Raw genomic sequence first — 57,671 nt, 5'->3', positions numbered from 1 at the left:
TCTTATGCTTCTTGTGATGGTGCTTCTTGTGATGATGCTTCTTCGTGGTGCTCGTCTTGTCGGACGTTGCAGCATCCGTGGATGCAGCTTCCGGAGCGGCGGCAGGCGCAGCAGGTTCTGCTGGCGCGGCAGGAGCCGTCGGAGCAGGCGTTGCTTCGACCGGAGCAGACACTGGATCAGCGAAAGCCGGAGCAGCTGTCAGGGCCAGAGCAGAAACGGCGGCGATTAGGGAACGATTGAAAAGGCGCATCTGAGAACGAAGCTCCAGAGAACTGAAAAACGGACCACATTTCAGAAAATTCGAAGTGGCCATGCTCTGAAATTAGCACCAGCGCGCGTCTTCGTCGTGCATTAACTTTATGAAATTTCAGGGGGATAGCGGCTCCTCTTCGCAAATACGCCTCAATTCCGCCAAAGTCGCGTCGAGGACTTCCTGATTTCTTGCCTCTCGACTCTCAGCCATAAAAAAAACGCGCACCGGAAACCCGGTGCGCGTTCTTCGAAATCTATTCCCTGATGGGAAAGATCAGCTTTCGCGGCTCTTGGAAGCGCGCTTACGCTCGTTCGGATCCAGGTAACGCTTACGGATACGAATGGCGGATGGCGTCACTTCAACCAGCTCATCGTCTTCAATGTAGGCGATGGCCTGCTCAAGGCTCATACGGCGCGGCGGCGTCAGAAGCAGGGCTTCGTCCTTGCCGGATGCACGCATGTTGGTCAGCTTCTTTTCACGGACCGCATTGATGTCCAGATCGTTCTCGCGGGAGTGCTCACCCAGGATCATACCTGTGTAGATCTTCTCGCCAGCGTCCACGAACATCGTGCCACGATCCTGAAGGGCGAACAGCGCGTACTGCGTTGTCTGACCATCTTCAGCGGAGATCAGCGAGCCGTTACGACGGCCTTCGATCGTGCCGACATATGGCAGATAACCATGGAACAGACGGTTCATGAGGCCCGTACCGCGCGTGTCGGTCAGGAACTCACCATGATAGCCGATCAGGCCACGGGACGGGATCAGGAACGTCAGACGAACCTTGCCACCACCGGACGGACGCATGTCCTGCATCACACCCTTACGCAGGGACATCTTCTCGACGACAACGCCAGAATACGGCTCGTCAACGTCGACCAGAACTTCTTCGAACGGCTCTTCACGATCGCCGGTCTCTTCGTTTTCACGGAAGAGAACGCGCGGACGACCGATCGTCAGCTCAAAGCCTTCACGACGCATCTGCTCAATCAGAACGCCAAGCTGAAGTTCACCACGACCGGCAACTTCAAAAGCTTCGCTTTCCGGGCTTTCCGTAACCTTAATGGCCACGTTGCCTTCGGTTTCCTTGAAGAGACGGTCACGGATCTGACGCGACGTAACCTTCTTGCCTTCACGGCCACCCAGCGGGCCATCGTTGATGCGGAAGGTCATGGACAGGGTCGGCGGATCAACCGGACGGGACGGCAGCGGCTCGCTGATGGACGGGTCAGCAATCGTGTCCGGAATCGTTGCTTCGGACAGACCAGCAACGGCCACGATGTCACCAGCTTCGGCTTCATCAACCGGCACGCGGTCCAGACCACGGAAAGACAGCAGCTTGGTCAGACGGCCGGTTTCAACAACCGTTCCGTCCGGACGCAGCACGCGAACCGGCATGTTCACCTTCGCACGGCCCTGATCGATACGACCCGTCAGGATACGGCCAAGGAAGTTGTCGCTCTCAAGGATGGTTGCAACCATGCCGAAAGGCGCATCCTTGTCGACGTTTGGCGTCGGGACGTGGCGCAGAACCAGATCGAACAGCGGGGACAGGTCCTTCTTCGGTCCGTCCAGCTCAAGATCAGCCCAGCCCTGACGGCCGGAAGCGTACAGCATCGGGAAGTCGAGCTGGTGCTCATCAGCGCCCAGGGATGCGAACAGATCAAAGATTTCTTCGTGCACTTCGTCCGGACGCGCGTCGCTACGGTCGATCTTGTTCACGACCACGATCGGGCGGATGCCACGGGCCAGAGCCTTGCCCAGAACGAACTTCGTCTGCGGCAGAGCGCCTTCAGCGGCGTCAACAAGGATGATCGCGCCATCCACCATGCTCAGGATACGCTCGACTTCGCCACCGAAGTCAGCATGGCCCGGCGTATCAATGATGTTGATACGCGAGTCTTTCCAGACAACGGACGTACACTTGGCAAGAATGGTGATACCACGCTCGCGTTCGAGGTCATTGCTGTCCATCGCGCGATCAGCAACGTGCTGGTTCTCGCGGAAAGAGCCGGACTGCTTGAGGAGCGCGTCAACCAGCGTGGTTTTGCCATGATCGACGTGCGCGATGATGGCGATGTTACGGATTTCCATGTGGTCTTCCAGACGGTGCATCGAAGATAAGAATTTGCGCCGTCTTCTGCACCGAATCCCGCGAATATGCAAACTCTGTCGCAGTCTTTTCGTAAAGGGGCCGGGTTGAGTGAGGCGCAAAGCTGGTCCACATCTTCGGAAAACACAGTCTTTCCGCGAGAAGAATCCACCATGTCCGACCATCATCCAACGGGGCCTTCCGCCCCGGGAACTGACGCCCTGAGCCAGCTTGGCCGTAACACGGCCGCCGCAAACAGCCCGGAAGAAGCTGTTCTGGAGCGTGTGCCCTCCCCTCATCAGGGTCGCAAATACGTCGTGCGCTTCACAGCACCGGAGTTCACGTCTCTTTGCCCCGTGACGGGCCAGCCGGACTTCGCGCACATCGTCATCGATTACATCCCGAGCAAATGGATCGTGGAGAGCAAGTCTCTCAAGCTGTACCTGACCAGCTTTCGCAACCATGGCGCTTTCCACGAGGATTGTTCCGTTGCGATTGCCGAACGCCTTGTCGAACTGCTCGATCCGGAATGGCTGCGCATCGGAGCCTACTGGTACCCCCGCGGCGGCATTCCAATCGATGTCTTCTGGCAGACAGGTGAGCCACCAGCAGGCGTCTGGATTCCTTCACAGGACGTTCCCGGCTATCGGGGCCGTGGCTGAGACATGACTGAAGCGGCTGCCATTGCCCGTGCCCGCGGGCCTGTCACCCAGGCACGGCTGGCGGTTGATTTCAGACGGATTGGCGTTGAACCCGGCATGACGGTTCTGGTTCATACGGCCATGAGCCGTATTGGCTGGATCTGTGGCGGGGCAAGAAGTGTTATTGAGGCTCTTCTTCAGGTTGTGGGGCCGGAAGGCACGATCGTCATGCCTGCGCAGTCTTCGGATCTGAGCGATCCCGCCGGATGGTGTGATCCACCCGTTCCACAGACCTGGTGGGACACGATCCGAGCCAGCATGCCTGCGTTCGATCCCCGCACAACCTCCACGCGGGGCGTTGGCACAGTTGCCGAGACCTTCCGTACGTGGCCCGGGACGCTCCGGAGCCTGCATCCGCAGGTGTCCTTTACAGCCCGGGGGCCACGGGCTGCAGACATTCTCTCCAGCCATCCTCTCGAGGACCCGTTTGGCGTTGTTTCGCCTCTCGCGGCTCTGAACCAGTGCGGCGCTTACGTGCTGATGATCGGCACAGGCTGGGAAACCTGTACGGCGCTTCATCTGGCGGAACGCCTCTCAGATCCGCACGGTCCCACGTTTGAAGACGGAACTGCTCTGCTGGTGGATGAGGAACGTCGTTGGGTCCGGTTCCGCATGCCGCAAACGAATGTGGAGCGCTTTCCGGCTGTAGGGGCAAAACTGGATGGGCAGGCTATGCTCCAACATGGCCATGTCGGAGCGGCCCCCTCGCGGCTGTTCCCAGTCGCTCAGGCCGTCGATACGGCCGTGGAAATGTGGAGCTTACCGTCCCTTATGACGTAGTAACCGGGAGGCGTATTTCAGTCCCCCTGTGCGGGCTCTTTCTGAGAGCCAGCACAATGAGAGCCGCTCCATAAACAAGCGCCACACCATCCACACTCACAGCCAAGGACGTGACCGTTCCCGACGTCAGAGATCGTGTCATGTCCGTCAGGGGGATCAGAAGGGTCAGCACGCCAGCCACAGTTAGAAGGGGGCGAAGACTTCTCGTTCCGCCCCAACACGCAGCGACAGTGAGGCAGATGAAAAAGACCGCGTAAAACAGGGCCTCAGCTGCCTGGTAGTGGCCTCCTTCTGGTAAGAAAGGCGCGGCAGCAAGAACTGCGGATACACCGCTGATGCAGCCAATCATGCAGCCTGTTGTCAGAGCCGAAAGGCAGCGCGTTCCAAAGCTGTCTTCCGTCAGACCAGCGGAGCGGTCACGGCGCCTGCGCGATGAGATCCAGAGCTGATTGCCTGAGTAAAACAGGAATGCTCCACCAAACCCCAAAACAGCATAGCCCCACCGGATCAGCCACCCTCCGTAAGTCCCGAAATGCAGAGCGTAGATCAACGTGAGGGCCTGGAATGCTGGCTTCTGATGGTTGGGCAGAAAATCAGTTGAGATCAGGCGCCCTGTGTAAGGATTGACCTCGCCATACCCCCCATCCGGTCGCCGGCTGATCTGCGCCGCATCCTGTACCGTCACGTGCAAAGACAGCTTCCCGCCCCGGCTGGAATAGGCCAGCGTGTCCAGCTCAAGCCCCGGAACCTGCTTTCGGAAGGCATCGACAATCGCCAGCGGCTCAAGAAGTGCCTGAGGCCGGTCACCCTGGTGCGAGTGATTTTTCTGAGGCGGATGTGCGGACACTGCTGGCAGAAACAGGGTTTTTTCCACCGCCATGATGGGCTGATGAAATGCAAACCCAGCAGCCGTTGCAGCCATCACGATGTGAAACGGCAGGGAGCAAACACCCAGCAACGTATGGAAATCGAGCCACATGCGGCGCAGATTTTCGGTCAGTCTTACGGCAAAGAGATTACGAACCAGAGAGGGCAGCAGAACAATCGTGCCCGACACAAGCGCCACAGCATACAAGAGCGCCACAATCCCCATAATGAGGCGCCCATATTCCCGGTTCAGGGGAAGGCCTATTCTTTGATGCAGGATGTTGAGGAAATACCCGACCTGCGAGGGTGTTCTCGTCTGGGTAACGAGTGTGCCATCTGCGGCCAGACCTGCATAAACTGTCCGTGCAGGCCCATGGTCCCTGTCTGATGAGACAACCCACATGAGGCTCGATGGACTGGTCTCATCCGGATGCAAAACCACAGTATGGTTGGCAATCATGGACGGATCTGCCGTCTCGGCCTTCTGCACCAGTTCGGACAGGCGATCTGCCGGAACTGGTGCTGGCAACGTGGCTGTGCGAGAGGCCCAGTTCCCCAGCGGCAATTCAAACATTGTCATGCCGCCTGCGTAGAAGGCGATGAACAGGAACAGCCCTGCCATAATGCCCACCCAGCTATGAACATTCCGGTAAAGCCGGACGACATCCCCGCGAATCTTCATGCCATGACACCATGCAGCAGGAAAAACAGGACCCACACCCCGGCATTGACGAGAACCAGCGTCAGCCATGCCTGACGGGGGGAGCGGAACAGGAAAGAAAATGCCACCACAAGCCCCCAGACAGGCCCGGGAAACCAGCGCAAAATCTGGGATGCTGCGGTTTTAAGCTGGGCATCGGCGTGAAACACCAGCCCCAGGATGCCCATCAGACCGATCGCGAGCGCCGCGCCGAGTATCAGTCCAGCCAACACCTTCCCGATCCATCCTGTGCCATCCAATGGCTTGGGCTGCGTCGTACCACTCACAATGTGCGCCCCTGAGGCCTGAAAATCGCCAGTGTCAGAGGCAGCAGACTACACGCCAGCATCAGCACGGTTCCAACCACCAGCAGCGCTGTGAGGAGATGTATCCTCAGGGCCATTACCTCTACCGCAGCCAACAGACTGAGCAGCCCCGGCACTACGCCTGCACGCAATGAGAGAGAGCGACGTATCAAACACTGAGACGGCGCCGACAGGTAAAACAGTCCTGCGGCGAGAATGGTCAGGACTACAGAAAGGAGTTCGAACACCACGAGCCATTTACCAACGATAGGACAAAGTAACGAATACTGCTCGTCCTGGTGCCCAGGCACAGGCAACCGAACGCGTACACATTGCTACGTAATGGCGGTTTGCGATGTTGGTCCCATTGAACTGCATTCCAAAACGCCGGTAATCCAGATGAGCCTGCAAATCCCAGACAAGCTGGCTTGGAACCGTGAATGTTTCCGGCAATGCTCCTGCCGTATTACCCGTATAGCGTACACCTGCACCTAGTCCCGTAACCCAGTTTTTCGTCAGCCGAAAATCCCGCTTCAGGAACAGGGATGCCATATGAGACGGGACCGCAACCGGGCGCTGATTTTTCTGGGCCGCAACGGTTGTCTTTGTAATCCGGGGATCCTGATAGGTGAAAGAAGCCAACATATCGATCCTGTATGGAAGACGTCCGACGCCTTCCGCCTCAAACCCACGCGTTCTCTGTTCGCCCGTCTGGATGTCATAGGTCGAATCAGCAGGGTCAGTTGTCAGAACATTGGTTTCGACCAGATTGAAGAAATCAGCCGTCAGCATGAAGTCTTCGCCCCAAGGCGTTCCGTGCGGCGGCTTGTATTTCAGGCCAGCCTCGATCTGCTTTCCGCGCGTTGGCAGGAAAGGCGTATTCTCACGCGTCGTTCCGACCTGAGGCTGAAAAGATGTCGCATAAGAAACATAAGGCGCCAGGCCGATAGAGGACTTGTAGAGCAGCCCGACACGCCCAGTAAAAGCATTGTTCTGTTGAGGGGTCTGTGTCCCCGTACGATTATCGACAGTGAGACTTTCCGTAAAATCCTCTCGTCCCGAGAGGGTCAGATAGAGATGATGCCACTCCGCCTGTTCCTGCGCGTAAATCCCAGTCTGCGTCTCGGTCTCGTTCGTATTGGTCGTAGTGCCATAGGTTGGCCAACTGATCGTGCGATAGACGGGGTGGTACAGATCCAGGGACGGAGCCGTTCTCTGTCCGCGGCGGCTGGCCAGAAAATCACTTCGGAAATCCACACCAGCCAGTAGCTCATGATGCACCGGCCCCGTCTTGAGCTTCAGGTTGGAGCGCGTATCCAGCGTCACGTTGTTGTAATTAGCGGACTGTAGCAACGCCCGTCGCGTCAGTGTGCGTTGATCGGAAGACAGGGCAACAGCCGTCACGAACCGATAGTCCAGATCCAGATGCGCGTATCGCATATTCTGGCTGATGGTCCAGTTCGGGGTCAGGCGCCGCGTGAAGCTGTAACCAAGGGCGACCTGACGCTTCGAATACACATCATAATCAGCATCGCTACTCAGGAAATTACGCGCGATGTACCCGTAAGGACTGGCAAAAAGCGTTCCAACAGACGGGAGAAACTGAGCTGTTGACCCTGCATCAAGCTGTTCATAGCTCGCAAGGATTGTGAAATCTGTCTTGCTATCCGGGCGCCAGCGCAGGGACGGCGCAACATAGACTTCGTTATTCTTGATATTCTTCGCGTAGGTGTCGGACTTACGCAGAAGACCATTGAAACGCCACAAAAGCGTTTTGCCGGAGTCAATGGCTCCCCCGACATCCGCAGCGCCCTGAACGCGGCTGTAGGATCCAGTCTGAAACGCAACCTCGTTCTGTTGATTTTCACGGGGCCGCTTACTGACCGCGTTGATGATGCCGCCAAGCTGCCCGGAGCCATACAACGCCGATGAAGCCCCACGCAGCACGTCCATTTCTTCAAGTCCCCACGGCTCTATGCTGAAGGACTGCGAGGACGCGGCATCGGGCGTACGTGTTCCATCAAGATAGATATCCGGGGAAAAACCCCGGATTGTCCCGAAATATCCGCGTGGGTCATCCTTGGAGCCATAGTCAGAAACACCCGCAGCGTAGCGAACCGCCTCGGACACACTGCGTGAGTTCAGCATCGCCATGCGCGCCTGGGTAATAACCGTCAGGTTCTGAGGAACATCTTCAAGCGGCGTGGACGTTTTGGTTGCGGCATTTCCGCCAACCGAAAGCAACCCGACATGGCTGCCCTTCACTTTCAGGCGCTCTTCCCGGGCGTGATCAGCCGATTGTCCCTGCCGAACAGGCTCAGGCTGATGATGCCTTGAACCTTCCTTCTCCGGCTCCTGCGCGAACACCAGACCCGAAGGCAGCCCCAGCAACACTGTTGCACAGGGAATAAGACACGACCGTACCCGCATCGCCAAATCTCCGAAAAGCGAGCGGGGAGATAACACTAATGATAATTATTCTCAACAACTGAAAGCTGGAAATTCCGAAAAGCCTTCGAAATCTCCATCACTTTTTCAAATCATTACCTACGGTCGCACGCCTGTAACCAAACAAGCGTGCTCTTACGCCTCAATCCCCAACTGTCCCTGGAAGTAAAGCAACGGGGCTTCATCACGAACGGTGATGGACGTCGGCTTTGCCATGAACAGTGCGTGCGTACCGCCCTGAAACGTCTCCACCAATTCGCAATGCATCTGCACCAGTGCGCCATCAATAAACGCCGTACCGTCTTCCGCTCGTACAACGACGTCTGATCCGAATTTATCTGCTGTGCGGCTGGCAAACAGCATGGCCACATCCTTGTGGCTATTGTTCAGGATGCTCAGACCAAAACGCCCGGCTTCAGCAATCGCTTTATAAGTCGAGCTGCCACGATGCAGGCAGACCAGAAGCAGGAGCGGATCAAGGGAAACAGATGTCAGGGCGCTGATGGTTGCGCCCTGCTCGCCTTCGCTTCCCTTGGCCGTCACAACAGCGACACCCGTTGCGAAATGGGACATCGCCCGGCGAAAGTCCTGCTCATTCAGTGTCGTCATGACAACTCTCCTGCCATCGTCGGAATTTTTGGTTCCGGCACCATTACAGGAGAACCACGACTGTCACCAGAAGCGGCCCTTTCGCAAGACGATCTCTTTTTCAGAAGCGGGCAGTCATGGGGTGGGCGCCCATGCGGCCATCTTCACGATCAAGTTTTGCGATCGCCGCCATGTCGTTCTCTGTCAGGGTAAAATCGAAGACATCCAGATTCTCCGCCAATCTCTTCAGGTTCGCCGATTTCGGTATCACGATAAGACCGCTCTGCAGATGCCAACGAATAATGACCTGAGCAGGCGTCCGCCCTACACTTCGAGCAATTTCCCCGATCGTGGCATTATCCAGCACCTGCCCTTTCCCAAGCGGACGCCATGATTCCGTGCGGATATTGTGTTGCTCGTTAAAGGCCCGCAGCGCCTTCTGCTGGAAAAATGGATGAAGTTCGATCTGGTTGACAGCCGGCACAACGCCGGTTGCATCCATGATGCGCGACAAATGTTCTGGCTCGAAATTGGACACGCCAATGGACTTGACGCGCCCTTCCTTTTGCAGCGTCACGAGGGCCTTCCATGTTTCCACATACTGACCCTGTTCCGGCATTGGCCAGTGAATAAGATACATGTCCAGAACCGGGCGACGCAGCAGACGGCAACTTTCCTCATAAGCACGCAGCGTACTGTCGTAGCCCTGCTCGTCATTCCAGACTTTCGTTGTCACGAACACATCGGGATAGTCCGCCAGACCTTCACCGACGCCATCTTCGTTCCGATAGAGGCGTGCCGTATCGACAGAGTGATATCCGAGCTTTACAGCCTCCCGGACAACCGTTGCTGTCTCTTCAGGAGGCGTCTTCCACACACCCAGCCCAAGCTGCGGAATAACGCGGCCATCATTCAGCGTAATTCTTGTCTGGTTATCCAGATATGGCACCTCATCGTTCATCAGAAATTCCTTTTCAAATCTTGTTCTTACAGACCAAACGCCTGATCGGCCGACTGAGTTCAGGCTGGCGCCACGAGCTGTGAAAGCTTGCGCGCCAGAGCTTCTGTGCTGAAAGGTTTCACCAGCAAAGCACATCCAGGTTCAAGCAGGCCTTCATCCAGAATATTCTGCTCCGCATAGCCGGTAATGAACAGAATTTTCAGATCGGGAAATCTGTCTCGCATCCGCGCAGCGAGCTGCCGCCCGTTCATTCCCCCTGGCATGCCGATATCCGTGATCATCACGCTGGGCTGAATGCCATTTGAAAAACGATCTGACAGTTCCAGAGCTGAAATACCGTCTTCTGCTGTCAAAACCCGCGCGCCCAGATCTCCAACGACATCACTGACAATAAGGCGGACCGCTTCCTCGTCATCCACAACCAGAACCAGCTTCCCAGACAGCCGAACAGACGCCGTTTTTGTCAGCAAATCACCTTTCGAAACATCTGCTACCAACAGGTCGGCTGGGCCGTCATAACGGGGCAGCCACAGACTGACTGATGTTCCTTCTCCGGGCCGGGACCTGATCTGCGCCTGCCCACCAGACTGACGGGCGAAACCATAGATCATGCTCAACCCCAGACCTGTCCCCCTCCCCAGAGGCTTGGTCGTGAAAAACGGATCAAACGCGCGCTGAAGCGTCTCTTCCGCCATGCCGCAGCCGTTATCCTCAACCTTCAAAAGCACGTAGTCGCCAACGGACACACCCGCTTCGTGACTGGCCACAGGGCCCAGAGAAGTATTGGCGCTCACAATCCGAATGGTTCCGCCGCTCTCCTGCATGGCATCCCGTGCGTTGATACAGAGATTGAGCACTGCGTTCTCAAGCTGGTTGGCATCCACCCGTGTCGTCCAGATACCCTGTTGCAGATCAAACTGGATCGACACCAACGGGCCGACACTCCCGCGCAAGAGCGTCTCCAGACCACACACCAGACCATTCACATCCGTAGGAACCGGATCCAGCGGCTGACGACGCGAGAACGCCAGCAAACGGTGTGTCAGGGATGCTGCACGCCGCACCGCGTCCTGTGACGCCGTGATATAACGGTCAAGACCAACAGTCCGTCCCTGCACCAGTCGGGTTTCAAGGAGTTCGAGACTTCCACCTATTCCGGCGAGAAGGTTGTTGAAGTCATGAGCAAGGCCCCCCGTTAACTGGCCCACGGCTTCCATCTTCTGGGACTGACGCAACTGCTCTTCCAGATCATTGCGTTCAGTAATGTCGCGGCCAACACCGTAAATGGTGTCACCTTCATTATTGAAATTCCAGTTATACAGCCGCCATGTGCCGTTCCGGTGCTTCATCCGCACATCCAGTGCGACATCGGACCCAGGCGTACTGAGCCGAACCCGGTCAAACGCTTCACAGACCGCAGCCTGATCGTCCGGATGACACAAAGCTTCAATCCTCAGCCCGATCAGTCCTTCCTGCGTATAGCCCAGCGCCCGCAGCCAGGAGGGGCTGACGGCCATATAGTGACCACTGCGACTGATGATGACGAACAAATCTTTGGCGATGGTCCAGAGGCGGTCACGCTCCCGCGTTCGCTGGCGGATCCGCTCCTCCAGCATCACGTTCATCTCACGCAGTTCCTGCTGGGTCTTGGCCTGGCGCATGGCAGCATGGGTGCGGTCCGCCACAGCGCGTGTGAAAACGATTTCTTCTTCCGTCCAGACATGCGGAACCGTGGAGTACACACACATCACGCCAACCAGCCTGCCAAACTTGAACAGGGGGACATGAAGAAGAGCGCAAATATTGAGATTTTCGAAGCGTTCGACATGCTTGAGCGTCAAGGCATCCAGACGCACATCCGAAATCGCGACAGTCCGCCCACGCGCCAGAAGCGGTCCGTAATCGCCATAATCGCGGAAGGCATGAAATCCACGAATGGATGTCTGATGCTGAATCTTGCTTCCTGATCCAAGCGTGACCGTGCGCATGGCGCCGATCAGAATACCTGTTCCCGCTTCGTCAACTGTCCCGTAAGCAGCACAGTTTACGGAGAGCTCGCGACACAGGATCTGGGCGGCAACGCCTTCCATTTCATCAGCATTTTCTAGGGCGCGCAGCCGATCTCCAAGCTCCACCAAAGCTGCCTGACGCAGAGACTGTCTCTTGCTGTGATCAATATCGAGCACAATCCCAGGAAAACGCAGCGGGCGTCTGTCTTCGGTCAGATCGCAGCGACCATTCCCTTCAAACCACCGCGTCCCCATCGGTGTGCGGACACGGAATTCGAAATCACATTGTCCGCCCGTATGCAGGGCATTCGTAATAGCGGCTGCAACACGCCCCTGATCTTCAGGCTCAATGGCGGCATAGAACGCGGTAGCTGGAACACCCTGCTCCAGTGCCTTTGCGTCGAGGCCCAGCGTTTCAGCCAGGCGGGCATCCCCGATCACGAGAGAGGAATTGTCATCCCACATCCATGTTCCGGCAATAGCGCCTGCGTCCAGTGCAAGCTGAAGCCGAAGACTGGATTGATTGACTTCCGTCAGATCACGTCCGGTCGCCAGAAGACGCTGAACGTCCCCGTCTTCTCCGAAGATCGGCGTAACGGCGACATCCCAGAAGCGGCGGTTTCCCCGCATGGTACTGGCATAGCCCTGAAAACGCCCCGCCTCTCCACTCAAGGCCGTCTTAACTGCTTGCATGGCCATGATACGAGCCTGACCTCGCCACAGATCAACCCAAGGCACACCGTGCAAGATAATCGGGCTATCGAGCTCCATGGCCTCGATACCACCTGCGTTGATGAACCGGATGCACCCGTCCAGATCGAGGATATGAATGCAGTCCGGAGAGCTGGACAGAAGAAGATGGGTAAAGGCCTCACTGGACCTGAGCGCTTCAGCAACCATGGAAGCATTTGAAACATCCATGATCACACCGACGGAATACAGATCCTCGCGGTCGAGCTGATCATCATCCCGCCAACCTCGAATGAGCAGATGCCGCACCATTGTCGGCCCCTGCGCATGCGAAACCATAAGGCGGACACGGTATTCGAAGCTGCCCTCTTCCCTGAGTTCGTCTTCTGCAACGCTCTCGTAAGCAGCGCGATCGTCCGGATGGAGGCAAGCATATGCGTCCTCCATCGGAAGCCCTTGCATCAAGCGTTCCGGAGGAAGCCCCCAGATCTGCGCAAAACGTTCATCCCCGAACAGAATACGGCGCGTCAGGTTGCAACGGAAAAAACCCATTTCTGCGGCTTCAGCCATACGCTTGATACGGCGGTCCAGCCGATGAAGCTGACTGGCCAATCCGGAGCCATCTGCCATCGAAAATGATTGGGCAATATGGCGCGCACACAGTGCCTGAACATTCTCCAGCCCCGGCGTTTTACATCTGACACACAACCAGACCTCGGGAGCGTTTTCATAAACCGGGAGGCAGCAAACACCCTTAGGATTTCCGCTTTCAAGCTCGGCGAGAAAACTGCTGTCTCCGCCAGAAGCTATCACCCATTCCCCACGACGATCCCGCATGACCAGCGCAGCAGCCCCACCACCCAGACTGGCTGCCAGGGCCAGCAGATGCTCTGAGAAGTCTTCAAGAGCTGTTCTGATCTGATGCACGATCGAAGGAAGAGCATTGCCACTGGCTTGCGCTACTTCTGAACCGGCCGTCATGCTGTCTCTCCCGGTCACGCCGCTTTTCCCGGATGGACGAGGGCCGACCTCACACTAACAGATCTGCACAGGAACGCAGCCTCCTGCCTGTGTCCTTTTCCATAAAACCTTTGCGACCATCAAGACCTTGCTGCGTTTCCTTCGCCATGTGCCATCCGATGAAGAAGGAAACCCGCCATGCTTGGAATTGATCTGAGTGGTCGTACAGCCCTTGTCACAGGGTCCACTGGCGGGATCGGGCTCGCCATAGCGCGGCGCCTGGCCGAAGCTGGCGCAACCGTCATCATCAACGGCCGTAAACAGGAAAGCGTAGACAAAGCGCTGGACGTTCTGCGGGAACGTATTCCTGGTGGCACTTTCCGCAGTGTGGTGGCGGATGTTGGCACTGCCGAAGGGTGTGACACGCTTGTGAACACTGAAGGCGCTGTTGATATCCTGATCAACAATGCCGGAATTTTCGGCCCCAATGACTTCTTCAAGACCACGGATGAAAGCTGGCAGAAGCTGTTCGAAGTCAACCTCTTTTCCGGTGTCAGGCTGGCCCGCGCCTACATGCCCGGCATGAAAGAGCGTAACTGGGGCCGTGTCCTTTTCATTGCATCGGAATCTGCAATCAACATTCCGGTGGAAATGATCGACTACGGTGTCAGCAAGACGGCCATGCTGGGTCTGGCCCGCGGTCTGGCCAAGGATATGGCGGGGACGAATGTCACGGTAAATTCCATCCTGCCAGGACCGACACTTTCCGAGGGCGTAGAAGACATGCTTAAGGCGCAGAACCCTGACAGCACGCAGCCTGTGGAAGAGCTTGCGGCGGATTTCGTCCGGAAGCACCGCCCAAGCAACATCCTTCAGCGCATGGCAACAGTGGACGAAGTCGCGAATATCGTTGTTTACACAGCATCGCCCCTCGCCTCTGCCACGACGGGCGCAGCTTTGCGGGTTGATGGTGGAACCGTCGATACGATCTAAAGACCCGAGTTGAGAATAAAAAAAGCCCCGGCGCCTTTCGACGTCGGGGCTTTTTTATGGGGTGTTACAGGCTCAGCCGCGACGTGCAGCGGCCAGCTTCTGATCTGTGCGATACTGGCTCAACGCATACACGGACCAGATTGCAGCCGGAATCCAGCCAATAACAGTGACCTGAAGGAACAGGCAGATAATGCCTGCGAACGGGCGACCAATGGTGAAGAACTGAAGCCACGGCAGAAGCAGGGCAAGAATGAGACGCATAAGATAGTCCTTTCCTAAAACAGGGTCTGTCATTCTTCGTCAGGTCTGACATGGATGCAATGTTTCATCCGCCATGTCCGCCGTCAGGCACACTCACCAGTTTCACGACAAATCAGTTCCAGCAGCAGCAGAGACCGACCGGTGACGGTGTATTCATGCTTCTGGTCAAAGACTTCTTTCTCAATCTCGCCACCAGCGTCTGGCTGGTTTGTGTCCAGCAGAAGCTTCCACCGGCCTTCTCCTGTCTCTGGCAGTATGAATGGAACGGCGTCTTTCCATCCATTAAATACAAGCAGAACAGTCGCATCTGACCCGCGTCGCATGATGCCACTCCGCTGGCTGCGACCGTCGATCATCAGACCAAAACACTGATCGTGCCCCCAGTCTTCCGGCATCATCTGATTGCCATTAGCTGTCAGCCAGGTGAGTTCCTGAACATCCAGCTCTTTATTGTAAGCCTCCGTCAGAAAGCGCCCGCGCCGAAGAATGGGATACCGGCGCCTCAACCCCGTTAAGCGGTGAACGAAACTCTGAAGTTGGGCACCTTCTTTACCGATCTCCCAATTCAGCCACGAAATCTCACTGTCCTGACAATAGGCATTGTTGTTCCCCTGCTGCGTACGGCCAAATTCGTCACCGGCCAGAAGCATGGGCGTTCCCTGTGACAGCAGCAGCGTGGACAGCATGTTCCTGCATTGGCGCCAGCGGATGGCGTTAATATCCGGGTCTTCTGTCGGTCCTTCCACACCATAATTGAAGGATCGGTTATCGGGGGAGCCATCCTTGCCCTCTTCCCCGTTCGCATCGTTATGGCGCTCGTTGTAAGAAACGCAGTCCATGAGCGTGAAACCATCATGAGCCGTGACAAAATTCACGCTGGCCCATGTCTGCCGTCCGCTGTGGTTGAAACGGTCCGGGCTGGCCAGAAGCCTGGGCGCCAGCGCGCCCGACTTGGCCTCGCCGCGCCAGAAATCACGAACAGTGTCCCGAAACGTGTCGTTCCACTCTGCCCAGCCCGGCGGAAAATTCCCAACCTGATAACCACCCGGACCAACGTCCCAAGGCTCGGCAATCAGTTTCACATGCGACAGCACCGGGTCCTGCCGGCAGACACGCAGAAACGTTGCATCATTATGGAAACCATCTTCTTCACGGGCAAGAATTGTTCCGAGGTCAAACCGAAATCCATCAACGCCCATTTCCTTGACCCAATATCTCAAACTGTCCGCAACAAAGCGGATGCAGTTCAGATGCGTCAGGCTGAATGTGTTTCCGGTTCCCGTTTCGTTTATGTAATGTCTTTTACTGTCTGGCATGAGCCGGTAATATGAAACATTATCCAGCCCGCGGAATGACAGCGTCGGGCCAAGTTCATTGCCCTCCGCTGTATGATTATAAACAACGTCGAGAATAACTTCGAGGCCCGCCTCATGACAGGCACGCACCAAAGCCCGGAATTCCTGAGCCGCATTATCAGGCTCTGCAGCGTAATGGCTTTCGGGGGCAAAAAAGCCGATCGTATTATAGCCCCAGTAATTCCTGAGGCCTTTATCTGCCAGAAATTTGCTACTGACAAAGCTCTGAACAGGCAGGAATTCCACCGCCGTCACACCCATATCCCGAATACTTTTCAAAAGTTTCGGGTCTGACAGTCCGGCATAGGTTCCACGCAGTTTCTCAGGCACTGCACCATTCAGCCGCGTATATCCTTTCACATGCATTTCGTAGATGACCGTATCCGTCCAGGGTGTGTCAGGATGGTCAAAATGCTGAGGTGTCGGATCTATGATGATCGCTTTTGGTACGAATGATGCACTGTCTGCCGTACTGTAACTCAGGTCCTTGTCAGGATGGTCCAGCTCATATCCAAACAGGGAAGGATCCCATGTCAGATCGCCATGAAATGCCCTAGCGTACGGATCCATCAGCAATTTGTTGGGATTGAACCGATGTCCTTCATCCGGCTCATAAGGCCCATGAACACGGTAACCATATAACTGCCCCGGCTTCAGATCCGGGATCCATCCATGAAAAACATGATCGGTATATTCGGGCAGACGGATCCGGTCTGTTTCACGTGTTCCGTCTTCATCAAAAAGGCAGACTTCAACAGCTTTGGCGTGGGCAGAAAAAACGGCGAAATTGACCCCGGAATCGTCATACGTAGCTCCGAGATTATTGGGGTTTCCTTCCTGTAATCCCTTCTGGCGCGAACTGCTCATCTTGATTGTTCCAGCAAAAACGCAAGCCAGCTTTCCTGCCCCGTGGCAGAGCCGTGCGGCTTTCAAGGCGGTAACGCTGGAGCGGGGCCTGACATGGCTGTAAATTATTTGTGAAGGCGTTTCCAACACCATTCATCAGACGTTGTGCCCTCGACAAAGCCAAAAAATATCCAACTCCGCATGATAGCGAGAAGGGTGTGTGTGATGACAACGAATACGCCCGTATCAGCCCTGAGAGAACTGCAACTCCTGTCTGTGGCTGCGGAGATCTATCCGCTGATCAAGACCGGAGGGCTGGGAGATGTTGTTGGCTCACTGCCGGCCGCACTTGAACCTCATAGAATCTGCACGCGTACCCTCGTTCCCGGCTACCCAGCCGTTCTGCACGCACTCTGCAATCGCAAAGAAACGATCCGGATTGATAATGTTCTTGGATATACCGTCACGATCTGGGAAGGCCGGACCGATGGAAACACGCTCTATGTCGTAGACGTCCCAGAACTCTATAACCGTCCCGGCAATCCATATCTTGCTCCAGACGGGCAGCCCTGGAGCGACAACGGCATCCGTTACGCAGTCCTCTGCCGAGCGGCTGCCCTGATTGCCTCCGGAACACTCCCGAGCTGGAAGCCCGACGCAGTTCTGAGCCATGACTGGCACGCCGGGCTGGTTGCCGCCTATCTGCGCTATATGGAGGGCCCGACACCGCCGGTCGCCCATGTCGTGCATAATCTCGCGTTTCAAGGGCTCTTTCCCCGCGAAATGCTGCATACATTCGGTTTGCCAGACTGGTCTTTTACCTTCGACCAACTCGAATATTACGGCCAGATCAGCTTCATGAAGGCTGCGCTCCAGCTTTCAGATCGGCTGATCAGTGTGTCACCAACCTATGCAGAAGAAATTCAGACCCCTGAGGAAGGAATGGGGCTGGATACCGTCCTGCGGGCACGTTCCAACGCCTTGACCGGTATTCTGAATGGCGTGGACCTTCGGGAATGGAACCCCATGACCGATCCCTCCGTCTTTTTTCCTTATGCGGTCGGAGACATCATCGCGCGCCGTGCGAACAAGCGTGTGTTTCAGGCTGAGTTTGGCCTTCCCCAGAAATCGGATGCTCTGCTTCTCGGGATGGTCAGTCGTCTGACAACACAAAAAGGGGCTGACCTTCTCGCAAAGCTGGCCCCTCGCCTCTTTCAGGAGGATATCCAGCTCGCTGTTGTCGGTGTGGGTGATGAAGGCATCATGCAGGAGTTTGCGACCCTACGAAGCCGGTATCCGCAAAATTTCGTCTGCCATCTGCGGTACAGCGAGACACTTGGCCACAGACTGCACTCTGCGGTCGATGCATCCCTGATCCCTTCCCGTTTTGAACCCTGCGGCCTGACGCAGTTTCATGCGCTGCGATACGGATCAATCCCAATTGCAGCCCGTGTGGGAGGGCTGAGCGACACCATTATTGATGCCAATTCGGCCGCTGTGTCAGAGGGCGTTGCAAACGGAATCCTGTTTTCTCCCACAACGGAAGACATGCTGTATCTGGCAATCCGCCGCGCGCAGGCATTGTTTCGTCAAAAAGCCGTCTGGGCACGGATGCAGCGGAATGGGGCCCTGCACGATGTGTCCTGGAATGGCAAAGCCGCGCAATACGCCCGCCTGCTGCAGGATATGACCGGCCATGAAACAGTTATGACAGAGCCGGGCAGTGATATCGCCCCACGCCGGGCCGATCCGGCATCGGCACGTCCACGGCTGTCACGGCAGGTTGCCCGGATGCCGCGCACCGCGGGCGACACAGCCACGTCCGCACTTGTTCCATTCACGCCCCGTACGGGCACCCGATCCTGAAGGTTTTCCGCATAATGGCTCGTCCGGTCGATCCCGTTCTTCAATCCATGACAGACGCACTTATGGCCGGGCAGTGCAGTGACCCGTTTGCTCTGCTCGGCCGCCACCGGGATCATCGGCAGGATATTGTGAGAGTCTTTTACCCCGATGCTGTGGAAGTCCATCTTATGGTGGAACAGGCATCAGGGCAGGTTTTGGAAAAAACCATGCGACGGATCGATGATCGCGGCCTGTATTCCGCCACGCTCCCCCGCTCCGCCCGCTATCGCCTGCGTATCCGCTGGGCCGACGCCTGGCAGGACACCCATGATCCATACAGCTTCGGATTACTTCTGGGCGACATGGATCTGTACCTTTTTTCGGAAGGGAAACATCAGCAGATCGACCGGATGATGGGCGCCATTCCCATGGCCGTTGAGGGTGTAAATGGCGTCCGCTTCGCAGTGTGGGCACCAAATGCCAAACGTGTCTCCGTCGTTGGCGACTTCAATATCTGGGATGGCCGCCGGCACTGCATGCGCCTGCGTCATGGCTCTGGCGTGTGGGAGTTGTTCATTCCCGGCGTACACGCTGGAGAGCGTTACAAATACGAAATAGTCTCTCAGGATGGACACGTTCTCCCCGCCAAGGCTGACCCCTATGCAAAAGCAACGGAACTTCCGCCTGCCAATGCCTCTGTTATTGCAGCGCCAGATGACTTTGTCTGGCACGATGCAGACTGGATGAGAACGCGAGCAGCCAGACACGCGAGTCAGGCTCCCATTTCAATTTACGAAGTTCACGCCCCCTCATGGCGGCATCCCCAGCATGGCAATGACATCATGACATGGGAGGAGCTTGGAGATGCGCTCATTCCGTATCTTCAGGATCTGGGATTCACTCATTTGGAGCTCCTCCCGATCGCAGAATATCCCTATTCCGGCTCATGGGGTTATCAGCCGCTCAGCCTGTATGCGCCTACAGTGCGCCATGGTTCACGTGCTCAATTTGCCAACTTCGTTAATCGTTGCCACCAGGCTGGCCTCGGCGTCATTATCGACTGGGTCCCTGCCCATTTCCCTGCTGACCAGCATGGGCTGAGCCAGTTCGATGGCACACACCTGTATGAACATGCAGACCCGCAGGAAGGCTATCATCAGGACTGGCACACGCTGATTTATAATTACGGACGCAATGAAGTCTGCGGTTTTCTGGCGGGGAGCGCCCTGCACTGGCTGGAACAGTTCCACGTCGACGGTCTGCGCGTCGATGCTGTCGCGTCCATGCTGTACCGGGATTACAGCCGCAAGGAAGGGGAATGGCGCCCCAACATTCATGGAGGGCGCGAAAATCTGGAAGCGGTCAATTTCCTGCGCCATCTGTCAGAAACTCTGGAAGACCTCCACCCCGACACAATGCTGATCGCAGAAGAGTCGACGTCCTGGCCAGGCGTGACAGCGCCCGCCGGAACAGGCGGTCTGGGCTTTACCTACAAATGGAATATGGGCTGGATGCATGACACGCTGCGGTACATGGAGCTTGATCCACTCTGGCGCAGTTACCACGCAAACGACATCACTTTCGGCATGATCTATGCTTATTCGGAACGTTTTATCCTGCCACTTTCCCATGATGAGGTTGTTCACGGCAAAGGGTCTCTCCTGACCAAAATGCCGGGAGATGAGTGGCAGAAACATGCCAATCTGCGCGTACTCTATGCCCTGATGTGGGCCTATCCGGGCCGAAAACTTCTCTTCATGGGCGGAGAGCTGGCTCAACCGCACGAATGGAATCATGAAGGTGAGTTGGCGTGGTATCGGCTGTGGGACGGGTATGGCCGCGGCATGCATGACACGGTTCGTTCCATCAACACGCTGTATCGCTCTCACCCTGCTCTTCACGCTTCCGATGATGAGCATGAAGGATTTCAGTGGCTCGTTGCCGACGATATCGCCAACACCGTTTTTGCCTGGCTCAGACAGTCTCCAGATGCACGCCCTGTTCTTGTTGTGGGCAACATGACGCCTGTTCCGCGCATGAACTACCGCATTGGCGTTCCATGGCGCGGTGAATGGCGAGAACTCCTCAACACAGACGCAGCCCATCTGGGTGGAAGCAATCTCGGCAATCATGGGCAGGTGTATGCCGAGGATATTCCCGCCCACGGCATGCCACACTCTGTCGAACTGATCCTCCCCCCCCTTGCCGTGCTTTATCTTTCTCCAGCTCCCTGAGACAAAGGACGCAGCGCATGTCTTCCTTCAGGTTTAAAAACCGCCTGGGTGCAGAACTCATCGCTCCCGATCGGACACGGTTCACGCTCTGGGCTCCCTCCTGTGAGAGAGTTTTCGTGGAGGTGGAGGACCTTCCGCCCATCGCCATGAGGCGGCACGCAGATGGAACATTCGTCGCTGAAGCACCTTGTGGTGCCGGGTCACGATACCTCTACCGCGTCCGCGACAATGTCACGGTTCCTGACCCGGCCAGCCGCTTTCAGCCTGATGGCGTCCATGGGCGAAGCGAAATTCTTGACCCCGATTTTTATGATTGGAAAACACCAGACTGGAAGGGGCGCCCATGGGAAGAAACAATCATTTACGAGACGCATCTGGGTCTTGAAGGCAATTATGAGGGCATGAAAGCCCGTCTTCAGGAACTGGCGGATCTGGGCATCACAACGGTTCAGTTCATGCCGGTCAACAGTTTCAGTGGTCACTGGAACTGGGGATATGATGGCGTTCTGGTTTATGCCCCAACGCCAGCTTATGGACGGCCAGAAGCCCTGAAGGACCTGGTCGACCATGCTCATTCACTGGGGCTGATGGTCTTTTTAGATGTTGTCTACAATCACTTCGGGCCAGATGGGAATTACCTGCTGGAATATGCCAAGGGCTTTTTCGACCCGCGCTACGACACGCCCTGGGGTGATGGTATCGACTTCCATAACCCGATCGTAGCGGATTTCTTTATCGACAATGCGCTTTACTGGCTGATGGAATATCGCTTCGACGGCCTCCGCATTGATGCGGCGTGGGCCATTACGGATCGTCAATGGTTTTATAAACTTCAGAGCCGCATTCACAAAACCGTCGAAAAGGGCCGCCACGTTCATTTAATTCTTGAAAACGAGAATAATGACGCAGGCCTTCTCCGCGATGGTTATTCTGGACAATGGAGCGAAGACTGGCACCACACCCTGACCGTCATGCTCAGCGGAGAGGACAAGGGGTTTTTCCTGCCGTTTCATCACGAAACAACCGGCTTGCTCAAACGTGTCCTGACAGAGGGGCTTGCGTGGCAGGGCGAATTTTTTCCACCGCGCCAGAAAACGCGTGGCAGTCCGAGCAGCGATTTGCCTCCAACAAAATTCGTAACGTTTTTACAAAACCATGATCAGATCGGTAATCGCCCTCTGGGGGAAAGATTGATCACCCTTTCTGATTCGAACGCCTTCAAAGCCGCCTATGCGCTGCTTCTTCTTTGCCCCATGACGCCAATGCTGTTCCTTGGGGAAGAGTGGGGCTCAAAAACGCCATTCTATTTCTTTTCGGATTTTCACGGTGCCATTGGCGAGAAAGTCCGCCGTGGGCGCGAAGAACAGTTTGCCGAATACTGCAACCTGACGGACCCGGAAATTCTTGCGACACTTCCTAGCCCCACTGACCCGAAAACATTTCGAATTTCTCGCCCGGACCGAGCCGAACGGGACACACCGGAAGGTCAGGCATGGCTTGCCAGAACAAAAGAAATTTTGGCCTTACGCCATTCCAAAATTACGCCGCACCTGAAAGGAGCTTACAGCGCGGGAGCTGATATTCTGGGAGAAAAAGCTGTCATTGCCTCCTGGACTCTTGGAGACGGCAGCCTGTTGACCCTCGCCGTTAATCTGGGGCCAGACACGGTGTCAGTTCCCGAGCCAGAACACATCTTTTACGAAACCAGCCCTAAACGAGTATCCCAGACACTTCCGCCCGGAACGCTCGTTGCGGCACTTGGCCGCGCCTTTTAAGCGGGGCGACTTACAAAACTACAGCGGACGGTCGCCCTGGCTGGACGCTGTTTTTTCGTTCAGCCAGCCGCCTTGGAATCCCGCGCGCTTTAAGCCATCACGCAGATAAGGATTCTTTTTCATCGTGTTCCACACAAAGCCACTGCGCCAGTTTTCCAGCATCAGCAGAATAGGTCCCTGATCAATGCCAAGCTGCTGCCCGTCGACCCAGTAATCATTCTTGTCTTTGAACGACGGGTTGAAAGAGTCCAGGAAGCCATACTGATTGTAAATCCGGCTTCCGTAGCGCTTGCGCATCTCTTCCAGTGCGGGAAGAGCAATTTCAGGCGCGAAGGCAATCGATCCGCCCGCGGCTGTTGGTGCAATGGTGCCATCGTCCAGAATGTAATCCCGGCCCGCCCCGCGCGCGCTGTAGGCGAGGTAATGGCGATGCTTGCCGTCATAATCCTGCTGAATGTCCCCGGGGCCATCGCAGGCGGTCAGACCCCAGATATTGGCACCGTAGTCCTTCCAGTCTCCGGGATTAGCCTGTGCGTAAGCACGCTGCGCGTACACGGCTTCACGCCCGTTTTGGAAATAGTCATCATCATGCTTGCGATTGAAATCGTCCTGAATGCCACGGAAATCAATCCAGGATTCGCTGTACTGGTGGCCGAAGAGTGGCGCGAAATTCAGCAGCTTATGGCCTTGGAAATCTCCCCACTGCCCATCGTAAGTAGCCGTCCAGGTCTTCCATGTGTCGGCCGGAAGAGGATGCGTCGGTGATGCAATGGCCAGAAGATAAATGATCAGCCCTTCGTTATAGCCCTTCCAGTCCGTCGTGATGAACGTATTGGGCGGCGACCACCCCATACTCAGCCAAGGGCCATGCGCTTTCATCCACGTCCAGTCGATACGGCGATACAGGCGATCGGCAATGTCGCGGATTTCTTTTTCCTGCGCAGTATCCCGGTCATAATACGACTGGGAAAATAGAACGCCGCCCATGAGAAGCGTTGTATCTACACTGGAAAGTTCAGACCAGTCCGCGACGCGCAGGCCGGTATTGGGGTCCAGAAAATGGTAGAAAAAGCCTTTGTACCCTGCCGCACCTGAAACCTTGTCGTTCTGCGGCAGACCAATCAGAAATCTCAGGGTCGTCAGCGTGCGGTCGGCAGCCTGCTGGCGGGTTATGTATCCGCGCTCCGCTCCAATCCCATAAGCCGTCAAACCGAAGCCCACACCCGCAATGCTCGCAGCCCCATTCGGCAGCGGAGAGCGATCAGGGATCAGCCCATTCTTGGGGTTGGCCGTATCCCAGAACCAGCGGAACGTCCGATGTTCCAGATCTTCCACAAAAGTCTGATCGGCCGCCGTGAGGGATGGTGGTTTGTCGGCCTGCGGTATCGCCGCACCTGCTGCGATGGCAGATCCTGAAAAGAGGGCAAGGTGCACAACCCCTGCCGCTACTCCAGTCCGGAGAAAACGGGAGGATGAAGCACAGAACTTTTGTCCTGCACGTCGTGCTGTCGAGAGAAACCTGCTGCCTGGCGCAGGCTGCATCCGAAAGTCAGTGCTCATAGGCTCACCATAAGCGCAGAAGATGCATCACTTGAACGTGGTGTTACATCACAACGGCGTGATGTCTGCGAGGCTTGGAAAACTGCCAGAAATATCGAAAATTATCCACTCTGAAAATCGAACTTCCGGAACGGTTTTGTAAGCTTTCGTTACATAGACGATTCTCACATCCCCGATGTCGTCAGACCTCCAGAAGACGAGCAGCAATTTCTGCCGTTACGAAGGCTGCAATCATCTCAGGACGCTTGTCCCGCACGCCAAAATCTCCAATCGGGCACACCAGTTTATCAATCTGCTGCTGTGGGATGTCGATTGCCCGGAACGCACTCTCAAAGCGTTTGCGTTTCGTGCGAGAGCCGATCATCCCCACGTATCGCAGATCATTTCGCGCCAACGCTGCCCCCGTAATGAGGGCATCCAGAGTGTGACTTTGTGTCAGCACCAGAACGCCCGAACCAGCAGGCGCTGCATTCAATGTGCTTTCCCAGTCTGATGTGACCTGTGCTTCGACTGTTGGCGGAACAGGCCCGAACTCATCTTGCCGCGCATCAACCCAGACAAGCCTGAGGGGCAGAAGCGCCAGTGATTTCGCCAGCGCTCTCCCTACGTGCCCAGCCCCGAACAGAATCAACTGAGGCAGCGTCTCCCGCTCTTTCCAGGCCTGACGCTCAATGTCATCCAGGTTTCGTATGCGCTCGATGCTCACCGTCACAGCGCCGCCACAGCACTGGTTGATGGCAGGCCCCAGCGGGATATGACGTTCCAGATGGTCTGCACCATCAGTCAGGAGGGCCCGGGCATCCGCCATGCAGTCCCACTCCAGACGCCCGCCACCGATCGTGCCAACCTGCTCGTGTTGTGTGAGGAGCATATAGGCCCCGGCCTCACGCGGGGTGGACCCTTTGGCGACCAGAACCGTAATTCTGGCCACCGCCTCCCCCGCATCACGCCAGCGGCGGATGGCTTCCAACATGGTCAGTCGATCTCGCCACGCAGGCTCATGGCAGTCCGCAGAACCCGTTCCGGCGTCGCGGGCGCATCAAGCTGCGGACAGGTCTTGTAGTCATTCAGGCTGGCGAGAGCGTCTGAAATGGCCTGAAGGACGGCCACACCATGCACAAAGGGAGGCTCCCCAACGGCCTTGGAGCGGAAAATCGTCTCCTCCTGGTTCGGAGCATTTTCCAGCAGTTCCACATTGAAAATCCGTGGCCGATCGGAACAGGCCGGGATCTTGTAGGTGCTGGGTGCATGTGTCCGCAGACGACCAGCAGGATCCCAGACCAGCTCTTCCATCGTCAGCCAGCCCGCACCCTGCACGAAGCCACCTTCGATCTGCCCGACATCAATTTCTGGATTCAGGGACTGCCCGGCGTCATGAAGAATATCCACGCGGTCCATGGTGTTCTCACCTGTCAGCAGATCAATGGAGACTTCCGCACACGCCGCACCATAGGCAAAGTAAAAAAACGGACGACCCCGCCCTGTTGCAGGGTCCCAGGAGATCTTGGGTGTCTTGTAGAACCCATTGGAAGACAGGGAGATACGGGCGAAATAGACCTGCCAGGCCAGTTGCTGGAAAGTCATGACGTCTGACCCGACATGCACGCCATCTGGCAGGAACTGCACGTCTTCTTCCGCGACATTCCACTTTTCGGCAGCAAACGCGATCATGCGGCGCTTGATCTTGGTAATGGCGTCCAGAACAGCCATGCCGTTCAAATCCGCCCCGGAAGACGCAGCCGTTGCAGACGTGTTGGGAACCTTGCCCGTTGTAGTGGCTGTGATGCGAACGCGATCGGACGTCAGGCCAAACTCACGCATGGCAATCTGCACCATTTTCGTGTGCAGACCCTGCCCCATTTCGGTCCCGCCATGGTTCACCTGCACGGAACCATCCGTGTAGACATGAACCAGCGCACCAGCCTGATTGTAATGTGTCGCCGTGAAAGAAATGCCGAATTTCACCGGCGTCAGGGCAATCCCGCGCTTGATGTATCGACTGGTTTTATTGAAAGCGCGGATCTCTTCCTTGCGCTTTGCATAATCGCAGCGCCGTACCAGTTCCGTGACGATTTCCCGGCTGATCGAGTCTTCCACCGTCATGTGATACGGCGTGATGTTCCGGTCTGTCGTTCCATAAAAATTGCGCAGCCGCACAGTCACAGGATCAAGCCCTGTCGCAAATGCGACTTCCTCGATAACACGCTCCGCCGCGACAATACCCTGCGGACCACCAAAGCCTCGATAGGCCGTGTTGGACTGCGTATTGGTTCGGAGTGGCTCGGAACGGAACCGCACATCCGGATAGAAATACGCGTTGTCCGCATGAAACAGCGCACGATCCACAACAGGGCCGGACAGATCGGCGGACCAGCCACAGCGAGCGGCCAGAACCATATCGACTGCCAGAATGTCCCCGTCATCCGTAAAGCCGACATCATAATCCACGACAAAATCATGCCGCTTGCCGGTCATCATCATGTCGTCGTCACGGTCCAGACGCATCTTGGCAGCCTGGCCGGTCAGATCAGCCGCAATAGCCGCCAGACAGGCCGCAGCATTGGCCTGCGTTTCCTTGCCACCAAAGCCACCGCCCATCCGGCGCACTTCAGTCGTGACCAGATGATGGGGCCGCCCCAGAACACACGCCACCAGATGCTGCGTTTCAGACGGATGCTGCGTGGAAGACCAGACGCGCATTTCCCCAGCCTCACCTGGCTGAGCCAGAGCGGCCTGCCCTTCAAGGTAGAAATGCTCCTGGCCGCCCATCGTGATACTGCCAGACAGACGACGCGGTGCGGCAGCCAGTCCGGCATCCACATCACCACGCTTCATGACCAGCGGACGCCAGACCAGATCGCCGCCAGCTTCCCGCGCCTGAGCGACGTTCAGGATAGCAGGCTTCTCTTCATACTCGATCTTTGCAAGCCGGACGGCCTGACGGGCAGCCTGCCGGGACGTCGCCACTACGGCAAACATCGGCTGACCCCAGTAATAGACATGATCCGTGGCCAACAGGGGCTCGTCATGCGCATGCACCGGGCTGATCTCGTTCTCGCCCGGAACATCCTCGGCCGTCAGAACCCGCACCACACCCGGAGCAGACCGCACGGCGCTCAGATCCATGGACACGATCCGCGCATGAGCCTTGGTGCTCAGCCCCGGGACGACATGCAGCATGCCTTTCGGCTCCGGCATATCGTCGATGTAGTTCGCACGCCCTGCCACATGCAGGATCGCACTTTCATGCTTCATGCTGGTGGAGGCCGCACCCTGAACCATCGGCATCTTCCGAGCTTCAGACATGGGCCAGCCCTCCCGTACGGGCCAGACGCGCCTGTGGACCGCCCGTTGTTTCCTCAAAGAAGCGCGTCAGCAGATTCGCGGCGACTGTCCGGCGATACCAGTCTGTGGCGCGCATATCCGTCAAAGGCGTGAAGTCCTGCGCAATCGCGGCTCTTGCGGCGTCCAGCGTTGCTTCTTCCCACGGGCGGCCGAGCAGCGCGGCTTCAGCATTCGCTGCACGCTTCGGTGTTGCTGCCATCCCACCATAGGCCAGCCGGATAGACGTAATGATTCCGTCTGCATTCCGACGCATGAAAAAAGCCCCCAGAACCGCTGAGATATCCTGATCGAACCGTTTGGAAATCTTGTAAGCGCGGAACTGAACGTCCTTTTCAGGAACCGGAAGGGTAACGGCTTCCACAAACTCCCCGGGCCGCCGATCCTGCTTTCCATAAGCAATGAAATAGGCTTCCAGAGGCATGGAGCGACGTTCATTGCCCAGTCGCAGATGCAGGGTTGCACCAGCAGCAATGAACATCGGCGGCCCGTCACCAATTGGAGAACCGTTGGCGATATTTCCACAGACTGTTGCGCTGTTCCGCACCTGCGTTGAACCCAGACGACGGATCATCTCTGCTGCATCGGGAAGGAGGTCTGCGATAAACGGCTTGGCTTCCTGATAAGTCACGGCAGCGCCGATCGTCAGGCCTTCATCCGTGAGCTCAACCTTCCGCAACTCAGGAACACGGCCGATCGAGACGACATGCCGCAGTTGCTTCATGCCTTTGGTCACCCACAGACCCACATCCGTTGCCCCGGCGACAATCGTGGCCTCGGGATGCTGCACCAATGTGTCGGCCAGAACATCTACAGTCGCCGGAATTGTTAGGGTGCCTTCTGCGCCCGACACCTGAACGGTTTCACCATCATTCAGCGCTGTTAGCCGCTCCGTAATCGTCGCAATCTGCGCATCGAAACGGTCCGGGCCGGCCGACATGGACTGTTTCATGGCGCGCACGATCGGCGCGTACCCGGTGCAGCGACAAAGATTTCCAGCCAAAGCGTCGTCAATCTGGGCGTCATCAACAGTTGCACCAGGCGTCTTGCGATACGCGGCCATGGACATGACAAAACCTGGCGTACAGAAACCGCACTGCGAACCGTGCTGTTCCACCATAGCAGCCTGCACGGGATGCGGTGCATCAGGCGTACCGAGGTCTTCAATCGTATAAACCTGCGCACCATCCAGCATGCTGACAAACTGAATACATGCATTCACAGCGCGCCAAACGAGCCGATCCTGATCCAGTCGTACGACCAGCACGGTGCACGCACCACAGTCACCTTCGTTGCAGCCCTCTTTCGTTCCGGTTTTGCCACGATCTCGTAGCCAGTCCAGAAGAGTCAGGGTCGGGTTCAGGCCATTCAGAGTGCAGTGCTCATCGCCCAGATAGAATTGTACAGCCTGTCTCATGATCCTTGCCCTCCATGAGGCAACACACGCAAAGCAAAACGGAAGAAGGCTGGCTGGACTGTCAAAGTTCGACCCTGGGTAAAGATGGGGAAACCCCGAATATGAAAATGGGAGACTAGCAGAGTCCTGCACTGAAGAGGGTGTTGCCGTCCATATCCAAGATACGCATAACGCGTTGCTTTTTCGAGAGCACAAATTACGCCCGCTGGAGCATACGACCGAGCACACTTCTGGCTTCGTTATGCAGCAGATTGAACGACGCCTTTTAAGTGCGCAGCCTTAGAGGAGGCCTTTCAGAACAGACCAGAGTTCGGGCTGCTCCACAGCACTGACTGTGAACCTCAACATGCTCGACGGTGCCTGCGTTGGAGAAAATAATGTTCCAGGCGCCAGAAGCATCCCTTTTGCAGATGCCGCCCGCGCAACGGCCTCAGAATCCTGTCCACAATCCGCCCAGACGAAAATACCTGCAGGCGGAAGATATGGCAGCGTGAGACCACATCCGATGAGCGCATCAGCACATTTCTGGCGCGCCTGATTGACCCTTTGCCGGAGCCGGGAAAGATGCCGACCGTAGTGTCCATCTTTCAGAAGACGCGCCATGACGTTTTCTCCCAGCTGCGGCGTACATAAGCCAGCCAGAAGTTTTAGGTCCGTCAGCCGCGCCACAATATCCGGACGGGCCGCCAGCACACCCACTCTCAGACCAGCCGCCATCGTCTTGGCATAGCCTGTGACGAGAATAACCCGTTGCAGGCGGTCCATGGATGCAAGACGAATAGCAGTTCCATCATGGAAATCCGCGTAGGTATCGTCTTCCAGAACCATGAAGTCATATTTCTCGGCCAAACGCAGGATATCATGCGCCGCTGCGGCTCCGAGAGTGTATCCCGTGGGGTTGTGAACGACGCTGTTAATCAGGAAAAGCTTCGGTTTATGCTCCGCAGCCAGACGCTCCAGAACCTCCAGATCCGGCCCTTCCCGTCCCCGCGGCACACTGATGATTCTTGCCTCGTAAGCCGCCAAACGACCAAAAATCAAAGGCCAGCCCGGTTCCTCGACCAGTACGGTATCTCCCCGCTGGACCATTAATCTCAGCACAAGATCAATTCCATGCGTAACACCCGCCGTCATCAGCAGATGATGATCCGGATGCGCAGCGATGCCCTGACCACCCAGCATGGCCGCAATATGTCGGCGTAACTGCGGGCTCCCCTGAGGGTGGCCGTACTGCAGCAACCCAGCAGAATCTTCCCGTGCGGCAGCCCGAATGGCGCTGGCGATCAGATCCGCATCCAGCCAGTGCGGTGGAAGAACACCAGATGCCGCAGTCAGGCGATTAGACTGCCCGGTGCCGAACATTTCGCGCAAAAGCCATGTCACATCGAGCTTTGACTGTTCCGGGGGCGCCTGCGTTATGGCTTCCGCAAAGACCGGCGGCTCGACGGGTGAGCGCACGAAATATCCCGCGCCCGGCCGTGACAAAACTAGCCCGCGCGCCAGAAGACGCTCATACGCTTCCATCACCGTATAGCGACTGAGCCCTGCGCTTTCGGCCATTTTGCGAACTGACGGCAAGCGGCTGCCGGGCCTGAGCCTGTGTGCCTCTATACGCTCGGCGAATTCAGTTTCGAGTTGCTCGACGAGCGTTGTGTCACCACCACGGACGGGCTTCCAGAGGGGAAATGTTCCATGCTGAGCTGGCGTTACTGTCATGGTCAAACCTCCGGAACAGTCTGAAAGAATCCTGTTCAACTGTACCGGTACTGTTCCGGTAATCCTTGTCATAGTGATCAGGATAATCCCGTCTGCAACAGGAAATTCCGTCATGCCGACTTACTGGCAGGCTTTTGCGCCTCTCGTTCTTTTCACGTTTGTCGCATCCGTTACGCCCGGCCCCAACAATATGATGCTGGCGTCTTCCGGGCTGACACACGGTTTCCGCCGAACGATCCCACACATGCTTGGGGTTGCGCTGGGGTTTGTCCTGATGGTGGTCATTCTCGGCCTTGGTTTGGGAAGCCTGTTCGAGCATGCACCCTGGTTTTACGTTGGCCTGAAATATGCCAGCGCGGCATATCTGCTCTGGCTGGCTTGGAAAATTGCTACATCCTCAGCAACGCCCGAAGCCAATGGGAAAGGAAAGCCCATCAGCTTCCTGCAGGCTGCTGGTTTCCAGTGGGTCAACCCGAAAGCCTGGGTCATGGCCGTCGGTATTGTTGCGGCCTATGTTCCGAAGGAAGGTTTCTTCTTCAACCTTGCCATTGCCGGCGTCATCTGTGGGTTGGTGAATTGCCCTTCCGTCGCGCTCTGGGCTGGCTTTGGCGCAGGCATGAAACGGTGGCTCCATCGGCCGTTTCTGTTACGGAGCTTCAACTATGCGATGGCTCTTTTACTGGTTGCGTCCCTTTACCCACTGGCTTTCGAAACGGCCTCTCGCTGAGTTTCAACTTCACAGCGGGTAATGGCAGGCGACCTGCCGTCCCTCACCGAACGGCTGAAGTACAGGACGTTCTGTTGTACAACGCGGCTGGGCAATCGGGCAGCGGGTATGGAAACGACACCCTGATGGCGGATTGACCGGGCTAGGCACGTCGCCTTGCAAAGGCGGCGGCAAGGCCCGATCCGGGCGCGGAACCGCATCCAGCAATGCTTTGGTATAGGGGTGTGCCGGCCGGTCCAGCACGTCCAGACCGTGTCCCTCTTCCACAATGCTGCCCAGATACATGACAGCAATCCGATCTGCCATTTGCCGGACAACGGACAGATCATGAGAAATAAAGATGCATGCCACGCCGAGAGAAGCCCGCAGATCCCCAAACAGATTGACGATCTGAGCCTGAACAGAAACGTCCAGTGCGGAAACGGGCTCGTCTGCGACAAGAAGCTCCGGCCCTAGCGCCAAAGCGCGGGCAATGTTCAACCTCTGTCTCTGCCCCCCGGAGAACTCATGCGGGAAACGCCCGGCGACTGACTGGGAAAGACCCACCTGATCAAGCAGTTCTGCAACGCGCTCCCTAACCCCGTGCCGACGATGAATGCGGAGGGGCTCGGCCAGAGACTCCCCCACCGTTCGACGTGGATTGAAGGCAGCAGAAGAATCCTGAAAGACCATCTGCATTCGCGCGCGCCAGGGGCGCATTGCGCGATCGGACAGTCCGGAAATTTCCTGCCCGTCGAACATAACCTTGCCAGATGTCGGCTGTGTCAGACCAATCAGAGTACGTCCCAGGGTCGACTTTCCGCATCCGGATTCCCCGACGAGCGCCAGAGCTTCTCCTTTCCGCACCTGCAGGGAAACACCCGAGACAGCATGCAGCACACGTCCCCGGCCAAGACGATAAGATTTCTCCAGATTGCGCGCTTCCAGCAGAACACTCATGCCGCATACAGGACACACGCCACGCGTCGTCCCTCCTCGATTTCAGTCAGCGGCGGACGCACGGCACATTCTGACCGAACGAAGCTGCATCTGGGAGCAAACACACACCCAGTTGGACGATCATCAGGTGTCGGCGGCTGACCTGGAATGGTTGGAAGCCGTTCGGGTCTAGGACCGTCCAGGGGTGGAATGGCCGCGAGCAACGCCTGCGTGTAGGGATGCAAGGGACGATCCAGCACATCCCGAACCGGGCCATTTTCAACCACCAGTCCGGAGTACATGACTGCCACATGTGTGCAGGCCTGCGCGACAACACCCATATCGTGCGTAATCAGCATGACCCCGGCGCCTTCCTCCCGAATTTCGCGCAGCAGTGTCAGAATCTGAGCCTGCACGGTGACGTCAAGCGCTGTCGTGGGCTCATCGGCAATCAACAGGGCCGGTGTGCAGGAGAGTGCCATCGCAATCATGGCGCGCTGGCGCAGACCGCCTGACAGTTGATGAGGGTACCGCTTTGCGGCCATGGCCGGATCGGGCACACCCATCCGCTCCAGAAGCTGCACCGTCCGTGCACGGGCCTCGCTTTTGCTGACGCGATGATGCAAACGGATCTGCTCGTCAATCTGCGCCCCTATAGACCTTACTGGCAAAAAAGCCGTCATCGGGTCCTGAAAGATCATCGCAATCCGCGCGCCCCGAAGCTTACGCATCACCTTGTCCGGGAGGTTGACCAGTTCCTGTCCAGAAAAGAGGATGCTCCCTGATGCTTTCAAACCGGGAAGAAGCCCCATGACGCTCATGGCCGTGAGGCTCTTGCCCGACCCGGATTCCCCCACGACCCCCAAAGCCTCGCCAGCATTCAGACGTAATGAAACACCTTCAAGGAGCCGCGTACCACCGGGCAGGTTTAGCTTCAGGCCCTGAATATCGAGCAACTGTTCAGCGTCCATGCTGACCATCCCTGATACGCGGATCGAGGAGCACATACAGTCCATCCACCAGAGCATTCGCAATGACAACGAATACGGCTGCATACATGACCGTCGCCATGATCAGAGGCAGATCCAGGGTGGCCAGAGCCTGATAGGTCAGACGTCCCACGCCCGGCAAAGCAAACACGACTTCTGTCAGCAACGCTCCGCCGCCTAGCAACTGGGCAAAATCCAGACCGAAGAGCGAGACATAGCTCAACCATGACAGTCGCAATCCATGCCAGAGCCAGACACGAGCTGGCCCTGCGCCTTTCGCTCTTGCCGTGCGGATGGAGTCTTCCCCCATTGCACTCAGAAGCTCTGATCGCAGGATGCGGGCATATAGTCCCATGAAGGAGACCGAGAGCGTCAGCGATGGAAGAAGCAGCGATTTCGCCCAGCCGATCGGACTTTGAGAGAGCGGCACATATCCCAGCGGAGGCACCCATCGAAACAGCCACGTATCGTGCCAGCGACTCTGGGTGAACAGATTGATCACCTCCCCGAGCCAGAAAACCGGCATGGACAGCCCGATCAGACCCAGCACCATCAGGACCCGGTCCACCCAGCTATCCCTTAGCACCGCGGACGCAACGCCAATTCCCAGAGATCCCACAACCCAGAAGAAGGCAGCCCACACAACGAGAGACAGCGTTACCGGCGCCGCAGACACCACTTCGGGCACGACTTTCTGACCGTGATTGACGAAAGACGTGAGATCTCTGCTGACGAACAGTTTCTCCATCATCCGCACGTACTGAACAGGCAACGGGCGGTCGAACCCATATTCGGCGCGGATCCGCGCCATGACCTGCGGGCTGGCGCCTCTTCCTGCGATACGCGCAGTCGGGTCTGCTCCGGGAGTGGCGAAGAAAATGCAGAATACCAGAACGGAAATGCCGAAAATCACCAGCGCCATCTGTCCGGTGCGCGACAGGAAACTGCGTATCATCGACCGGCTCCCTTCGGGTCCAGATGATCCCGAAGGGCATTCCCCAGAACATTCAGGGCCAGCACTGTCACGACAATCGCTATGCCCGGCGCTATGGCGACAATTGGCCTTGTATAAAGAAGGCCTTCTCCATCCTGAATGAGCGTTCCCCATGACGCTGCGGGGGCCTGCACACCAAGAGACAGAAAGGACAACGCCGATTCCGCCAGAAGGCACAGAGCCATGACGAGAGGCCCGAGAACGACCATCGAAGGCGCAAGACTGGGCAGGATTTCACGTCGGAGAATACGAAAATCTGAGGCTCCCATCCCCCGGGCAGCCAAGACGAATTCTGCTCGTGACAGACTCAGAACACGGGCTCGCAATGGGCGGGCGGCATACGGCACATAAACCAGCGCAATAATGCCTATGGGAATCAGAAAGCTATCGGCAGCAAGCGTTATAAACCCCAGATGAAGGCCATGCCCTACCGTTACAACCGACAGTGAAATGGCGAACAGGTAAACAGGGATAGCCCACAGGATATCGAGCAAGCGGGACAGGACGACATCCACCCAGCCCCCGAAATATCCGGCACAAATACCGATACTTCCCGAGAGGCACAGACACAGCAATGCGGCCGATGCCGCGATCAACAGGGAGCTTCGACCGCCATACAACAGACGAGACGCGACATCCCGTCCCTGGGAATCAGAACCCAGCATATAGGCGCCCGGTGACCAGTCAGGCCCCAGAGGCGTCAAACCCAGATGCAGAGGATTATCGTTGGGCTGCATCAGGTCCAGTGACTGGCCGTGACGTGTGGTGGTTCCAGCAATGTTGGAAGAAAACGGGTCCACTCCCGCCATTTGGGCGTAGAGCGGAGCGCATAAGCTCGCCAGAATGACGAGCCCCAATGCCGCGACTGCAAGAGCAACGCCTTTCTTGACGGAAAGCGCGCGGATCATTCGCAGAAAACCGTTTCCTCCCACACACACTCCCATCTGCCGATCTGTTCAGCCTACCGTTCTAGCGGACCGACAGGGGAAGAGAAGAGGTGTAAAGGAAGAAACGTAAATCGTTTATTTCAGATCGGCCTCAGAACGGACCGTGCATGCTGCGAGACCAGGCGGCGCAGGGCGGATAAATCTGTCAGGGTCTGGTTATGCAGCCCGCGAACGCTGTCATGGGCGGCATAGAAGCGGCGCGCGCCCGTTGCGCTGACCAGAATGGCAACGCCGAGAAAAATACCATTGATTTCGATAACGGTGGAACCAAGCATGACGTCGAACCTTAAATGCGCCCGACATCTGTGTGCTGTCGGGAAATTACGAATGAAAAGAGAAAGAATTCCGGCTCGCGGAAAGTCGGCAACACGGGGGTTGCCAGCAGCACATTCGACACATCATCAGGATGCCCTTCCGGTGGATCAGTTCATGCTCTCATAACGGATGAAACGTCACACCGTCAATATATTACGATAAACAATAAGTGATTCGTAAAATTATATATTATATTACTTTTATATTTCGTTTTTTAAGATCAAATTCCGTCCTGCCCTTTTCCACGTCCTGTGATACAGAAACGATATGAACAAAAAGGCCTTGTCTTCCCCCGCTCCCTTCGAAGGTTATGCCGCTCCGCGCGGTAAGGTTTACAACTCATTCCTGGAGACAGTCGGGGGCACGCCGCTCGTTGCACTGCCCCGCCTGACGGAACAGGAAAAGCTGCAGGGGCGCCTCCTGCTGAAGCTCGAGTTCTTCAACCCGCTAGGCTCCGTCAAGGACCGTATTGGCGTTGCCATGCTCCGCGATGCCGAGGCCCGCGGGCTGATCACGCCGGGACGGACAGCCCTCATTGAGCCGACATCCGGCAATACAGGCATTTCGCTTGCATTTGCGGCTGTTGCGCTAGGCTATCGCCTGATCGTCACCATGCCGGAAAGTGCCTCCATTGAGCGGCGCAAGATGCTGCGTCTCATGGGCGCGACAACCGAGCTGACACCTGCAAATGACGGAATGGCCGGTGCCATCCGCCGGGCAGAAGAACTGATGGAAACGCTGCCTGACGCTTGGATGCCAAGTCAGTTTGAAAACGACGCCAATCCGGCAGTTCACGAGCAGACAACCGCGTTGGAAATCTGGAACGACACTGCCGGGCAAGTGGATATGGTTGTAGCCGGGCTGGGCACTGGCGGCACGGCTTCCGGAATTGCGCACGGCCTCAAGAAACACAACAAGGCGATCAAGGTCTTTGGTGTAGAACCACGGGAAAGCGCCGTTCTACATGGTGATGAACCTGGCCCCCACGGTATTCAGGGTATTGGCCCCGGATTCCAGCCGGATACGCTGGATCTGCGGGCGCTGGATAGCGTGATTGAGGTTTCAGAGCAGGAATCGCTGACAACAGCGCGTCTTTGTGCCGCTGTCGAAGGCATTCCCATCGGAATTTCTTCCGGTGCCGCACTCTATGCGGGTATGACTTTGGCCAAGAAAACCGCCAATCGGGGCAAGACGATCGTTGTTATCGCTCCGTCTTTTGCGGAGCGTTATCTCTCCACACAGCTTTTCGACGGATTGGCCTAAAAACGTTCAATAAAATAACTTTATAATATAGTTATTTTATTGAACTCTGATTTATGTTCGTTATTAATCCAGATCACAAATCCTGATCGGGAATTGTCTCCCGGTCAGGTTTCTGGAGGCTTTGGGCATGAACCTTTTCTCTGGCCGCGCAACTGCTCTGGACCTAGCAGCGAGTGCTCGAGCGCTTTCCTTTCAGCACTCGTCTGAAGAGACGGTTCTTGCCGCCGAATTTCATCACATCAAAACACAGTTCACGCCTTTGCTCGTGCCAGGACTTTTCGGCTCCGGACAGCACCACTGGCAGACCCGATGGGAAACTGCTTTTGGCCTGCCTCGCCTGCATCAGGCAGACTGGGAAAACCCAACCCCGGAAGAGTGGGACGCTGCACTGACGCAGGCCATTCAGCAGGCAGAAAAACCTGTCCTTCTGATCGCCCATAGCCTCGGTGCTGTCCTGACTATGCGGTGGCTCGCACAGCATGAGTCATCCAATGTCGCGGGGGCTTTCCTCGTTGCGCCAGCGGATATTGAACATACGACGCACCCGGAAGCATCCCGCATCAACGCGTTTGCTCCACTTTCAGAGGCTCCCTCTCCGGTTCCCGTCGCCATGATGGCCAGCCGGAACGATCAGTGGCTTTCCAACGATCGTGCCCGACTACTGGCACAACGGTGGCAGGCTGAATTTACGGATGCCGGTCTGACAGGACATGTGGGGAGTAATGATTTTCTGGGGCTCTGGAGCCATGGCGCCAGAACCCTTATCTCCTTTGTTCAACGCCGCCTCACGACACCAGCTCAGGGAGAGTGTGGTTTCCAGCGGTTCAGAAGCAGAGAATTACTTACGACCGAGACTGAGCTCATGGCCATGGCTGCACCCGCGACAATCGGGTTCAGCATGCCCAGTGCGGCCAGTGGCAGGCCCAGAACGTTGTAGATAAAGGCAAAGAACAAATTCTGCCGGATCTTCGAAAGCGTAGCCCTGGATAGGGAAATGGCATCCAGAACGGCCGCCAATTCACTCTTCATAAGCACGACATCTGCCGTATCCAACGCAACGGCAGAACCGGCCCCCACAGCAAAGCCCACGTCCGCTGCGGCCAGGGCCGGTGCATCATTGATGCCATCCCCGACCATCCCCACAACAGCACCTTCAGCACGATATTTCGTCACGCTTTCAGCCTTGTGCTGCGGTAACACGCCAGCAAGGTAATCATCCACGCCAACCTGCCGCGCAACAACAGCTGCGGCACGCTCATTATCGCCCGTCAGCATGACAACCTTGATTCCACGTGCCTTCAGTGCGGTGACCGTTGAAATAGCATCCGGGCGAAGACCATCCCCCAACGCGACGATGCCAAGCAGGCGTCCTCCCGTGGCGACCGCAATTACGGTCTGCCCTTCATTTTCGAGCGCCGCCACAGGAAGAGCTTCCAAACTGTAGCCGGCCTGCGTGAGATAGCGCGGAGATCCGAGCAAAGCTGCCTCTCCGTCAATCTGTGCCTCAACGCCCAGGCCTGGGATGGCCTTGAACCCATCCACACTCAAAATCGTCGCGTGGTGAGTTGAGGCATAGTCCACGATAGCCCGAGCCAGAGGATGCTCGGAATTCTGCTCCAGAGAGGTGGCTACGGCCAGCAGGCGGTCGGCCGAAACGCCCTCAGCAGGATGCAAACTGGTGATGGTTGGGCGACCTTGCGTCAGGGTTCCAGTCTTATCGAGAATGATTGTCGTAAGTTTCTCGGCTTGTTCCAGCGCATCGGCATTCCGGAACAGAATACCATTCTGGGCCCCTCGCCCTGTCCCGACCATGATGGCCGTCGGCGTAGCCAGACCAAGCGAGCAGGGACAGGCAATGACGAGAACGGAAACAGCCGAAATCAGGCTCCATGTCATGGAACCCGTGACCAGCCATCCGATCAGGAATGTCACGACAGCAAATGCGACAACGGCGGGAACGAAGATGCCGGAAATACGGTCTGCCAGTCTCTGGACATTTGCTTTCGATCCCTGCGCCTGCTCGACCATGCGAACAATCCGCGCCAAAGCTGTATCCGAGCCAACACCTGTTGCCTTCACCCGAAGCATACCGTTCGCGTTGATCGTACCGCCGAAAACTTCACTCCCAGCCTGCTTCAGAACCGGTACGCTTTCGCCCGTCAGCATGGCTTCGTTCACATCGGAAGCACCATCCAGCACTTCGCCATCCACCGGGACACTCTCGCCCGGCCGGACAATAAAGATGTCTCCGGTGTGCATATCAGCTACCGCACGATCAACCAGAACACCGTCCCGCTCGACATGTGCGGTTTGCGGCTGAAGCTGCAACAGGCTTTCAATTCCCGCGCTAGTACGCACTTTGGCGCGCGTTTCCATCAGCTTGCCGAGTGAAATCAGAGTGATGATTGCACCGCTGGCTTCAAAATAAACTGGCTGGGGCAAGTGCAGGATCGCGACCACGGCACTGAACAGATACGCAATGCTCGTTCCCAGAACGACCAGCACATCCATGTTCGCCGATCCGCCCCGAACTGCATTCCAGGCCCGGCGATAAAGATGAGCGCCACAGACGAACTGAACCAGCGTCGCACTTACAAACTGAACAGCAAGCGGGACTGTCTCCATACGCCCCAGCAACATGCCGAACATTTCAATGAAAAGCGGTAGTGCAAGTACGAATGTCAGCAGAAAGCGGTTTCGCTCCCGACGCCACACAGCTTCACGCTTTGCCTTCGGATCTTCGCGCTTGCCTTCATCCAGACGGGATGCCCCAAATCCAGCCTTGGTGATTTTGGTCGCAAGATCGTCCGGTGTCACAATGCCTGGAACATAAGTGACATGCGCACGCTCGGCAGCGTAATTCACGCTTCCCTGCACGGACGGCATCCGGTTCAGGACCTTTTCAATCCGCGCAGCGCAGGCAGCGCAGGTCATGCCCGTAATTGCGAAGTCCACACTCTGCTCATCCACCGAGAAACCGGCTTTGCGCACTGCGGCAATAACGTCCCCGACTGTGGTGCCTGAGCCCTCCAATTCGACCTGCGCACGCTCAGACGCAAAATTGACGGCTGCCTGAACACCGTCCTTGCGGTTCAGAACTTTCTCGATCCGCGCAGCGCAGGCCGCACAGGTCATTCCACCAACTGGAAAACTGACCGTTTGTGACATCTGGGACTCTCCTGAGCGGACGGAATTCGCGAAGCCACAGGCTCCAAAACAAAGGGGAATAATATACCCCCATATGGTATTATAAAAGACGCTGAACAGTTACGCTTTTTTCGCGAAGAATCATTTCCTGGCCATGAAATGCTTTGAGGGCTGCGCGATGCGCAACACTGATGAGGGTGATGTGAGGCAAACGTTCAAGGAGGCGAGCATAAAGATCAGCCTCGTTCTTCTCATCCAGAGCAGACGTTGCTTCATCGAGGAACAACGTGGACGGTCGAGCAAGAAAAACCCGAGCAAATGCCAGTCGTTGCTGCTCTCCCGGAGATAACACGTCTCCCCAGGCCGATTCATTCTCTAGATCTGGCATAAGGAACGCCAGATTTGCCGCCAGAAGCGCCTCTTCACAGGCTTCACGGGCATAGCGATCCGGGGTTGCCGGATAGCCAAGGGCCTGAAGCAAAGAGCCAGTCGGAACATAACTGCGCTGAGGCAGGAACATGGCATCGCGCATGTTGAAAGAAATATGCCCCGTCCCCTGCGTCCATAGTCCGGCGAGGGCACGAAGCATGGTGCTCTTCCCTGCCCCGGATGGCCCGCTAATGAACCATCGCTCTCCGGCAGGAATATGGAGGCTTCCTATATCCGCGATGCGAGAACCATCAGAGCGATCCAGAGAGAGAGCTTTAATTTCAATCCCATCGGCATCTGTCGGCTCCCGCACGATGCCACCAGCAGGAAGGCTCACGACAACACGCTCAAACTCCCCCAGACGCTGAAGGATGGAGCGAAGCGTTGCCAGATCCGTGTAATTTTCGATGAACCATTGCAGGCTTCGGCGGACATTCATGAATGCTGAATTGATTCGCGAATACAGACCAAACGTCAGAGCATGTGCCAGAAGCTTCGGCACAAGCAGCGCCCACAAAACGATATTAACGCCACCCGTATAGAGTTCGACCACAGTATTGGCGCGCCAAGTGTAGGTCATGACGCTGCGCCAGTTTTTGGCAATACGGTTCAGGCATTCGGACAGACGGAAGTGCTCCGCAGCCTCCCCACCATAGAACGCGATCTGTTCAGCATTACGGCGAACATCCAGCAAGGTCGCGCGTAAATCAGCATCGTAATGCTGCTGACGATAATTAGCGCTTACAAGGGGGCCACCTGCTTTTTCGAGCATGAACGAGACCAGAAGAATGGAAATCGTCGTTCCAAAGAACATGTATCCGGGGATGACGATGTGCCAGCCATGCCAGACAAATGAGAGCGTTCCACCGATCGTCCAAAGCACGACCGCAAAGGACAAAAAGGTTGTGACAGCCTGAATGGCTTCCAGCCCGAGGCGGAGCGTCCAGACGGTCATCTGGGCCAGATCATCGGCAATACGCTGGTCCGGGTTATCAGCCCGGTTCTGACCATGTTCCAGATGATAATAGGCGTCATCAGAAAGGTATTTGCGCAGATAAACCCGTGTATTCCACAGGCGCCAGCGCATGGAGAGCACCTGTGTCATATATTGCTGGATGACTCTCATTCCTGCGCTAAGCGACGTCATCAGAATATAAATGGGCAACAACGCAATGCAGGCCGCAACACGGTACGCGAACATCGTGTCAAAAAAGGTCTGGTCCCATTTCCCAAACCACACTGCGACCTGAACATCCAGGAAGGATAAGCCGATAATGCTCCCCAGAAGGCCCAGCGCCTTCCAGCGATCTTCCGACCGCCAGTAGGGGAGCAGAACCTTCCAGTCAGAAAGAGAATGCGGGGGTGTCGGGGGTTCAGTATGTGCCACGAAGCGTTGCCATGAAACTGCGGGGAGCGGCCGGGAAGTTAAACTGCCAGACGCCGCTGGCACGTTCGTAATAATAGCGGTCTGTCAGGTTATAGGCGTTCAACTGAAGTTTGAGATGCTTGTTGAACCGGTATCCAATAACGCTGTCGAGCGTCATGTAACCGCCCTGAACTGTCGTGGCATAACTACCCCGAAGATTACTGTATGCGTCCAGCCCGACACCAAAGTTCAACCCCTTCAGACGACCTTGCTGCACATTGTAATGCACCCAGGATTTGAACATGTGATGCGGTGAGAAAACACCCCCAAAGTCTGAAACTTTCGGGTTGGAAACCTTGGTATCCAGATATGTGTATCCGATGGAGACATCCAGTCCCGGCAGGATCTGGCCGTCAACCTGCGCTTCCCAGCCTTGCCGACGGATTGGGCCGGTCGTGATGTAAAAGCTGGTGTGATCCGGGTCCTGAACAGGCTGGTTCACACTCTCCATACGAAACAGGGCTGTGGATATGTTGAGGCGCCCGTGGAAGTACTCGCCTTTAAACCCCGTTTCGACCTGATTGCCCTGCTGTGGCGTCAAACCTTCTCCATTGAAGGTCAACCGCCCCACAGAAGGCGTGAAGATGCTGGCATAACTGGCATACCAGGAGAGGTTGGGCGTGATCTGATACACCGTGCCAAGATAAGGCGTCAGTTGGCCATGAATATTTGCCGTGGTTTTCCATGGGCTTTCCGGAGAAGGACTGCCATCCCGCGTCTTTTCGGAAAAGCGTGACACGCGGCCGCCAAGAATCAGCGAAAGATGATGGATCAGCTCAAGACGCAGCTGACCATAGAACCCCCATTGATAAGCATTGTCGTCTGTGCCCTCAGCCCCATCCGCCGGGTTATAGGTAACGCTGCCTGCTGCGGGCTTCTTTACGACTGCTGTATTGTTGATGCTGACATCAGAGTAGAGCGCGTCTGAGTTCACAGCTCCGTAGGCAACGTGTGTGTTGTAGGCGTTATAATTAAAGCCCAGCAGCAAGTGGTGTGTTCGGTGCAGAAGGTGGAAACTGCCTGTTGCGTAGACGTCCGCAGATCTGGATGTATTGGTCCCACGATAAGGGAAAGTCCCACTGTCTACGTAACTTGTAAGGCCGGTACGCACATCCGGAGGGGTGTCCGGAGAATTATACGATGTGTTGTAACTCTGGTCGTAGAATGTCCCACGTGCTGTGACGCTCCAGTCGCCCCAGAGCTTCTGCGTCAGCGAGGCGATCGTCTGCTGGGTCGTGTAATTGCTGTAACCCCAGGGCGGTGTAGGGTTCGCATCCCGCCCGCCATACCAGAGCGTCCGCGTGGTCGTAACGGGGAGCCCGTAATAGGGTGCATCAATATTCTGCTTCTGGGCCGCATGAGATACAAGGAATGTGGTGGACGGTGTGATGTCCCATTCCAAAGCGCCATAGGCCTGCCACATCCGATTGTGGGCATACTTGTAGAAGTAATCGTTGTCCTGAAAGACGTCGGCCGTACGGAACCGTAGCGTTTTGGAGCGATTGAGCGGAATGGTCAGATCAACATCGGCGCGATAGTTATTGAAGCTGCCAACCGAGGCACTTCCGCTTGCAGCAAAATCCTTGCCGGGCTTTTTTGTCACCTGATTGACAACGCCGCCAGCTCCGCCAGCGCCCTGCAACAACCCGGCCGATCCGCGCATAACCTCGATCCTGTCAAACATGGACAGGTCAAAACTCGCATTGTTCAGCGTTCCAGCAGCGTTCGGTGTATTATCGATGGACGTCGTAAGCTGATAGCCACGTGAATAGAAATTACTGTTGGCGGTGGAACCGGGAAGAACGCGGATACCGTTAATCTGCCGCATGGCGTCCGTCATCGTCAGCATGTTGGAATCTTCCATGCGCTGCTGTGTGATGACAGAAATAGAGTGCGGAATGTCCTTCAAGGCGACGAGCGTTTTACCCCATGCCTCTACGGCGGGTGCGGTATAGGAGCGTGGCGTTCCATAAACACGCAGGTTCTCTGTTCCGCCATCCACGGTCGAGGCCAGATCGGGGTTTGGGGCCACGGGAGCTTCAGCAATAGCGGCTGTAGCTTCCGAGGAAACCGTCGGCTTCCCGCAGACCTGCCGTCCCCCCGCATCTTTGTGCTGAATGCGGCAATGGGACATTTTCTGGCGTGTTTTCTCTCCGCGTTCAGCAGCCTGAGCATCAGGAGCGGAGCCCATCAGGATAGTTCCGCAAAGAAGGGCAGACCCGGATACCGAGAACTTCAGGAAACGTCTGGATGCGTCAATGCCGTGATGTGTCATAAAACCTGCCCAGAAAAAATAACTCTGCCGCACAATTTGTTTCGATTTGACAATATAACGCTGCAGCATGACACCCGGACTGGTTTCACAGATTGAACCGGGTGTTGTGTACCGTGCGCCTCTCTGAAAGAGAAGGCGACGCGCGCTAGGAAACCAGGTCGAACCCTGTCTCTTCAACAGTTTCAGCCAGCCCCGCAGGAGTTGCCACGTCGGGATCGTACGCCACCGTAACCTGCCCCCCAGCCAGTACGACTGTAACCGCTGAGACGCCGCTCACGTGTTCCAGCGCCTCGCGCAAACGCTTGGCACATCCTTCGCAGGACATTCCTTCCACTTTGAGATGTGCGGTCTGCGTCATGGTCATTTTCCTTCCGGCTTACTCAGTATCCTTGGAATACTGCGATTCTTTTATACCCCTGTTGGGTATATGTTTTTCTCCTATGCGGTTTCCGGGGAGTTTTGAAATTAAAATCGTTAATATAACGTATTAAATAATGTGTACGGATGGGGGGTATCCACGAGAAATCCTGTCTCCCTCCTTTTTGTGTATGCTCTGTGAGTGAAATCTCTCTTCCATTCATTCCCTGCCTGGGTATAGGGTCATTGCAGGAGGCAGGCGGAAGGATATCCAGACGCCTGTGGAAGACAGGGATCTGTGATGCTCAAAACGCATACCCGGACATGGCTTGGCATCATTGCCTGCCTGCTGATGCAGGTGGGACTGATGGCTGGTGCCTTTCCGGCGCATGCAGCATCACGGGCACACACCATGGCAATGCCGCACTGCGCATCCATGCCTCACAAGACGTCTGATGCCTGCGACAAGCACAGTATGCCGGGCCTCGAAACTCCCATTCTCCATGATCATCACCGCGCGGGGCATGGACAAGGCTGCTGCCACATCCATTCCGTGTCGGCTGAGCCTCTCTTGACGCTTGCGAACACACCTTCATTGTCGGCGCATCCTGCAATTGCCAGACGCTTTGCCAAAACAGGCCACACATCGCTGTCTGGAACAGACTGGATTCCGACGCCCCCTCCCCCCAAACAGCTGATTTCCTGAAACGACCCGATCCGCAGCTTTGCTGCGGCTGGAGCGTGCATCCGTGCGCTCCGGTTTTCCTTCACCGTTTCCCGGTTTTCAGCTGATGTCCAATTCATTCGACCCCATACGCCCCCTGACGCGGCGGCGTTTTGTTACGAGCCTCGGTGCGGGAGCCTGCCTAAGCGCCCTGCCTCACAAAGCACAAGCGAGCACTCGCACGTCTACAGGCCTTCTGCCTCTCACCCCTTCCAGTGTCTGGGATCTGAAGGTCAGCCGAACGCATATTTCTCTCGATGGAAAATCCATGCACGCCCCCAATATTGGCGGAACAGTGCCTGGCCCCATCCTGCGCTGGAAACAGGGCGAAACCGTTACACTGAACGTGTCAAACGCGTTGGATGAAACAACGTCGATCCATTGGCACGGCATCCGCGTCCCGTCCAATATGGATGGCGTGCCGGGCCTGAGCTTTGCGGGCATCCCACCGGGCGAGACTTTCAGCTATCGCTTTCGCCTGCATCAGAGCGGCACATACTGGTATCACAGCCATTCCAACATGCAGGAAGCGATGGGACTGTATGGCGCTATCGTCATTGACCCCATTCGTCCTGATCCGAATGCCTGTGACCGCGATTATGTCATCTTTCTGGGAGAATGGACGGATGTCATGCCGCATGACATCGTCAGCAATCTCAAAATGCAGGATGACTATTACGTCTTCCGTCAACGAACGGCCGCGTCCTTTCCCCAAGAAGCCCGTGATGCAGGGAGCGTCATGGCCGCTCTGAAGGACCGGCTTGCCTGGTCCCGGATGAACATGGCCGCAACCGATATCGCGGATGTTTCAGGCGCTATCTACACCTATACATTGAACGGCAACGCGCCAGACATGAACTGGAACGGCCTGTTCCGCCCAGGCGAGCGTGTGCGTCTGCGCTTCATCAATGGCGCCACCATGACGCTGTTTGACGTGCGGATTCCCGGGCTCGAAATGCTCGTCGTTCAGGCGGACGGCAACGATGTGGAACCAGTTCCGGTTGATGAATTCCGCATCGGCGTGGCGGAGACATATGACGTCATCGTTCAGCCCAAGGAAGACCGGGCCTATACGATCTTTGCTCAAAGCGAAGACCGAACAGGCTTTGCCCGCGGCACACTGGCGCCTCGCTCGGGCATGAGTGCACTGATTCCGCCCATGGATCCACGCCCCGTCCGCACCATGGTCGACATGGGTATGGGCAACATGAAGCCGGGAGAGAGCATGGACCACATGGCGATGCCCGGAATGGACCACGGCTCGGACATGAAAAACATGCCTGGAATGGATATGTCTCACATGGACATGAGCCATATGGAGCATATGTCCATGCCAAAAATGGAAATCGACGATCCTGGGCCGCCGCCGATTAATGTCGAAAACCAGAACGTCGCGATGATGCCGATTGATCGGACAAACAGCCCAGGGGATGGACTGGAAAACAACGGCCGACGCGTCCTGAATTATGGGCAGCTTCGCGCGACACGACCGGGCGCAGACCGCAGGCCTCCATCACGGGAGATCATCCTGCATCTGACGGGAAATATGGACCGTTATATCTGGGGCTTTAATGGCCGAAAATTCTCAGAGTCCGGACCAATCCGCCTGAAAAAAGGAGAGCGTGTCCGCTTCACACTGATCAATGACACCATGATGGAACACCCGATCCATCTGCATGGCCTGTGGAGTGAACTGGAGAACGGCCAAGGCGATTATCGCCCTTACAAGCACACCATCATTTCACAACCGGGATCTCGCATGAGCTATCTCGTGACGGCTGATATTCCCGGCATGTGGGCCTATCACTGTCATCTGCTCTATCACATGGATCTGGGCATGTTTCGCACCGTGGTGGTGCCATGAAAGCCGCCTGGGCAGCAACCATGCTTCTGGCTGGAACCGGTATGGCTCATGCCGAAGACACCACGCAGTATCACGCCGCGGATGCTCCGATTCCGGGCGCGGTCACGCATCTTGGCAACATCATGCCCGTGATGATGGACCAGAGCAGCTGGTTCCATGGCATTCTGGAGCAGGCAGAAGGGCGCTATGCCCCCGCCGGCACTGATTTCCGCTGGGACGGTGAAGTCTGGTACGGCACGGATTATGACCGACTCTGGATCAAGTCTGAAGGCACCCTTGAGAAAGGGCGCCTGAGCGATGGCCAGCAGGATATTCTCTACAGCCGGGCCATTTCCACATACTGGAACCTTCAGGGCGGCGTGCGTGTTGACTTGGATGATGGCCCGACCCGGACGTGGGGGGGCTTCGGCATTCAAGGGCTGGCCTTATACCAGTTCGAGTTCCAGGCCACAGGGTATGTCAGTGACCGTGGGCGCTTCGGTGCCCGCGTCGAAGGATCATACGATTTCCTGCTGACCAACCGCCTTATTCTCCAGCCTCAGGCGGAGTTCAATCTCTATACGAAGTCTGATCCAGCCCGACAGGCAGGCGCAGGCCTGTCAGACGTCGATGCCGGGCTCAGGCTTCGTTACGAGCTATGGCGAAAATTCGCGCCTTATGTGGGCGTTACATATTCCGGCCACCTGACACAGGCCCGTAGGATCGTACGGGATCAGGGCGAGAAGCCCGGCTCAGTACGCTTCAGCCTCGGCATCAGAAGCTGGTTCTGATCTTCATTTTTCAGGAGTTCTCATAATGAAAAAAGCTCTTCTCACTGCTTCCGCCCTTCTGTTCGCCACAGTGGCATCTGCTGCCCCCAGCCAGACACCCGAACCAAAGGCGCCTGTGGCCGTAAAGGCAGATCCTCTGGCAGGCCTGACCATGGATCAGCAGATGGAACTCTGCGAGCGCCTTGAAACTCTCAAGACGCAGAGCAAACCCTTAACCCCGAAGATGCAGCAGCAACTCAAGGCCTGTCAGGCGATGAGCATGGACGCTCCTTCTGATTCAGCCCCGGACGCAACACAGGACCGCTAAATCCGGCGGTGAAAAGAAGAGGCGTCAGCGCATCATCCGGCGCACGACCTGCAAAAGCTCGTCAATCGCCTCTTCGCCGCCATCCGTCTGCACGGCTTTCCTGACACAACCATTGGCGTGCGTGGACAGGATCTGGATGGAAACACCATCCAGCGCGGATTTAATAGCAGAGATCTGTGTGAGAATATCAACGCAGTAACGGTCATCCTGAACCATGTTCAGGATACCACCAACCTGACCTTCGATCCGACGAATGCGGTTCAGCAGCGCCTTTTTCTGAGGTTGTTCAACGCGCTTCTCACCGGGTGTCTCACTGGTGGCACAATGCACACAGCCGTCTGCCGGAATCTCGTCTTCACTCGTCATACTCTTCATGGGTCACGGCTCCTCTGCGGTCATGCGAAGGCGTTCATAGCATCTCCACGCTCATTCCGACCATTCAGCCCTATCAGACGGGCTCTTTCTGGCGTTCTTGAGGCGGCCCACATGATATCACGCAAGAAAAATCCTGAGGCACACAGTCAATAAGTAAACTGTGGATGCAAATAATTCTCATCTCTCTCTTTTCGCTCCCGCCGGATGAGCCTATCTAGGGAAACGGCCAGCACGCCCAAGGGAGAGCTGGGAGGCACTGGGATAAGAAACTGATGTGGTATCTGAATACACTCTCCAAAGGAGATCATGCCATTATTGATCGGGTCGAAGAGCTAACACTGGCAGACCCCATTTCTGCCCGCCTCGGTGAACTTGGCTTTGTTCCGGGCGAAAGAGTGGAGATTGTGGCGACCGGTCCAATCGGCGCAGACCCTATTGCTGTTAGTCTTGGCACGTCCCGTTTTGCGCTCCGCAAAGGAGAAGCAGCGCGTATTGTTCTGCGCCGCCCAGTCTGACCATCATAATGACGTCTCCCGCCTCGCCGTCTCCTGCGACTCATGTGTTACAGACTGCCCTCGTTGGAAACCCGAACTGCGGCAAGACTTCGCTTTTCAACCAGCTGACCGGAAGCCGCCAGAAAGTTGCGAACTACGCTGGCGTCACTGTCGAGCGAAAAGAAGGCTTTTTCTCCACGCCGCAAGGTCGCCCGATCCGCGTTCTGGATCTTCCTGGTGCTTACAGTCTGGCCTCTACGAGCCCGGATGAGGACGTCACGCGAGATGTCTGCCTGGGACAGCACCGTACTGAAAAACGCCCCGAACTTCTGATCAGCGTTATTTCTGCGACCAATCTTCGGCTGCATCTGCGCTTTCTGCTCGAACTTCGTCAGCTTGAAGTTCCCGTAATCGTTGCGCTCAACATGATGGATGAAGCCAAGCGCAATGGCATGACCATTGATATTGCCGGGCTTGAGCAAGAACTTGGCATGCCGATTGTGCCTGTCATCAGCCTGAACAGGCAGGGTATTCAGCCTTTATTGGAAGCTTTGGACCGCCCTCTTCCACCCCCGCCAAAAGCGCTTTCCCCGGACGCGGACCTTCATGCCGAAGTCCGACGTCTGCTTCAGGCATATGTTACGGATCGCTCTGCTGGCCATGCCCGATTAGTTGATCGACTGGATCGCTGGTTCCTGCATCCTGTCTGGGGCCCAGTCATTCTGCTAGTCGTGCTGTTTGTAATGTTCCAGACAGTCTTTGCCTGGGCCCAACCCCTCATGGATGCTCTGGAAAGTGGCATTACCATGCTTGGGGAGTTCATTCTCCGGCCGCTGCCTGACGGTGTCTTGCGGAGCTTACTGGCTGATGGCGTTATCGCAGGCGCAGGAACAGTCATTGTTTTCCTCCCACAAATTCTGATTCTCTTCCTGTGGATTTTGGCCCTGGAAGAATCTGGATATCTGCCCCGTGCGGCATTCCTTCTGGACCGTGTCATGGCTTTGGCCGGTCTGAGTGGCCGGTCTTTCATCCCGCTTCTTTCCAGCTTTGCGTGCGCCATTCCCGGCATTATGGCCGCACGCACCATTCAGAATCCCCGGGATCGACTGGTCACGATCCTGATTGCTCCTCTCATGACGTGCTCCGCCCGTCTGCCAGTTTACACACTGCTGATTGGCGCATTCATCCCGCACAAAACAGTTCTCGGGATTTTTGGAATTCAGGGCCTGGTTCTGTTTGGGCTCTATGCTCTGGCGATCGTCAGCGGCATCATCGCCGCCCGCATCATGACGCGTGGCGTCAAATCAGAAGAACATCCACTCCTTCTGGAGCTCCCCCCGTACCGGCGCCCTAATCTCAAGAGCCTAGCGCTCGGTCTGTGGCAGCGTGCCGTGATGTTCCTGTCACGGGTTGGTACCATCATTGTATCGCTGAATGTCCTGCTCTGGGGGCTATCCAGTTTCCCACTTCCCCCCGCCGGCGCAACCGGTGCTGCTATTGACTACAGCCTTGCGGGCCGGATTGGCCACCTGATGCTCCCGATTTTTGCTCCCATCGGTTTCAACTGGCAGATCTGCGTTTCCCTGATTCCCGGCCTCGCTGCACGTGAAGTCGCCGTCAGCGCGCTTGCAACAGTCTATGCACTCGGGGTGAGTGAAGACGCTGCATCCGCAAAGCTTCTGCCACTTCTTTCAAGCCAATGGAGCATTGCTACCGCTCTCTCGCTGCTGGCGTGGTATGTTTATGCCCCGCAATGCATCTCGACTCTGGCCGTCATGCGACGGGAAACCCGGTCCATGAAAGTCGTTCTGGGAGCAACGGCGTATCTTTTTGGTTTGGCATATGTCGCAGCCTTTATCGTCTATCATGTCACCAAGGCTGTCGCAGGAGACGCATGATGATTGAAACAATCGTTGCCATGCTAATAGTCAGTATTGCAGCACTCTACTGGTATGCACGTCTCTTTCCAGTGAGCTGGGGGCGCCTGAAAACTGCATGCGGCTTTCAGGCACACACACCTGTCCCGGCCCCATCAAAAGGGTGCAGCAGTTGCAAAGCTTGCAGTGGAAAATCAGGAGGGTGTCACTGAGGGCACCTTCCTTGGGTTTCAGAGACATTGCTCCATGTGCAGGTAGGTGTTTTCCAAATCCTTAGACAAACCGGAACTTTGTATTCCCTACAAAATACCCGTACAAAACTCTGACCGTCCCCAGCTCAGAGTAAAAGTTCTTGTTCAAATTCAATTTTCTACCGAGCTCAGTCTTTAGTCGGTTAAAAGCTTATATATTTCCCCTTCTTCTTGGCATTACTCTGGCTTTATGGACGTTTCCTCTTCCCTTAATATCCGGGAAGCTTCCTCCTGTGGCTCAGGCAGCCCGAGGGGATGTCATCCAGCACATGATCGGACAAGCCTACTTCCTGAGGCAGGACTGGCATTTGCCTCTCCTTGTTGCAGACCGTCTGGTGGCTCCTGCTGGCACCAATATCGCCATGACAGACAGCATCCCGCTCGAGGCTCTGTTTCTTAAAGCACTGCATATTTTCTTTCCCGGAATGCAGCAGGGCATAACGTTATTTCTCGCCTTATGCTGGTGCCTTCAGCCCATTTGCGCTGTGTTCGCACTACGGTCGATGGGAGAGAAACGTCTGCTTCCTGCCATAGCCGTCAGTTTACTCAGCGCTTGCTTCCCAACGTTCTTGGCCAGAACTAGCCACACCGCCCTTTGCGCCCACTGGATTCTTCTTCTCGCCATAGGGCTGTATTTCAGAGCTGTTCAGCCGCAGGGCTCCTCCAAGCCTACGTGGGTTCTGGCAGCGCTAACAAGTTTGACCCTTCTGGTGCATCCTTATCTGATGGTGATGGTAGGAGCGCTTCTGGGTGCAATTCCATTATCCATTTTCTTCAGAGAAAAACGCTGGAAAGCATGTAGGTCCAGCGCAGCAGCAACCTTGACGGCTGGAGCAAGCATTCTGCTGGCAGGAAAAGTTTTGGGCTACTGGGGTGGCGCCAGCGGAGGGGGCTATGGAATCTACTCCATGAACCTCGCATCACCGTTCTGGCCGGCCCGGTCCAGCCTGTTCTTGCAGGCTACACAAGCAGAAGCTGATGCCACCGGGGGCCAATACGAGGGATATCAGTATCTCGGAGCCGGCCTTCTCTTTCTCCTGGCCATGCTTTTTTGTCGCAAAAAAGGATGGACCCTTTTCCGTCAGAGCATGACCCGAAATATTGGTCTTTTGCTTGCCTGTCTGGCTCTGACAGTCATTGCTCTCTCCAATAGAATATACTTCTTTCATACTTTGCTCTTCCAGACGCACATCATGGTTCCTGGCGCTGAACAAATGCGCTCATCAGGACGTATGTTTTGGCCAGTCGCTTATGTCATTCTCCTTGGAGCAGTCTGGGGCGTCTGCAAGGTATGGCCTCGGGGGGCGCCTGTCCTCCTCAGTCTGGCTGCTATTTTGCAATGGGTCGACACACGCGATTTACGTCAGTCTGACCGCATGGCTGAGGCTCAGTTGCTAAGCCCTCCATTAGCGGCTGATAGTCATTTGTTTGAAATAATGCATGCCTTTGAGCATGTTGAAATTTATCCTCGCCTTGAATGTGACGCCACGAGCCTTGAAGAGGATATGCCGCTTATCTATGCAGCCGCTTATCAGAATGCATCCGTCAACACGATGTATACGGCTCGTTCACTCCCGGAAGGCGCATGCCATCTCGCCCAAGAAAATCCCCATTATCTCGACGATAAAACCCTTATCGTTCTTAATGGCCCGCACCGCCTGGCAAATGCATCGTCTTGGATTGACCGTACACAGGCCAGTTGCGGAGCAGTGAACACTCTCATCCTCTGCGCCAAAAAAAATCTAAATTTACCCTCTGTACCGTACTCAACACCACTACCTCTCAATCAGACAATTTTCACGTCATCAAATTACCCGCTCCACACAGAGCTTCTGGAAAGCGGTTGGTCCGGGTCGGAGGACTGGGGAACGTGGAATGAAGGACGCCAAGCCTTTCTGTTTCTTCCCGTACCTAAAGACACCAAAACAGTTACAGTAATTCTGAATTTGCAGGCGGCACCAGGAGAAACGAAAAAAGTAAAAGTGTCCTTACATGACCAGGTTTTAGCTGAGTGGTCTGTATCCCCAGAAAAATCAGAATATTCTGTAACAATTCCCACACTTTCTACCGAAAATATTCACCTGAAACTGGATGTTGATCACCCAGTGCATTTGCCGACAGATCCACGTTTTTTAGGAATTGGGATTTCAAGCGTAAAAATAGTAACTCCAAACTGAAGAAATAATATCAGTTATAAGTTTTCCTTAAAACATAAATAGGGCGCTGCTTTGTCTCCATATAGATGCGCCCTATATATTCTCCCAACATCCCAATGCTGATAATTTGAACGCTACTAAAAAGAGTAATAGCGGCGAAAAGAGACGCATATCCTGGGACTGGATTACCCCAGAAAATTGTACGAACTATAATAAAGAAACCATACACGAGAGCACACAAAGCTCCCATTGTTCCAAGATAAGTCCAAAGACGTATGGGAATAGTTGAAAAGCTCGTGAAGCCCTCTAAAGCAAAGTTCCAAAGTGAAAAACCCGAGAACTTTGTCGTTCCAGCTGAGCGAGGCAACCGCGCATAATCAACAATAACGGTGCGAAAGCCTACCCAAGCAAATAGACCTTTCATGAATCTCTGGCGCTCCGGAAGCCGCTTGAGCGCATCCACGACACATCTGTCCATCAAACGAAAATCTCCAACATTTTCAGGGATCTGAATGTGTGAGATTTTACTGTGAAGCTCGTAGAACCAAGCCGCTGTCTTCCGCTTCAGAGTGCTGTCTGTGGAACGATCAACACGTCGCCCCAATACAACCTCAGCCCCTTCGCGCCAAGCTTCTACCATCTGAGAGATCACCTCAGGAGGATCCTGCAGGTCGGCATCAATGATAACAACAGCATCACTATCTGCAGCATCCAACCCGGCTGTTAATGCTGCTTCTTTACCAAAATTTCGAGATAGTTCGAGAATTCGAAACCTAGGATCTTTTTGTGAGAGATCTAATAATTGAGCGAGTGTCGCATCACTGCTTCCGTCATCAATACAGACAATCTTCCACTCTATTGCGGGAATTTTTTCTAAAACAGGAATGATCTTGTTTGCAAAAATTGTGATCACACCTTCTTCGTTATAAAAAGGAACGATCAAGGAAATAGTCTTCAACACACATTACATCCTTCGAAGTCTCAACAATCTTCAAAAGAGAAGGGATTTTTATTATTCGAATAACAATTCTCTGATAGGTTTTATTACAGATGTCAACAAAATATTATGTTCATTAACAGACGAATGCTAGTCGTTCATGAGTTTTCTGATGATTACGAGAGTCAGCCGATTGGGGGCTCGGGGTCTCGCGTGATTTGTGGTGTGATCCGGTAGGGCGCAACACGAAAACCCCCGCTGTCTCGGTGAGAGAGCGGGGGTTTTGGAACTGTATTGGTGTGGTTGCGGGGGCAGGATTTGAACCTGCGGCCTTCAGGTTATGAGCCTGACGAGCTACCGGGCTGCTCCACCCCGCGGTGGTGTATGTGATGTTGGTGTGTGGGAGTTTTTGTGAGTGGGCTAGGGGACCTGGCGGCGACCGACTTTTCCGCACCTTGAGGTGCAGTATCATAGGCGCTGAGGGATTTNGTGGTTGCGGGGGCAGGATTTGAACCTGCGGCCTTCAGGTTATGAGCCTGACGAGCTACCGGGCTGCTCCACCCCGCGGTGGTGTATGTGATGTTGGTGTGTGGGAGTTTTTGTGAGTGGGCTAGGGGACCTGGCGGCGACCGACTTTTCCGCACCTTGAGGTGCAGTATCATAGGCGCTGAGGGATTTCACGGCCGAGTTCGGGAAGGGATCGGGTGTAGGGCCCTCGCAATGGCCACCAGGTCTTCTAGCCCACCCAGTCTTTTTGAGAGTGGGTGGAGGTTGGTGTTTGTTGAGTGTGGCTGATTTCTGTGCATGTGTTTGATGTGAGAAGTATGAGCGATTAGGACCGGTTAGCTGCATGCATTACTGCACTTTCACACCCGGCCTATCAACGTGATGGTCTGTCACGGCTCTATGAGACCTCGTTTTGAGGTGGGTTTCCCGCTTAGATGCTTTCAGCGGTTATCCCGTCCATACTTAGCTACCCGGCTGTGCCACTGGCGTGACAACCGGTGCACCAGAGGTATGTTCATCCCGGTCCTCTCGTACTAGGGACAAATCCTCTCAAGTCTCTTACACCCACGGCAGATAGGGACCGAACTGTCTCACGACGTTCTAAACCCAGCTCACGTACCACTTTAATCGGCGAACAGCCGAACCCTTGGGACCTGCTCCAGCCCCAGGATGTGATGAGCCGACATCGAGGTGCCAAACCTCCCCGTCGATGTGGACTCTTGGGGGAGATCAGCCTGTTATCCCTAGAGTACCTTTTATCCGTTGAGCGATGGCCCGTCCACGTGGGACCACCGGATCACTATGGCCGACTTTCGTCTCTGCTCGAACTGTCATTCTCGCAGTCAGGCGGGCTTATGCCATTGCACTCGACAGCCGGTTTCCGACCGGCCTGAGCCCACCATCGCGCGCCTCCGTTACACTTTGGGAGGCGACCGCCCCAGTCAAACTGCCCACCATGCAGGGTCCCGGACCAGGCTTACTGGTCTCGGTTAGACATCAGAAAAATTCAGGGTCGTATTTCAAGGGTGGCTCCACCGGTGCTGGCGCCCCGGCTTCAAAGCCTCCGACCTATCCTACACAGGATTTTCCTGATGCCACTGCAAAGCTGCAGTAAAGGTTCATAGGGTCTTTCCGTCTGACCGCGGGTACCCCGCATCTTCACGGGGAATTCAATTTCGCTGAGTCGATGCTGGAGACAGTGGGGAAGTCGTTACGCCATTCGTGCAGGTCGGAACTTACCCGACAAGGAATTTCGCTACCTTAGGACCGTTATAGTTACGGCCGCCGTTTACCGGGGCTTCAATTCAATGCTTGCACATCTCCTCTTAACCTTCCGGCACCGGGCAGGCGTCAGGCCCTATACGTCATCTCACGATTTCGCAGAGCCCTGTGTTTTTACTAAACAGTCGCTACCCCCTGGTCTGTGCCACCCAACCATGGTTGCCCACGATTGGGTCTCGTTTATCCCGAAGTTACACGAGCAATTTGCCTAGTTCCTTCAGCATCGTTCTCTCAAGCGCCTTGGTATTCTCTACCAGTCCACCTGTGTCGGTTTCGGGTACGGTCTATACGCCAGAGCTATTTCCTGGAATGGTCGAAAAGCCTGTTCAATCCGATAAGGACAGACAACATTTCTCATTCGTCACTTCTGGCAGGCCTAGGAATATTCACCTAGTTCCCATCGACTACGGCTCTCGCCCTCGCCTTAGGGGCCGGCTCACCCTGCGTGGATTAACCTTGCGCAGGAACCCTTGGACTTTCGGCGACAGTGTTTCTCGCACTGTTTGTCGCTACTCATGTCAGCATTCGCACTTCCGATATCTCCAGAGGGGGTCACCCCGCCTCCTTCGCAGACTTACGGAACGCTCCGCTACCGCGCATTCATAAGAATGCACCCACAGCTTCGGCACGTGGCTTGAGCCCCGTTACATTTTCGGCGCAGGGTTTCTAATAGACCAGTGAGCTATTACGCTTTCTTTAAAGGATGGCTGCTTCTAAGCCAACCTCCTGGTTGTTTTGGAATCCCCACATCCTTTCCCACTTAGCCACGATTTAGGGGCCTTAGCTGGTGGTCTGGGCTGTTTCCCTCTCGACAATGGACCTTAGCACCCACTGTCTGTCTGCCGGGCTATACTCCTGGGTATTCGGAGTTTGGTTAGGTTTGGTAAGGCTTTGGGCCCCCCTAGCCCATCCAGTGCTCTACCCCCCAGGGTAAACACCCGACGATCTACCTCAATAGATTTCGCGGAGAACCAGCTATCTCCGAGTTTGATTGGCCTTTCACCCCTAGCCACAGCTCATCCCCGACTTTTTCAACAGGCGTGGGTTCGGCCCTCCAGTGCGTGTTACCGCACCTTCAGCCTGGCCATGGCTAGATCACTCGGTTTCGGGTCTTCTGCCAGCAACTCATTCGCCCTATTCAGACTCGCTTTCGCTACGCCTACACCTAACGGCTTAAGCTCGCTGCAAACAGAAACTCGCTGACCCATTATACAAAAGGTACGCCGTCACCCCATAAGAGGCTCCGACTGCTTGTAGGCGTCCGGTTTCAGGTCTCTTTCACTCCCCTTATCGGGGTGCTTTTCACCTTTCCCTCACGGTACTTGTTCACTATCGGTCACTAAGGAGTATTTAGGCTTGGAGGGTGGTCCCCCCATGTTCAGACAGGGTTTCACGTGCCCCGCCCTACTCGAATCCTCACCAAGACACTACGCATACGGGGCTATCACCCATTATTGCCGGACTTTCCAGACCGTTCTGCTTCTTCTTGGTAAGGCATTGGCCTGCTCCGCGTTCGCTCGCCACTACTAGCGGAATCTCTGTTGATGTCTTTTCCTCCAGGTACTGAGATGTTTCAGTTCCCCGGGTTTGCCTCATACACCTATGTATTCAGTGCATGATCCTCTTGCGAGGGGGTTGCCCCA

Annotated in this window: 43 protein-coding genes, 2 tRNA genes, 2 rRNA genes and 1 pseudogene (2 of these 48 running past the window's edge); 17 read left to right on the top strand and 31 right to left on the bottom strand. The window is 55.9% G+C overall.

What is annotated here, in order from left to right:
• Both KP702_RS00255 and typA read right to left on the bottom strand, forming a co-directional pair.
• On the bottom strand, positions 1-250 hold the 5' portion of the coding sequence (locus KP702_RS00255) for a hypothetical protein (protein ID WP_046900907.1). 50 nt of this gene lie to the left of the window's left edge; only the first 250 of its 300 coding nucleotides appear in the window; it begins with the start codon at positions 248-250; its stop codon lies off the left edge, out of view.
• 276 nt (positions 251-526) lie between these two features.
• Positions 527-2,347, bottom strand: a complete 1,821-nt coding sequence (typA, locus tag KP702_RS00250; protein WP_086634249.1) for a translational GTPase TypA — start codon at positions 2,345-2,347, stop codon at positions 527-529.
• Positions 2,348-2,518: 171 nt separating this feature from the next.
• On the opposite strand from typA, the gene queF reads away from it, so the two are divergent.
• Both queF and KP702_RS00240 read left to right on the top strand, forming a co-directional pair.
• Positions 2,519-3,007 (top strand): preQ(1) synthase, encoded by a 489-nt coding sequence (gene queF / locus KP702_RS00245; protein WP_202206224.1) that lies wholly within the window; start codon positions 2,519-2,521, stop codon positions 3,005-3,007.
• A gap of 3 nt (positions 3,008-3,010) precedes the next feature.
• Positions 3,011-3,826 carry an aminoglycoside N(3)-acetyltransferase gene (locus tag KP702_RS00240; RefSeq protein ID WP_202206223.1) on the top strand — a complete coding sequence of 272 codons (816 nt, stop codon included), beginning with the start codon at positions 3,011-3,013 and terminating at the stop codon, positions 3,824-3,826.
• Here KP702_RS00240 and KP702_RS00235 read toward each other — a convergent pair.
• The 7 genes from KP702_RS00235 to KP702_RS00205 form a co-directional block, all read right to left on the bottom strand.
• Entirely contained in the window at positions 3,816-5,375 is a 1,560-nt protein-coding gene (locus tag KP702_RS00235) for a PepSY domain-containing protein (RefSeq protein WP_202206222.1), read from the bottom strand. The genes KP702_RS00240 and KP702_RS00235 overlap by 11 nt on opposite strands.
• Positions 5,372-5,680: a hypothetical protein gene (locus tag KP702_RS00230; protein WP_237389805.1), complete on the bottom strand. Its 309-nt coding sequence runs from the start codon at positions 5,678-5,680 to the stop codon at positions 5,372-5,374. The genes KP702_RS00235 and KP702_RS00230 overlap by 4 nt, the downstream gene beginning before the upstream one ends.
• Complete coding sequence (locus tag KP702_RS00225; RefSeq protein ID WP_237389804.1) at positions 5,677-5,949, bottom strand: hypothetical protein; 273 nt, start codon at positions 5,947-5,949, stop codon at positions 5,677-5,679. Before KP702_RS00225 ends, KP702_RS00230 begins: the two co-directional genes overlap by 4 nt.
• 7 nt (positions 5,950-5,956) lie before the next feature.
• A complete protein-coding gene (locus KP702_RS00220; RefSeq protein WP_202206221.1) occupies positions 5,957-8,128 on the bottom strand; it encodes a TonB-dependent siderophore receptor in 2,172 nt (723 codons plus the stop codon).
• 153 nt (positions 8,129-8,281) lie between these two features.
• A complete protein-coding gene (locus KP702_RS00215) occupies positions 8,282-8,755 on the bottom strand; it encodes a flavin reductase family protein (protein ID WP_202206220.1) in 474 nt (157 codons plus the stop codon).
• Positions 8,756-8,855: 100 nt separating this feature from the next.
• The gene (locus tag KP702_RS00210) at positions 8,856-9,695 is read right to left on the bottom strand and encodes an aldo/keto reductase (protein WP_202206219.1); all 840 of its coding nucleotides are present in this window, start codon (positions 9,693-9,695) and stop codon (positions 8,856-8,858) included.
• A gap of 59 nt (positions 9,696-9,754) precedes the next feature.
• The gene (locus tag KP702_RS00205) at positions 9,755-13,375 is read right to left on the bottom strand and encodes a PAS domain-containing protein (protein WP_202206218.1); all 3,621 of its coding nucleotides are present in this window, start codon (positions 13,373-13,375) and stop codon (positions 9,755-9,757) included.
• Positions 13,376-13,552: 177 nt separating this feature from the next.
• Between KP702_RS00205 and KP702_RS00200 the strand changes: the two genes are divergently transcribed.
• On the top strand, positions 13,553-14,347 hold the full coding sequence (locus KP702_RS00200) for an SDR family NAD(P)-dependent oxidoreductase (protein WP_215768337.1): 795 nt from the start codon (positions 13,553-13,555) through the stop codon (positions 14,345-14,347).
• A gap of 72 nt (positions 14,348-14,419) precedes the next feature.
• Here the strand turns inward: KP702_RS00200 and KP702_RS00195 are convergent, their stop codons facing one another.
• Positions 14,420-14,608, bottom strand: coding sequence for a YqaE/Pmp3 family membrane protein (locus tag KP702_RS00195; RefSeq protein ID WP_086634214.1), 189 nt, complete (start codon positions 14,606-14,608; stop codon positions 14,420-14,422).
• A gap of 83 nt (positions 14,609-14,691) precedes the next feature.
• Positions 14,692-16,830, bottom strand: coding sequence for a glycogen debranching protein GlgX (gene glgX / locus KP702_RS00190; RefSeq protein WP_202206216.1), 2,139 nt, complete (start codon positions 16,828-16,830; stop codon positions 14,692-14,694).
• A gap of 204 nt (positions 16,831-17,034) precedes the next feature.
• Here glgX and glgA point away from each other — a divergent pair, with 204 nt between their 5' ends.
• Genes glgA through treZ form a run of 3 tightly spaced genes read left to right on the top strand, consistent with a single transcriptional unit; the run spans position 17,035 to position 22,663 of the window.
• Positions 17,035-18,675 carry a glycogen synthase GlgA gene (gene glgA, locus KP702_RS00185; protein WP_202206215.1) on the top strand — a complete coding sequence of 547 codons (1,641 nt, stop codon included), beginning with the start codon at positions 17,035-17,037 and terminating at the stop codon, positions 18,673-18,675.
• A gap of 14 nt (positions 18,676-18,689) precedes the next feature.
• Positions 18,690-20,888, top strand: a complete 2,199-nt coding sequence (gene glgB / locus KP702_RS00180) for a 1,4-alpha-glucan branching protein GlgB (protein WP_215768336.1) — start codon at positions 18,690-18,692, stop codon at positions 20,886-20,888.
• A gap of 17 nt (positions 20,889-20,905) precedes the next feature.
• Positions 20,906-22,663 carry a malto-oligosyltrehalose trehalohydrolase gene (gene treZ, locus KP702_RS00175; RefSeq protein WP_215768335.1) on the top strand — a complete coding sequence of 586 codons (1,758 nt, stop codon included), beginning with the start codon at positions 20,906-20,908 and terminating at the stop codon, positions 22,661-22,663.
• An 18-nt stretch (positions 22,664-22,681) separates the two neighbouring features.
• On the opposite strand, the gene KP702_RS00170 is transcribed toward treZ, so the two are convergent.
• From KP702_RS00170 to KP702_RS00150, 5 genes are all read right to left on the bottom strand, one after another.
• Positions 22,682-24,223, bottom strand: a complete 1,542-nt coding sequence (locus tag KP702_RS00170) for a glucoamylase family protein (RefSeq protein WP_237389803.1) — start codon at positions 24,221-24,223, stop codon at positions 22,682-22,684.
• Between the two features lie 181 nt (positions 24,224-24,404).
• Positions 24,405-25,196: a xanthine dehydrogenase accessory protein XdhC gene (xdhC, locus tag KP702_RS00165; protein WP_202206212.1), complete on the bottom strand. Its 792-nt coding sequence runs from the start codon at positions 25,194-25,196 to the stop codon at positions 24,405-24,407.
• 2 nt (positions 25,197-25,198) lie between these two features.
• Positions 25,199-27,529 (bottom strand): xanthine dehydrogenase molybdopterin binding subunit, encoded by a 2,331-nt coding sequence (xdhB, locus tag KP702_RS00160; RefSeq protein WP_202206211.1) that lies wholly within the window; start codon positions 27,527-27,529, stop codon positions 25,199-25,201.
• Complete coding sequence (xdhA, locus tag KP702_RS00155; RefSeq protein ID WP_202206210.1) at positions 27,522-28,982, bottom strand: xanthine dehydrogenase small subunit; 1,461 nt, start codon at positions 28,980-28,982, stop codon at positions 27,522-27,524. Before xdhA ends, xdhB begins: the two co-directional genes overlap by 8 nt.
• A 279-nt stretch (positions 28,983-29,261) precedes the next feature.
• Positions 29,262-30,698, bottom strand: a complete 1,437-nt coding sequence (locus KP702_RS00150; protein WP_252348480.1) for a PLP-dependent aminotransferase family protein — start codon at positions 30,696-30,698, stop codon at positions 29,262-29,264.
• A 112-nt stretch (positions 30,699-30,810) separates the two neighbouring features.
• On the opposite strand from KP702_RS00150, the gene KP702_RS00145 reads away from it, so the two are divergent.
• Positions 30,811-31,425, top strand: a complete 615-nt coding sequence (locus tag KP702_RS00145) for a LysE family translocator (protein WP_215768333.1) — start codon at positions 30,811-30,813, stop codon at positions 31,423-31,425.
• A gap of 9 nt (positions 31,426-31,434) precedes the next feature.
• On the opposite strand, the gene KP702_RS00140 is transcribed toward KP702_RS00145, so the two are convergent.
• From KP702_RS00140 to KP702_RS00120, 5 genes are all read right to left on the bottom strand, one after another.
• Positions 31,435-32,364, bottom strand: a complete 930-nt coding sequence (locus KP702_RS00140; RefSeq protein WP_215768332.1) for an ABC transporter ATP-binding protein — start codon at positions 32,362-32,364, stop codon at positions 31,435-31,437.
• Positions 32,361-33,314: an ABC transporter ATP-binding protein gene (locus tag KP702_RS00135; RefSeq protein WP_202206207.1), complete on the bottom strand. Its 954-nt coding sequence runs from the start codon at positions 33,312-33,314 to the stop codon at positions 32,361-32,363. The genes KP702_RS00140 and KP702_RS00135 overlap by 4 nt, the downstream gene beginning before the upstream one ends.
• Entirely contained in the window at positions 33,304-34,287 is a 984-nt protein-coding gene (locus KP702_RS00130; RefSeq protein WP_202206206.1) for an ABC transporter permease, read from the bottom strand. The genes KP702_RS00135 and KP702_RS00130 overlap by 11 nt, the downstream gene beginning before the upstream one ends.
• Entirely contained in the window at positions 34,284-35,234 is a 951-nt protein-coding gene (locus tag KP702_RS00125) for an ABC transporter permease (RefSeq protein ID WP_215768331.1), read from the bottom strand. The genes KP702_RS00130 and KP702_RS00125 overlap by 4 nt, the downstream gene beginning before the upstream one ends.
• A gap of 119 nt (positions 35,235-35,353) precedes the next feature.
• Entirely contained in the window at positions 35,354-35,548 is a 195-nt protein-coding gene (locus KP702_RS00120) for a hypothetical protein (RefSeq protein ID WP_046900203.1), read from the bottom strand.
• Positions 35,549-35,855: 307 nt separating this feature from the next.
• Here KP702_RS00120 and cysK point away from each other — a divergent pair, with 307 nt between their 5' ends.
• Together cysK and KP702_RS00110 are read left to right on the top strand one after the other, a co-directional pair.
• Positions 35,856-36,851, top strand: coding sequence for a cysteine synthase A (gene cysK / locus KP702_RS00115; RefSeq protein WP_046900204.1), 996 nt, complete (start codon positions 35,856-35,858; stop codon positions 36,849-36,851).
• 127 nt (positions 36,852-36,978) lie between these two features.
• Positions 36,979-37,602 (top strand): annotated as a pseudogene (locus KP702_RS00110) (RBBP9/YdeN family alpha/beta hydrolase); the annotation flags it as partial.
• Positions 37,603-37,649: 47 nt separating this feature from the next.
• Here the strand turns inward: KP702_RS00110 and KP702_RS00105 are convergent.
• The 4 genes from KP702_RS00105 to KP702_RS00090 form a co-directional block, all read right to left on the bottom strand.
• Positions 37,650-40,019 (bottom strand): heavy metal translocating P-type ATPase, encoded by a 2,370-nt coding sequence (locus tag KP702_RS00105; RefSeq protein WP_202206204.1) that lies wholly within the window; start codon positions 40,017-40,019, stop codon positions 37,650-37,652.
• A gap of 79 nt (positions 40,020-40,098) precedes the next feature.
• A complete protein-coding gene (locus KP702_RS00100; protein ID WP_215768330.1) occupies positions 40,099-41,814 on the bottom strand; it encodes an SbmA/BacA-like family transporter in 1,716 nt (571 codons plus the stop codon).
• Positions 41,801-44,197, bottom strand: a complete 2,397-nt coding sequence (locus KP702_RS00095; protein WP_215768329.1) for a TonB-dependent siderophore receptor — start codon at positions 44,195-44,197, stop codon at positions 41,801-41,803. Before KP702_RS00095 ends, KP702_RS00100 begins: the two co-directional genes overlap by 14 nt.
• A gap of 76 nt (positions 44,198-44,273) precedes the next feature.
• A complete protein-coding gene (locus tag KP702_RS00090) occupies positions 44,274-44,486 on the bottom strand; it encodes a heavy-metal-associated domain-containing protein (protein WP_202206201.1) in 213 nt (70 codons plus the stop codon).
• A 300-nt stretch (positions 44,487-44,786) separates the two neighbouring features.
• Here KP702_RS00090 and KP702_RS00085 point away from each other — a divergent pair, with 300 nt between their 5' ends.
• The 4 genes from KP702_RS00085 (at position 44,787) to KP702_RS00070 (ending at position 48,150) form a co-directional block, all read left to right on the top strand.
• The gene (locus KP702_RS00085; RefSeq protein WP_202206200.1) at positions 44,787-45,191 is read left to right on the top strand and encodes a hypothetical protein; all 405 of its coding nucleotides are present in this window, start codon (positions 44,787-44,789) and stop codon (positions 45,189-45,191) included.
• A gap of 85 nt (positions 45,192-45,276) precedes the next feature.
• Entirely contained in the window at positions 45,277-47,073 is a 1,797-nt protein-coding gene (locus tag KP702_RS00080) for a copper resistance system multicopper oxidase (RefSeq protein ID WP_202206199.1), read from the top strand.
• Positions 47,074-47,093: 20 nt separating this feature from the next.
• The gene (locus tag KP702_RS00075) at positions 47,094-47,843 is read left to right on the top strand and encodes a copper resistance protein B (protein ID WP_237389853.1); all 750 of its coding nucleotides are present in this window, start codon (positions 47,094-47,096) and stop codon (positions 47,841-47,843) included.
• A gap of 25 nt (positions 47,844-47,868) precedes the next feature.
• Entirely contained in the window at positions 47,869-48,150 is a 282-nt protein-coding gene (locus tag KP702_RS00070) for a hypothetical protein (RefSeq protein WP_202206197.1), read from the top strand.
• Positions 48,151-48,174: 24 nt separating this feature from the next.
• On the opposite strand, the gene KP702_RS00065 is transcribed toward KP702_RS00070, so the two are convergent.
• Complete coding sequence (locus tag KP702_RS00065; RefSeq protein WP_237389799.1) at positions 48,175-48,525, bottom strand: metal-sensitive transcriptional regulator; 351 nt, start codon at positions 48,523-48,525, stop codon at positions 48,175-48,177.
• A gap of 272 nt (positions 48,526-48,797) precedes the next feature.
• Here KP702_RS00065 and KP702_RS00060 point away from each other — a divergent pair, with 272 nt between their 5' ends.
• From KP702_RS00060 to KP702_RS00050, 3 genes are all read left to right on the top strand, one after another.
• A complete protein-coding gene (locus tag KP702_RS00060; RefSeq protein ID WP_046900211.1) occupies positions 48,798-49,040 on the top strand; it encodes a FeoA family protein in 243 nt (80 codons plus the stop codon).
• Positions 49,041-49,048: 8 nt separating this feature from the next.
• On the top strand, positions 49,049-50,917 hold the full coding sequence (locus tag KP702_RS00055) for a ferrous iron transporter B (RefSeq protein ID WP_215768328.1): 1,869 nt from the start codon (positions 49,049-49,051) through the stop codon (positions 50,915-50,917).
• A 538-nt stretch (positions 50,918-51,455) separates the two neighbouring features.
• Complete coding sequence (locus KP702_RS00050; RefSeq protein ID WP_202206195.1) at positions 51,456-53,324, top strand: DUF6311 domain-containing protein; 1,869 nt, start codon at positions 51,456-51,458, stop codon at positions 53,322-53,324.
• A 10-nt stretch (positions 53,325-53,334) separates the two neighbouring features.
• On the opposite strand, the gene KP702_RS00045 is transcribed toward KP702_RS00050, so the two are convergent.
• Positions 53,335-54,264: a glycosyltransferase family 2 protein gene (locus KP702_RS00045; RefSeq protein ID WP_215768327.1), complete on the bottom strand. Its 930-nt coding sequence runs from the start codon at positions 54,262-54,264 to the stop codon at positions 53,335-53,337.
• A 105-nt stretch (positions 54,265-54,369) separates the two neighbouring features.
• On the opposite strand from KP702_RS00045, the gene KP702_RS16495 reads away from it, so the two are divergent.
• Positions 54,370-54,477, top strand: coding sequence for a superoxide dismutase family protein (locus KP702_RS16495; RefSeq protein WP_202206193.1), 108 nt, complete (start codon positions 54,370-54,372; stop codon positions 54,475-54,477).
• A gap of 63 nt (positions 54,478-54,540) precedes the next feature.
• On the opposite strand, the gene KP702_RS00035 is transcribed toward KP702_RS16495, so the two are convergent.
• The 4 genes from KP702_RS00035 to KP702_RS00020 form a co-directional block, all read right to left on the bottom strand.
• Positions 54,541-54,617 (bottom strand) — tRNA-Met (locus KP702_RS00035).
• Positions 54,618-54,730: 113 nt separating this feature from the next.
• Positions 54,731-54,807 (bottom strand) — tRNA-Met (locus KP702_RS00030).
• 50 nt (positions 54,808-54,857) lie between these two features.
• Positions 54,858-54,972, bottom strand: a 5S ribosomal RNA gene (rrf, locus tag KP702_RS00025).
• An 80-nt stretch (positions 54,973-55,052) separates the two neighbouring features.
• Positions 55,053-57,671, bottom strand: a 23S ribosomal RNA gene (locus KP702_RS00020); it runs 118 nt beyond the window's last position.

It is taken from the genome of Gluconobacter sp. P5B12 (assembly GCF_018812035.1).
Lineage (GTDB): Bacteria > Pseudomonadota > Alphaproteobacteria > Acetobacterales > Acetobacteraceae > Gluconobacter.
Note: the sequence above shows the minus strand (reverse complement) of the source record. Positions and strands in the feature narration are given on the sequence as shown.

What these genes read in the sequence shown, in the direction of transcription:
- typA (WP_086634249.1), bottom strand. Translation starts at nt 2,347, where the DNA reads ATGGAAATCCGTAACATCGCCATCATCGCGCACGTCGATCATGGCAAA.
- queF (WP_202206224.1), top strand. Translation starts at nt 2,519, where the DNA reads ATGTCCGACCATCATCCAACGGGGCCTTCCGCCCCGGGAACTGACGCC.
- KP702_RS00240 (WP_202206223.1), top strand. Translation starts at nt 3,011, where the DNA reads ATGACTGAAGCGGCTGCCATTGCCCGTGCCCGCGGGCCTGTCACCCAG.
- KP702_RS00235 (WP_202206222.1), bottom strand. Translation starts at nt 5,375, where the DNA reads ATGAAGATTCGCGGGGATGTCGTCCGGCTTTACCGGAATGTTCATAGC.
- KP702_RS00220 (WP_202206221.1), bottom strand. Translation starts at nt 8,128, where the DNA reads ATGCGGGTACGGTCGTGTCTTATTCCCTGTGCAACAGTGTTGCTGGGG.
- KP702_RS00215 (WP_202206220.1), bottom strand. Translation starts at nt 8,755, where the DNA reads ATGACGACACTGAATGAGCAGGACTTTCGCCGGGCGATGTCCCATTTC.
- KP702_RS00210 (WP_202206219.1), bottom strand. Translation starts at nt 9,695, where the DNA reads ATGAACGATGAGGTGCCATATCTGGATAACCAGACAAGAATTACGCTG.
- KP702_RS00205 (WP_202206218.1), bottom strand. Translation starts at nt 13,375, where the DNA reads ATGACGGCCGGTTCAGAAGTAGCGCAAGCCAGTGGCAATGCTCTTCCT.
- KP702_RS00200 (WP_215768337.1), top strand. Translation starts at nt 13,553, where the DNA reads ATGCTTGGAATTGATCTGAGTGGTCGTACAGCCCTTGTCACAGGGTCC.
- KP702_RS00195 (WP_086634214.1), bottom strand. Translation starts at nt 14,608, where the DNA reads ATGCGTCTCATTCTTGCCCTGCTTCTGCCGTGGCTTCAGTTCTTCACC.
- glgX (WP_202206216.1), bottom strand. Translation starts at nt 16,830, where the DNA reads ATGAGCAGTTCGCGCCAGAAGGGATTACAGGAAGGAAACCCCAATAAT.
- glgA (WP_202206215.1), top strand. Translation starts at nt 17,035, where the DNA reads ATGACAACGAATACGCCCGTATCAGCCCTGAGAGAACTGCAACTCCTG.
- glgB (WP_215768336.1), top strand. Translation starts at nt 18,690, where the DNA reads ATGGCTCGTCCGGTCGATCCCGTTCTTCAATCCATGACAGACGCACTT.
- treZ (WP_215768335.1), top strand. Translation starts at nt 20,906, where the DNA reads ATGTCTTCCTTCAGGTTTAAAAACCGCCTGGGTGCAGAACTCATCGCT.
- KP702_RS00170 (WP_237389803.1), bottom strand. Translation starts at nt 24,223, where the DNA reads ATGAGCACTGACTTTCGGATGCAGCCTGCGCCAGGCAGCAGGTTTCTC.
- xdhC (WP_202206212.1), bottom strand. Translation starts at nt 25,196, where the DNA reads ATGTTGGAAGCCATCCGCCGCTGGCGTGATGCGGGGGAGGCGGTGGCC.
- xdhB (WP_202206211.1), bottom strand. Translation starts at nt 27,529, where the DNA reads ATGTCTGAAGCTCGGAAGATGCCGATGGTTCAGGGTGCGGCCTCCACC.
- xdhA (WP_202206210.1), bottom strand. Translation starts at nt 28,982, where the DNA reads ATGAGACAGGCTGTACAATTCTATCTGGGCGATGAGCACTGCACTCTG.
- KP702_RS00150 (WP_252348480.1), bottom strand. Translation starts at nt 30,698, where the DNA reads ATGACAGTAACGCCAGCTCAGCATGGAACATTTCCCCTCTGGAAGCCC.
- KP702_RS00145 (WP_215768333.1), top strand. Translation starts at nt 30,811, where the DNA reads ATGCCGACTTACTGGCAGGCTTTTGCGCCTCTCGTTCTTTTCACGTTT.
- KP702_RS00140 (WP_215768332.1), bottom strand. Translation starts at nt 32,364, where the DNA reads ATGAGTGTTCTGCTGGAAGCGCGCAATCTGGAGAAATCTTATCGTCTT.
- KP702_RS00135 (WP_202206207.1), bottom strand. Translation starts at nt 33,314, where the DNA reads ATGGACGCTGAACAGTTGCTCGATATTCAGGGCCTGAAGCTAAACCTG.
- KP702_RS00130 (WP_202206206.1), bottom strand. Translation starts at nt 34,287, where the DNA reads ATGATACGCAGTTTCCTGTCGCGCACCGGACAGATGGCGCTGGTGATT.
- KP702_RS00125 (WP_215768331.1), bottom strand. Translation starts at nt 35,234, where the DNA reads ATGATCCGCGCGCTTTCCGTCAAGAAAGGCGTTGCTCTTGCAGTCGCG.
- KP702_RS00120 (WP_046900203.1), bottom strand. Translation starts at nt 35,548, where the DNA reads ATGCTTGGTTCCACCGTTATCGAAATCAATGGTATTTTTCTCGGCGTT.
- cysK (WP_046900204.1), top strand. Translation starts at nt 35,856, where the DNA reads ATGAACAAAAAGGCCTTGTCTTCCCCCGCTCCCTTCGAAGGTTATGCC.
- KP702_RS00105 (WP_202206204.1), bottom strand. Translation starts at nt 40,019, where the DNA reads ATGTCACAAACGGTCAGTTTTCCAGTTGGTGGAATGACCTGTGCGGCC.
- KP702_RS00095 (WP_215768329.1), bottom strand. Translation starts at nt 44,197, where the DNA reads ATGCTGCAGCGTTATATTGTCAAATCGAAACAAATTGTGCGGCAGAGT.
- KP702_RS00090 (WP_202206201.1), bottom strand. Translation starts at nt 44,486, where the DNA reads ATGACGCAGACCGCACATCTCAAAGTGGAAGGAATGTCCTGCGAAGGA.
- KP702_RS00085 (WP_202206200.1), top strand. Translation starts at nt 44,787, where the DNA reads ATGCTCAAAACGCATACCCGGACATGGCTTGGCATCATTGCCTGCCTG.
- KP702_RS00080 (WP_202206199.1), top strand. Translation starts at nt 45,277, where the DNA reads ATGTCCAATTCATTCGACCCCATACGCCCCCTGACGCGGCGGCGTTTT.
- KP702_RS00075 (WP_237389853.1), top strand. Translation starts at nt 47,094, where the DNA reads ATGCTTCTGGCTGGAACCGGTATGGCTCATGCCGAAGACACCACGCAG.
- KP702_RS00070 (WP_202206197.1), top strand. Translation starts at nt 47,869, where the DNA reads ATGAAAAAAGCTCTTCTCACTGCTTCCGCCCTTCTGTTCGCCACAGTG.
- KP702_RS00065 (WP_237389799.1), bottom strand. Translation starts at nt 48,525, where the DNA reads ATGAAGAGTATGACGAGTGAAGACGAGATTCCGGCAGACGGCTGTGTG.
- KP702_RS00060 (WP_046900211.1), top strand. Translation starts at nt 48,798, where the DNA reads ATGTGGTATCTGAATACACTCTCCAAAGGAGATCATGCCATTATTGAT.
- KP702_RS00055 (WP_215768328.1), top strand. Translation starts at nt 49,049, where the DNA reads ATGACGTCTCCCGCCTCGCCGTCTCCTGCGACTCATGTGTTACAGACT.
- KP702_RS16495 (WP_202206193.1), top strand. Translation starts at nt 54,370, where the DNA reads ATGTTCATTAACAGACGAATGCTAGTCGTTCATGAGTTTTCTGATGAT.